The organism is Bartonella sp. AP40SXNS, assembly GCF_042195825.1.
GTDB lineage: Bacteria > Pseudomonadota > Alphaproteobacteria > Rhizobiales > Rhizobiaceae > Bartonella.
Map to the genome: position 1 here is coordinate 1 of NZ_JBHIPB010000012.1, position 45,078 is coordinate 45,078.

Genomic DNA, 45,078 nt, shown 5'->3' on the forward strand with positions numbered 1-45,078 from the left:
TGTTGAAAAGTTTGATCTAAAAGAAGGCGTGGATTTTGTTTTTACAAAACAAGAATGGAACAGACAGAAGATTTGTCCAAAATCTGAAATAGAAATAGATAAAGCCGATAATCATTACTTCAAAATTCACGCAGCAAAGAAAATCGCTAAAGCAGAGCGCCATAGAAACTATGACAGAATATTATATCAAACCTTATGTTTTTGTTAATTAAGACAGTGATGATGCAAAACTTTAGGAGTTCATCATGAATACTCTCATAGAGATTAAAGAACAAGCCATTGATAAGGAAATTGTTCAGACAGTAAATGCACGTGATCTGCATGGATTCTTAGAGGCAAAACGTGACTTTTCCAATTGGATTAAGGACCGTATTACCAGATACAATTTTATAGAAGGACAAGATTTTATAAAAACACAAGATTTGCGGTCACCAAATTTGGCGAGCGCAAAATCTAGAGCTGTTATCAAAATTAATTACCATCTCACTTTGGAAATGGCAAAAGAACTTTCCATGGTAGAGCGTAATGAAAAAGGTAAACAAGCCCGTCAATATTTTATTGAATGTGAACGGCGTGCAAAGAAACCTTTAGACCTTGCAAACGCATTAGAAGACCCTCTCTTTATTAAGAAACTGCTTTTAGAAAGCGTCACACAATTAGAGACTTTAAAAAGTGAAGTGAATACCCTTAAACCAAAGGCAATGGCTCTTGAAAGCTTACAGCGCCATGATGGACTCTTTGGTCTTACAAAAGCCGCTAAAATACTCGAGATGCAACCAAAACAGTTCATTCTCTTCTTACAGCAAAAAGGTTGGGTTTACAGACGAGAAGTAGGTGGAAATTTGCTACCGTATCAAGACAAAATCCAAGAGCTTAAAAGACAAAGCATGTATTAATTAAGGAATGCAATAATGAAAAAGACATACGAATTTACTGATAAAATCAATATGATTTATTTGCGTCAATTTTCAAACTTTTTAATTGACAATATACTATTAGTATATATATGCTCAAATCAGGTGCTTGAAAAACACCTTAAATGCATAGCGGATGAATTACCGAAACAGTTTATTTTCCACACATTAAAGGCTTTGACGCGTTGTATGTTACACGCATATAATGACTTTGTCGGGTGTAGTTACGCTATACAATACTCTTTATGGGGAAAGCGTAACGACGGACTATGCACCGTGTTTTTCAGCACCCGGCATCCTTTATTGGATGTCAATGAAAAACATCTAACTGCATAGGAGTTCATTATGAACACTCTTATAAAAATTACAGAACAAACAATTGATTAGGAAACAGTTCAAACCGTTAATGCGCGTGAGTTGCATGCATTTTTGGAAAGCAAAGAAGATTTCTCTACTTGGATAAAAAAACGCATCATTGCTTATTCTTTTCTTGAAAGGCGAAGATTTTATTCGCTTCCACAAAAAAATGGAAGCGAACAATGCTATAGCAGTAGAATATCATCTCACCTTAGATATGGCGAAAGAGCTTTCCATGGTTGAACGTAATAAGAAAGGACGACAGGCACGTCGTTACTTTATTGAATGTGAGAAAAAACTAAGAAACCAATCTGTTGATTATTCTTGTGATACACGCTTTGATTTGCCAAGCTATTGGGAAGGTATGAACGCTGGTGAAAAAGTTTTGTATCTTTTAGATCCAATTCATATGCGTCTTATTGATACTTTCAGAGTAGATGAAGAGAACAGAAAATATAAAGCCCTCATTAAAGAAGCAAAACAGGTCTTAGAAAGATCTGTTGTAAAAGCCGCTTAGTTTAAAAAAGATTTCATTTCCTCGTCTTTTCAGACGGGGAGGTGGTCAATATCACACAGTCTCTAGAAACAGGATTGTAACAACCAACCAACTTTTAAAACATGCGTGATTCACGCCACACGTGAATTGCGCGTAATGGAGAAAATCAAAATGAGTGAACAAAACACTAACCTAATAGAAATTGAAGAAACACATCATTTAGCCGTCGAATAAACTGCTATGGAATGTATTTTAAATAAAGCATTAGAAAGTGACGTCAGTATTGACCGCTTAAAGCGTATTCTTGATTTAAGAGAAAAAGAAATAGAACGACAAGAGCGCCAAAACTTTGTCCGTGACCTTTCGGCTATGCAAACAAAATATCAAAATATTGAAAAAACTCTACAATCACCCATACAAACAGCAAATACGCTATGCTTGATCAGTACATTGATGCTTTAAAGGATGGGCTTGCAAAATACAACTATATTAAACAGAAAAAAACGTTACCATAGAAATAATTCTGCCTCATCCTTCAGGAAATCAAATCTCAACAGAAGGAACATTTCCAATTGACAGTACAGGCTCTAAAAATAGTATACAATCAATTGGTTCCACACTTACCTACGCACAGAGATACCTGTTAGGCATACTTCTTAATGTAGCAAGTAAAGAAGACGATACAGATGGTCAACCGCAAACCAAAGAAGGCGATACAAATAATCAAAAAGTTTCCTCTAAACAGATAAAGCAAATCGAAGAATTAATTAAAGAAACAGGGACAAATGAAAGTAGTCTTCTCTATTTTGCAGAAGCAGAAAAACTAACAGATATGTCTTGTGAAAAAGCAGAATTGGTTTTGGGCATTTGGAAAGAAGAAAAAATATTCAAAAAGAAAAAGCTCTACAATTGCTCCCATCACAAGAGCAACAAACGGCGGTGTGAGATGGAGCAACGAATAGCAGAATGATTTTCAAGCAAGTCTAGGGAAAATCACCGCATCAAACATTTACAACATACTCAATAAAACTACAAAAGGATTGCCTACGAGCAAATATGAAGACTACAAAATCAAACTCATAACAGAGCGCTTAACAAGAGAAACAAGCCCCTATTATGAAACTGAAGATATGAGATGGGGTATCGAACATGAAGAAGATGCCTTGAGAGAATATGGCTTCATTCATGATGCCGATATAACAAAATGCGGCTTTATCCAACACCCCACAATAGAAATGGCGGGGGCTAGTCCTGATGGTCTCATTGGAGAAGACGGTTTAATCGAAGTCAAATGCCCGAGATCAGTAACACATATGCGCTTTTGTATAGGTGACGAAATCAAACCAGAATATCACGCACAAATGCAATTCCAAATGGCTTGTACAGGACGAAAGTGGTGTGATTTCGTAAGTTATGATCCACGTTTTACGGGGGAATTTTTTCACTTGCGCATGAAAGTCAAGCGTGTTCTCCGTGATGATCAACAAATTGAACAAACCAATCAAGTTGTTGAAGCCTTTTTAGCAGAGATAGAACGAGAGATACAACAACTCTCTACAAAAGCCGCTTAAACCTTATGGGGGTGTTGTCTAACACATATCTACAATCACCCCCACCCATTTACTAAGGAAATTAAACGTGTGTAACACAAAACATATTATCATACAGCCTGCTAAAGATGAGGAATTTTGTTTTTTTACCATTGGCTATGAAGGTAAGTCCCTTGAGAATTATCTTAGTTGTCTCATAGAAAACAATATCAAAACTTTATGTGATGTTCGTAAAAATCCAGTAAGTAGAAAACACGGATTTTCAAAAAGACGATTAGAGCAAGCTGTAAGCAATATTGATATTGAATATATGCATATGCCTGAACTTGGAATTGCTTCTGAAAAACGAAGAAATTTGAAAACACAAAAAGATTATGACCGCCTTTTTAAAAATTATCAAAATACAACTCTCAAGAATAATTTTTGTGCAATAAACAAATTATATCAAATTTTTTTAAACAAAAAGCGCGTTGCAATCACCTGTTTTGAAGCCAATGTATGCATGTGTCATAGAGGACAACTCGCATTAGCTCTTACTCAATTACCTGATTGGAAATATGAAATTAAGCACCTCTAAAAAATAAACTTGCAGATTTTTAAAAACTGGAGTGCTCCACATGCTTCCCAGCACCCCCGCCCATTTAATTAATATAAAAAAGAGAAAGGTAATAAGATGATATTTGATGATGGAGATGGATATGTAATAACACGTGAGTGTGCAAAGTTTTTTAGTGTATCCACAACCACGATTCGTAATTAGGTGCTTCAAGGGGGGGCCAGAGCTATATAAGCTAGAGAGAGCAGTGAGATGGAGAAAGAAAGAGATCTTATCCTTCACTCCAAAGAAAAATAAGGAATAAATTAGCTAAAGTTATATAAACCGTAGAAGGTGGTCTAAAAGTTGGTCTTAAAATAGCTCTTTAAAGAAAAAATTTATATATTTAATATGTTAAAGATACAAAATGGTGCCCAAAAGAGGACTCGAACCTCCACGCCTTACGGCACAGGTACCTGAAACCTGCGCGTCTACCAATTCCGCCATCTGGGCTTATAAAATTCATCTAAGTGCATGAAGTAACTCTGTCAATAAAATTATAGAATTTATTTTTTCAGCTTAAAACGATAGCATTGAACTTTTGAGGGAGATCATGATTTTAGAAGTTTAAGGTGTGAGGACTGTCTTTGATAAAATTGTTGAATCCGGATTAAATGTGTAAATAATAGGAATGCCGGTCGCTAATTCTTGAGATATAATTTCCTCACTGGAGAGACCTTCAAGCGCCATAATAAGAGCACGAAGAGAATTTCCATGTGCTGCGATCAAAACAGTTTGGGAGCGCAAAATATAAGGCTGGATATGGTAAAGATAATAAGGCCAGATGCGCGCACCGGTATCGCGTAGGCTTTCTCCATTCGGTGGCGCAATCGTATAGGAGCGGCGCCACATTTGCACTTGCTCCTGCCCCCATTGTTGGCGTACTTCATCTTTATTTAAACCAGAAAGATCACCATAATTACGTTCATTTAATGCTGGATTTTTTATCACTTCTAAATCTGATTGTCCCATTTGCTCTAAAATGTGCTGAGCGGTTTTTTGAGCTCGCTGTAAGGCAGATGTATAAGCGATATCAAACCTCAAACCATATTCTTTCAGTTTTTTTCCTGCTGCTATCGCTTCTGCATGACCTTTTTCTGTTAAATCGGGATCTTTCCAACCGGTAAAAAGGTTTTTGAGATTCCATTCACTTTGTCCATGACGAATTAGTGTAAGTATGCGTCCCATTATAAATTGCCTCTATTCTATTGATTGTTTAAAATTCATCGTTCAATCCCAAAACATCGAACATTGAATAAAGACCGCTTTCATGATTTTGTGCCCATAAAGCTGCTTTTAATGCGCCATTGGCAAAGATAGAGCGTTCTTGCGCTGTGTGTGAAAGAACAATGCGCTCATTGGAACCAGCAAAAATGACACTGTGTTCTCCAACAACTGTCCCACCACGTGAACAGGAAAAGCCAATGGTGCCTTTTTTGCGTTTACCTATATGACCATTACGTTCGTTGACACACACATTTTTAAGCATAACATTGCGTCCTTCAGCTGCTGCTTGGCCAAGAAGAAGGGCTGTTCCAGAAGGAGCATCAACTTTGTTAGCGTGATGCATTTCATAAACTTCGATATCAAAATCATCGGCTTCTAATGCTTTAGCGGCTTTCTTTACAAGGTTGGCTAAAAGATTTATTCCAAGGCTCATATTCCCGGATTTGACAATAGTTGTATATTTCGCAAAATCTGCAATTTTTTCTTCTTCTTTTTTGCTAAATCCTGTGGTGCCAATAATATGGACAAGGCTTTTTTGAGCAGCGTAGTTAGCATAAAGAATGCTGGCTTCTGGTTGTGAAAAATCTAAAATACCTTCTGTATTAGAAAAGGCATTTTCGGGATCATCAGTGATACTAATCCCAAGAGAATCTGAACCAATTAATGCACTGGCATCTTTTCCTACAAACGGTGAACCTTTACGTACAAGAACAGCACAAAGCTCTACATCTTTCCTCTGCTGGATTGCTGTAATGAGTTCACATCCCATTCTTCCATTTGCACCAACAACTGTAAGGCGCATTTTTATCTCCTTATGATACTTTACTGTGCAGTATAGGCAAATTCTTGTCTTCTTTCCAATGGTTCTTTTTCTTTATAGAAAATTTTTTTCTTGCTTTAATTTATCTTGTTGTGCTGTAAAACACTGTTGTTTAGAGCAAGTGATATAAGATCTACAAATTTAAATAGAGATGTTTTTCGTTAGAGTGTGTGATGAATATTCTTAAGTAAGGTTTGCTTATGAAATCTAATGAAGATTGTGTATTACTTTACGCTTTTGTTTCTTTCGTTCTTTAAAGGGGAGCGTTCTTCATGCAAAATAAGATCTTCCAAACAAAATAGACCTATGTTGTCAATTCATACGCTTTTCTTAAAGAAATATATTTATCAATTCTTCTAAACTTATTTTATGATAGTGCTCGTGAGTGGTATCACGAGAGAGTATCCATGAATAATATAAAATCTATTCTGCGCCATTATCTTTATGCTTCATAAATAGAGCAAATCAGCATTATCATCCGTTTTGTTAGCCTTTAATGTTTTAACTTAGTCATTTTCACTCATCAATTCCATTTGTGACGCATAAGAAAACGATTATTTATCATTGTATATAAATACGTTATCCATAAATAAAATTACGTAAAAAGGGGTAAAAACAAGGGGCTAACAAGAAGTTGGATTGTTTACATACAAGAGTTGGGCGGATTCTTCATCTTTTAGGAAAGTCAGTTGAAAAAATTGTTATGTTGTAAAAACGCATGATGAGGCTTTGTTTATTATAGAGAAAATAGGATATATATTATGCAATGCGTTTTTTCATATATTGGGAAGAATGGAGTATAACATGCGTTAAGTATTGTTATTTTATTTGCCTAGCTTCCAATGATGCTACAGTTCTTGTATTTAAAGAGAGTCTTTAAAATCCTTTCTTAAGTATTTTTTATCCCTGTGCTGATTTTTTTTGTGACACGATAAGAAAGTGATTTTTGTGATTCAATTATAATGGGTTTTATTCTCTGTTTAATACGATCATAAATCAATGTATTATTATATTGTTTATACGCATGCATAAAAATTCATAAACCTATAAATATCCTTTAGATAGAATATCACTTTTATTTTTGTTTGTGAGAGAAGGCTAGAAATCAAGATCTGCATAGTGAGCACTTGCAACAATTCCGCGGACGCGATCTGTTAAAAGAGAACGAAAAGAAGGGCGTGATTTAATTCTCATATACCAGTCTTTGGCAGCAGGAGATTGTTCCCAGTCAATTTCCCCTAGAAAGTCAAGTACAGAAATAGAGGCTGCGGCTGCTAGGTCTGCATAGGACAAGGTAGAACCCACTAAGCTATCGCGAGAGGCACAAAGCCAATTGAGATAGTTCATATGGGGTAAAATATTGGCACGCGCATTGCGTAAAATTTGTGAATTAGGAGCACCACCGCCAATGGCAAGTGGCATTTCACGTTTGTGGATTCGTTCTCGTACGATATGGCGCGTTGCTTCATTTTCGAATTTATTTAAGAACCAATCATTGAGACGGCGTACTTCCGCACGCTCTAAAGGATTTTCCGGAAAGAGCTTATTTTCTTGTCGTAAACTTCCATGTGTTTCGTCTAAATATTCGCAGATAACAAGGGGACCAGATAATGGAACTTCGTGTTCATCGAGAAAAACAGGAACATGACCAGCAGGATTGAGGGCTAGAAATTCGTGTCTTCTAGCCCATTCATGTTCTTCAATCAGTTGAGTGGTTACACCATATTCTCCAAGAATGAGGCGTATGAAGCGCGAGGCAGCGGATAGGGGAGAGTGAAAAAGTGTCAGCATAATTTACACTATCAAATAGAGTTGAAGAGAATTCTTTCAAGTAATCATTTTTATAAAGATGCTTGACTAGAAGTACAAGATCATTAGTAGCTGCTAGTAATTATAATTAATAAATTGTTAATGACTAGGAACTGTTCTCTTATGCGATGGTTTGCAAAATGGCAGCACGTAATTCTTCTAAACCGAGAGCTTTTTCTGAAGAGGTTACAAGAAGCTCAGGGTAAGCTGCTGGGCGCTTGAGAAGCTTTGTTTGTGTGATCATAATTAATTTTTCTAAGGCTTTTGATTTGATTTTATCGCTTTTTGTCAAAACAATTTGATAAGAAACAGCGGCTTTATCAAGAAGAGCAAGAACCTCTTCATCATTATTTTTAATTCCGTGGCGTGAATCAATCAGGATATACACACGTTTTAGCGTTGTGCGTCCTCGTAAATAGCTAAAAATCAAATTTGTCCACGCATCAACCAGATTTTTAGGAGCAGCAGCGAAGCCATAGCCAGGCATATCTACTAATGCTAGAGGGGGAAGATCTCCTAGCTGCCCACTGAAGCCATCGGGTACAAAATAATTAAGCTCTTGAGTCCGTCCTGGTGTGTTTGAGGTACGTGCTAAGCTTTTTTGTTGGACGAGCGCGTTGATTAAAGATGATTTTCCAACATTGGAACGTCCTGCAAATGCAATTTCTGGTGGTCCTTCAGGGGGAAGAAAGTGTATTGCTGGTACACCACGAATAAAAATCCAATTGCGAGAAAAAATTCCAGAAAGGGAAGAATCTCTTGTCATTAATGCACTTCTTTTTTGGGTGATTTTCTCCACATGGATTTCAGATTATCAAAAAGTTCAATTTTGACACCTTGGCGTGTCATCATGATACTTTGCTGGATTATTGATAGTATATTGTTCCATGCCCAATAGATGACAAGACCAACAGGAAAAGAGGCGAGCATAAAAGTAAAGATGACAGGCATCCATGTGAAGATTATCGCTTGAGTTTGGTCTTGAGGAGCGGGATTCATACGCATTTGTAAAAACATCGTTATTCCCATAATCAAAGGCCATGCACCAATCATAAGAAATGTTGGCGTTGTGTATGGCAAGAGACCAAACAAGTTAAAAAGAGATGTTGGATCAGGTGCCGCTAAATCTTGAATCCAGCCAAAGAAAGGTGCATGGCGCATTTCAATGGTGATATAGAGAACTTTATAAAGAGCAAAGAATATTGGAAATTGAACCAACATTGGCCAACAACCGGCAAGAGGATTAATTTTTTCAGTTTTATACAGATCTATTATTGCCTGTTGCTGCTTGGTTCGGTCATCGGGATATTTTTCTTTTATTTCTAACAACCGCGGTTGTATAAGTTTCATACGCGCCATAGATTTATAAGATTTATTGGCTAGAGGGAAAAGAAGTGTTTTTAAGAGCACTGTGACAAGAAGGATGGCGATACCAAAATTTCCTGTTTGCTTATAAAGAATATCAATGAGGGCAAACATTGGTTTGGTGATGAAATCAAACCAGCCCCAATCAATTAAAAGAGCAAACTTTTTAATTTTTAGGTCATTTTGATAATTATTAATAATTTCAACTTGTTTTGCACCAGCAAAAAGACGATTTGTAACAGTTTTTGTTTCATTTGGGGCAATCGTTAAAAGCGACCCTAGCAAGTCAGACTGATAATGCGTTTGCAAACGATCAAAATAAATAAAACGGCTTGTATATTCTTTATTTTGCGGGGGAATAACTGCTACAGCCCAATATTTATCGGTAATACCAATCCAACCTCCTGTTACTTTGGAAAAAGTCATGCTTTTTTGCCCATTATCAGGATTTGGGTCAAGCTCTGCTAAGGTTTTATATTTTTCAGTTTTGAGCGAATCTCCTGCAATACCTATCATACCTTCATGAAGTAAATAGGTTGCATTTGTATGTTCTGGTGGTGCTGCACGTGCAACGCGGGCATAGGACGAGAGATGTATTGGTTGATCACTTTCATTGCTGATAGAATCCTCAATGGTAAACATGAAATGATTATCAACAGAAAGGGTCCGCCGGAAGATTTGTCCCTGCCCATTATTATAAATTAAAGTGATGGGTGTTGAAGGGGTCAGGGTTGTGTTGTTTCCCTCTATTTTCCATTGTGTATCAGATTGTGGCAAAGCCTTTGCTGGCAAAGATGCGCTGGTAAAACCAAACTCAGCAAGATAGGTTGTTTTGAAGCCTTTAGGATTTAGCAAATCGATTTCCGGTGATTTTTTGTCGACTGTTAAACGATATTTTTTGAGGTGAAGATCATCAAATTGGGCACCAACAAGATTAATAGAGCCTTCCAATTCATTGGTTTTGATCGTAATACGCTCTGTTTTGTCCAATACAGCTTTCCGGATTTCAGGTGTCATGGGCTGTTCGATGATAGATGTAGCTTGATACGTTGAGATATCATCAGAAAAATCTGTCGTGGTAGTAGAAAGGACTGATTGTTGTTTTGACAATTGCTGTGCGATGATTTGTTGTTTTTGTAACTTTGCTTGTTTGGGAGCAACATGAAGAAATTGCCATGCGATGAGCACTACGAAAGATAAGCCAATAGCGATAAAGAAATTGCGGTTATATTCCATCCGTACACCCTTGTTGTTGCTGATGTTTTATTTTTGGTTTTATTCGCCGATTTAATTCATTAATCAAGGATGTAAAAGGTGCATGTAACACATCACGGTACGCTACAATGACATAGTCTGTTCCTGCTTCCATGTGGTTTGTTACACCAACTCTCACGGCCTCACGCAAGCGCCTTTTAATACGATTACGTTTCACAGCATTACCGTTTTTACGAGTAACAGTGAAGCCTACACGTGCAAAAAGAGAATCTTTTCTTTCTGTTGTTTGTTCACGAGATTTAACTTCGAGCAAAAATAAAGGACCACGTCGTTTTTCTCCTGTACGGACAGCCAAAAAGTCTGCTCTTTTGCGAATACGGCAGGGATGTTTTTTCTTCATAAAAGAATATTTCGCAATTTCATTAAATGTCTGCAAGCAGACATTGTAGGTTCATAATAAAAGTTTCACAACGAAGAAACGATGAGCAATCCTCAACGGTTGTGAAAATTTAAATGGTTAAGCAGAAAGCCGTTTACGTCCACGAGCACGTCTTGCAGCAATAACTTTACGTCCTCCAGCTGTGGCCATGCGTGCACGAAACCCATGGCGGCGTTTACGGACAAGTTTAGAGGGTTGGTAAGTACGTTTCATTTATTTAAATACCGCAGAGTGCGGCCCTTCTTAATCTTCGTTTTATGAGTAGTTATGCGCGAGATAAACAATTTTATCCTATCATACGGCTGTTAACCCATAAGGAAAAATATAAAAAAAGTCAATCTTAGATTGTTTTTCTCTCTCTTGAAAGAATACAAAACACCTTATAACTATTTGTAACGCTTTTTTACAATACTGTAGGAGTGTTAGAAAATAACGATTGAATCTACAGAACATAAATGGCTAGGGCCTTAAAGAATTAAAGAAGGTGTGACTGATTACTGTATGCTCAATTTAAAATATCCTTTAAGATTAAGAGTTTTTTTCAGTTTTTGTTTTTACAAAATTTTTATCAGAATATTCATTAAAGTGGTTGTAGCACAAATGTGATTGATAGGATTTTATAGCAGATTTTATGTTTGAGCTTCTTTATTTTAAGGATGGTTTCATATTTTTAAAGAGATAAGAGATGTATACTTTATAATGCTGAGTTAAAGTAGAAAATTATCAGGTGATGAACCTTGTAAGTATTTTTCGTTCTTATGCTTATATTTGCTGGTATTTTTATAGAGAGGAAAGAACATGGATCTTATCACAAGTGAGGCTGTCCGCAACGTATTACGTACAGTCAAAGGACCAGATCTTGAAAGCGATATTGTGTCGTTGGGTCTTCTTTCAGAAATATTGATTGCTGATGGTAAGGTTTTCTTTTCCATTACAGTTCCTGATGGAGGTGTGCAAAAATGGGAATCATTGCGTCGTTCTGCTGAAAAGGTGGTATGTGCTTTGGAGGGAGTGAAATCTGCTGTTGTTACACTTACAGCAGAAAAAATAACAAAGACAGCACCTAGTCGGAGAGCAAATCTCTTACCGATCAAAATGCCCATAGAAGGTGTGAGGCATGTGATTGCTGTTGCTTCTGGAAAAGGAGGGGTCGGGAAATCTACGATGGCAATAAATATCGCCTTAGCTTTACAAGATTCTGGTTTCAAGACGGGGGTGATGGATGCTGATATTTATGGTCCTTCGTTGCCACGTTTGACAGGACTTGTTAATCAAAAACCACAGCTTATTGGAGAAAAAAAGATTCAACCTCTTGAAAAATTTGGACTTAAATTGATGTCGATGGGATTTTTGGTGGAGGAAGAAAAGCCGGTGGTATGGCGTGGTCCTATGGTTATGGCAGCTGTAACGCAATTGTTACGAGATGTTGTATGGGGGCCTTTGGACGTTTTAGTCGTTGATATGCCGCCAGGTACAGGGGATGCACAATTAACGCTTGCGCAACAGGTACAATTAACGGGTGCGTTGGTTGTTTCTACACCTCAGGATCTTGCTTTAGTTGATGCGCGTAAAGCGATAGAAATGTTCATGAAAGTCAATGTTCCTATTTTAGGACTCATTGAGAATATGAGTTGTTTTATCGCTCCTGATACAGGAAAACGCTACGATATTTTTGGCTATGGTGGTGCACGGGCAGAAGCAGAACGTCGAGAGGTCCCTTTCTTAGCAGAAATACCGCTTGATCCAGCTTTACGATTGTCTTCAGATGAGGGCGTCCCTATTTTTGTTGCTAAGTCTAGTGAAGAGCTTGCTAAACTGTATCGTACAATTGTTGATCAAATAAAAAATCAACTCTTTTGAATATATGTTTATTTAAAAGAATTTGCAAAATGCAATCACGAAAGACAGAAAAATGTTGCTTTTTTGTAAGGAAAAGAGGGAACCTTAATGCTTGAGTGGAGTACGAGAGGTGAAACAAACAAAAAATGAGCCATGCACTTGGGTAATCTGAAGGGGAACTCAATCGGAGCGGCTGGAGCAGTGAGGTGGAAAAATATTGGCATTGGTGCGAAAAGAAGAAGATAGAAAATAAAAATAATTTAGGGAAATGGTAAAAGGTTGTAAAAAATATTTAACAATCACTTTTTTGCGATAAAAGCATCTTGAAGATTAATCGGAAAATTTATCCCTATCTACTTAAATTAAAGGGATGGGTGTTTAAAAAGCCCATTTATCTTGCTCTTGAAATATGTATAGCAGGTAATGTTATCAAACCATATTCAAGAAAAACTCAATGAAAATATCAATAACCTTCTCTTATTGAGAGGATAAAAAATGCTGGTCAAGCCTTTTTAGAAGCATTTATTTTTTGAAAAGTAGCTTCAATAGCTGTTGTTAAAGCACGTCTTCCCCCTTGATGAGAAAAACAATTTGACAAAAATTCATTTGTTCCCCCCTTTGTTGAAAACTCTTTTTCAAGGAGTACAAAATCGAGAGATGTAGCACAATCCGTTGCTATAATTTTACGCATTTCATCTGTAAGATTACCAAACATCATGGTAAGAAATTCTGCTGATTGCTGTTGTTTTAACCCCTGTGTTATAAACCATTGATGGGCTGTTTCTATAAAATTAAAATATATGCCCATAAGTGAACCAGCAGTCATAAAAAGATTAAACTGCTCTTCCTTATCCAGCACCAATGTACCCCCCAATGCATCAAATAGAGCGCGTAAAAAGGGATGATCGGGATAAATTGGTGTCAAATTTTTACACTCTGCAACAAAAGGTAGAGGAACAGCACGATAAACTTTATGGTTGATCCATTCTTCTACTTCTGCTGCTTTTGCCATAGCAAGTACGGAAATAACCAGCTGTTCTGGACGAAAGCGAAGAGAACGCAAAACGTTTTCTGCAATTTGGTTAGGCAAGCAAAGAAAAACGTAATCACTCACATCGAGCAACATTTGGTTATTTTCAGCAATCATAACCTTATCATATGTGCGTGAAAGGTGCTCTGCTGTTTGTGCATTGCGAGGTGAAACAATAATGGAAGAAACGTCAAAGGTGCTTGTCATGAGGCCATTGACCATTGAAGCACTGATTGTGCCCGTTCCCAAAAAGCCGAGTTTCATTTCTCTTCCTCATTTTTATATTTTAAAAGGAATCTCAATTAACAGTTTATGTGTTTTAACTAACATAGATGCTAATTGAGGAAGCAACACATAAAATAGCAAGAATAATCAAGCCCAAATAGACTTTTGGTTTGTCAAATAGAACAGCAAAAGCAGAAAACCAACCAACAATAGCTGCGGCTAATGCAAATAAAAACCCCGGTTTATTCATAAGAACAATATGCATTGCCATTAAACCACCAATAATTAGCGCTCCAAAAACAATGAGCAAACCTGTTGCAAACTTTTCATAATCATCCATATTTCGCTCCTTATAGTGCTCAAATTGTTACACACTTTTTAACGCATATGCATATAAAAACGAAACGTTTTTTATTGGGTATGGTTAAAATTGGCGCCTCCTCTTATTTATTAGATGTAAAAAATGCGGGGATATGCTGTGGCCAACGCCAAGGTAAAACTGCAATCAAATCAAAACGTACAGACAAAAAGGCATAATCCTTTTGCCGTGCTAGCCAAATATCGGCTGCTGCCTCAATTCGCTTTTCATTTATTCGAGAAACTGCTTCCATTGCTTCGGCTAATGTTGAACGCGCTTTGACTTCAACGATTAAAACCAAATTTCCACGTCGTGCAATTAAATCAATTTCACCACATTTTGTTTTAAAACGCATTTCGGCAATGTGAAACCCTTTGCAACGCAACCACCATGCTGCCAATTTTTCTGCACGAACTCCTCGATAAAAAGACTTTTGTCTCTGTTTTTTTTGTATAGTCTTAATTTTATGCATTTTTTAAAAAATTTAACCGCTGAAAAAGTTCCTGCTTTTTAAAACCGGTCTTTTTTGCAACCAAAGCTGCTGCCTGAGCAGCAGAATGTGTCCGCGAGAGTTCTAATAACATTTCATCAACTTCTTGATCACTCATTACGTTTAAAGAAGATGATGATTCTCCAACAAGTACAACAATTTCTCCACGAATATGTGATTGTTTTTTGTAAGATTCCAACAAATTCCCCAAATTGGAAGCATCCACTGTTTCAAATTTTTTTGTTAATTCACGACAAATTGCGGCAGGTCGATCAGCCGAAAAAAGCGTGACCATATCCTGTAAAGTTTCAACAAGACGATGCGGTGATTCATAAAAAATCAAAGTCGCTGGAATCTCTTTTAATTGTTCCAATCGTTTTTGACGCTGTCGCTTGCGTGCACTCAAAAAACCTGCAAAGAAAAAGCTATCCGTAGGAAGCCCTGTCGGTATAAGAGCGGCTAAAAGAGCTGATGCTCCAGGGATCGGAATAATTTTATGACCAGCTTTACGTGCCTTTTCTACCAATCGAAATCCGGGATCAGAAATAAGTGGCGTTCCCGCATCGGAAACAAGCGCTACCGTTTTGTTTTCTGCCAAAGCGGCTAAGAGCTTCGGACCCGCTTTTTGCGCATTATGTTCATGATAGAGAAAAGTTTTTTTCTGAATACCATAACGTTGCAACAAAACACGTGTTACCCGCGTATCTTCACACGCTAAAATATCAATTCCTGCAAGCACTTGCAAAGCACGAAGCGTAATATCTGCAAGATTTCCGATAGGCGTTGCTACAAGATAAAGCCCTGGTTCTATAACGGGGGCAGAATAAGCATGCGCACCTATAAAATATGCTCTTTCACACATGCTCTTTTCTTTTCATCAAATTCCCCTCACACAAGATTTTTATTCATACTCATAAGCTTTATAAGCCATTTTTGTTCATTTTTTACCAGTACATTTTTTATCATTACAAAGGCTTACTTTGCTCGAATAGTTGATACTCCCACAATACAATAGTTTTACCTTCATATTCACTAACATTATCATCTGTTTTTCAGCATGATCTTTTTCAAAAAAACAGATTCCAGATGTAGCCAATATCTTATCAGCTCTATAATTTTCTATAAAGTTTTTCCTTCGAGAACAAAAAACAATTTTACCTGTGCCTATATTTCACGCTTGGTTGTGCTCTTTTACAAGCTAAACTTTCTCGATTATTTCCATAACGCCCATCTTTCAAATACTCCATTGATATTCAAACTGTTCTTCTGAGTAAACGTAAGCAGATCCTTTTAAAACACAAACAACTCGCTATATCGTTATTGATCAAATATAAGCCTTTCTTAGAAAAATATTTCATTTTGTCCTATTCTCTTCCCCCTTAACAGATATAAAGAATATCTTAAAAACTTTTAAGATTTATTTTTATCTTAATTATTTGATTTATAATGGATAATTTATTATTTTTTGCCTATAGAGTAGGCGCCTTAAATATCGTAAAATTATCTCATTTTAACGCCTTTTATCATCAATGAATCAAAATCATTTATGTGCATCACAAGGAGGATTTGTGTGTCGTTAAAGACGAGTAAAAAAGGAGTAAAATGCCTTTTTGAGCTCTCTTAAAGCAAAGGCTATCGCAACATTGGAGTTAGCAAAGAAAGTGATGCTGCCGGTTTATACTTTTTATTGCGTTATGGAACTATTCATTGACGAGAATACGTGATATTTTTCTCAAGATTTGTCACGAAAGAATTGTTCGATATGTCTTGAGAGCTATCTTTTAAAAATAAATCCATAAATAAACAACACAAGTCTGTTTTAATTTTAGGCGTTTTATTTTTTTGAAGGATATGCTCCTATAAAAAATGCAGGTCATAAAAGCAGGGACAATATGTGATCTCTCTTTTTTAAAAGATAGTGTGATGTTTTTGAAAGTCGTAAAATCGCATGACAAAGATGATGATAAAGATGGAAACGAATTTCTTCCTTTCAGACTTCATATTCTTACTCAATGAAGCAGTATTTTCGTTTCAGGAATTACTCAAATAGAATATGCAAGATTTTTGCTCAGGATACAAAAGCTGGAATGACTCGCTTTCATTCACCTTTATCTTTCTTTACATATATGCCGCTTGTGTTCGATTTGGATGTTGATTTACAAGTTACAGCGAAAGTACAAGCTTTATAAAGAAAATACACTATAAAACGCGTAATAGAATGGTCATGAATTGGAAAGACATTTGGGCTTTGTCAGATATTATTTCCAATAATGATAGCGCTTATGGCTTTTTATTCTTATGGTGTTTTTACACATTCTTTGCATTACATCTGTAAAGGTTAGATGCAAGACAATGTATAGCCCCCCTTGATTTGAGCGTAAAAAGTTGATGTGATACTCAGATTTTGGGATGTCTTTATCAGTAGAAACATATTGAGAGTGATTAAATAAGCATGCTCTGTGTATGCAATATTTTATTTTTTCTACATTCATCCGTGGTTTTCTTTAGTGAAAATTGTTTGGCAAAGGATAGGAGATAAAACAAACTCGAAGCATATCTCCATGGGTTTTATTCTTGGCTTTTTGAAACGATTGAGTTTTCTTATGAGGAGGCTAAAAACATTTTGAATCATGGGGGAGGGAGCAAAGTGGAGCTACAGCTTTGTCTTTGTACAGACTGTTGAGAGTAGAGTCTGTATTTTTATAGCAGAATGGTTAAGATATCTTCATTCTTGTTTTGTTATTAAGATAAAAAATTTTTTATAAAAATATGTTATGTTTTTTATTGAAAAAAGTCATACGGTGGGGAGAGTCTTTTATATTGAGAATAGAGTCCATTTTACACTGTGAAAGAACGTGATTGATAGATTTATGATCTGAGGAAATATTTTTATTCAATGTGTTTTGTAGATTTCAATTTTAGCAAAAAGAACAATGATCATTAGCGGGGGTTACATATTGGGATAGAAGGGGCCTTCATTACCTTGCGGACAGGTCCAAGTGATATTTTGGTTCGGGTCTTTGATGTCGCATGTTTTACAATGTATGCAATTTGAAGCGTTTATCATATAAGTCAGATGATCATTATCCTCTAGCCACTCGTAGACAGCGGCGGGGCAATAGTTTGTGGAAGGTCCTCCGTAGATTGCATATTCAGAGTCCTTTTGCTTTTTTAATGAGGCTATTTTTAAATGGCAAGGTTGATTTTCTTCATGATGCGTATTGGAAAGGGCAACACTTGAAAGGCGATCAAAGGTTATAACGCCATCTGGTTTTGGGTAAGAAATGGGTTGAAATTTTTCTGCTGGTTCAAGGCATGCATAATCTTCCTTTCCATGGGAGAGTGTTTTAAATAAGGAAAATCCGAACAGTTGTTGCCACCACATATCAAAACCAGCAAGTTTAATTCCATATTTTGTCCCATATTTTGCCCAGAGCGGTTTGGCATTTCGCACTTTATAAAGATCTTTGCCAATGAGCCCTTTTCGCCATTGTTCTTCGATTTCTTTAACCTCATCATGGGCACGCCCTTGAGCAAGAGCGGTAGCGATTTTATCGGCAGCTAATATGCCAGATAAGATGGCATTGTGTGATCCTTTGATACGAGGAACATTGACAAATCCAGCAGAGCAGCCAATAAGTGCCCCACCAGGAAAGGTGAGTTTTGGTACAGATTGCCAACCTCCTTCGCTGATAACACGTGCACCATAGGAAAGACGCTTTGCACCTTTAAAGATTTTATAGAGTTTTGGATGTGTTTTAAAACGTTGAAATTCTTCAAAGGGAGAAAGATAAGGATTTTTGTAATCTAAGTGCACAACAAAACCGACAGAAATGATATTGTTTTCTTGGTGATAAATAAAGCCACCACCACCGGTATTATTGTCTAAGGGCCAACCGGTGAAATGTTGCACTAAACCGCGTTGGTGTTTGTGGGGATCAATTTCCCAGAGCTCTTTGAGACCAAGACCAAATTTTTGTGGATCACGGTTTTTGCTAAGATTAAAATGTTGTATCAGTTGTTTTGCAATTGAGCCGCGTGCTCCTTCCGCAATTAAAGTATATTTTGCCAATAAAGCCATTCCAGGCATATAATTTTTTCCAGGAGTTCCATCTTTGTTAAGCCCCATATCACCGGTGAGAACACCAATGATCGCTTTGTTATCGTTTTGGATAATCTGTGTTACGGCAAAACCAGGATAGATTTCAACACCCAATGCTTCAGCTTTTTTGCTTAACCAGCGGCAAACGTTTCCAAGCGAAACGATATAACACCCGTCATTTGATAAGATTTTGGGATGCAGAATATTGGGAAATATTGTAGCCTTTTGAGGCTTTAGAAAAAAAAACTGGTCATGGGTAACAGGGGTCGTGAAGGGATGATCATTGTCATTTCGCCATTCTGGTAAGAGTGTATCGATACCAATGGGGTCAATAACTGCGCCAGAGAGAATATGGGCACCAACTTCGGTACTTTTTTCAACAATTGTGACAGAAAGCTCAGGGTTAATTTGTTTCAAACGAATTGCGGCAGAAAGCCCTGCAGGTCCTGCTCCGACAATGACTATGTCAAACTCCATACTTTCACGCTGGTCATGCAGAGGTGCTTTCATGGTTTATAAAGCTTTCTCCAATTCTGGAATAATTTGATGGAGGTCACCTACAAGAGCATAATCGGCAATTTGCATGATGGGAGCTTCTTCATCGTTATTAATGGCAACAATAATTTGTGCATCCATTATACCGGCTAAATGCTGGATTGCACCGGAAATGCCGACGGCGATATAGAGTTCAGGGGCAACGACCTTTCCTGTTTGTCCAATTTGCCAATCATTGGGTGCATAGCCTGCGTCCACTGCTGCGCGGCTGGCGCCCAAAGCGGCATTTAATTTGTTTGCGAGAGGAAGAAGTAGTGCCATAAATTTCTCTTGAGAACCAAGACCACGTCCGCCTGATATAATAACACGAGCTGAGGTGAGATCAGGACGATCACTTTTCTTGGTTTCTGCTTTTACGAAAGAAGAAAGATTTGGATTGGGGGCTGGGGTTATTGTTTTAATGGGAGCAGAATTATTTTGGGAAGGCGTTGGGGTGAAAGAAGCGGTGCGAACTGTTATAATTTTTTTATAATCATTGGTGCGTACAGTTTCAAATGCATTGCCTGCATAAATTGGTCGTTTGAAGGTATCGGGTGAAAGAATGGCGGTAATATCTGAAATTTGCATAAGATCAAGAAGAGCTGCTACGCGCGGCATCACATTTTTCCCAGTACTGCTGGATGCTGCCATAATCACATCATAATCATTTACTAACGTGAGAATTGTATCTGCCATAGGCTCGGCAAGTTGATGGGCTAAATAGTCTGCTTTTGCAATAAGAACTTGACGCACACCATCAAGTTTAGCACTGTTTTCCGCTATCGTTTGAATTTTTTCTCCGCAAACCAAAATATCGATCTCATTACTGAGTGCACGCGCAGCCGTGAGAGCTTTTGCTGTTTCTTCTGTATTATGATCAGCCAATAAAAGAATTGCCATAAGTTTTTACCCTTTTATGTAAGTGTTGCTTTTACTCTAGTGGTGAGAATATTAAATGCAGTTCTTTTGTTTTAGCGCACTGACAAGCTCTCCTACATTAGCTACTTTAATACCGGATTGACGGGGTTTGGGTTCTTCAACGCTTAAAATTGTTAAGCGTGCTTTCGTATCGATGCCAAGATCAGTCAGCGCTTTTTGTTCAATGGTTTTCTTTTTTGCTTTCATGATATTAGGGAGAGAGGTGTAACGCGGTTCATTGAGCCGTAGATCGGCGGTCATAACCATGGGAAGGGGAAGAGAAAGGGTTTGTGTTCCATTATCAACTTCACGAATAACTGTAGCATGCCCATTTTCTATGTTAAGATGTGAGGCAAAAGTTGCCTGTCCCCACCCAAGGAGAGCGGCGAGCATTTGTCCTGTTTGGTTGCTATCGTCATCAATCGCTTGTTTTCCTAAAAAGACCATATCAGGTTTTTCTTCATCAACTATGGCTTTGAGAATCTTAGCAATTGCTAAGGGTTCAAGTGTTTGATCCGTGGTGACAAGAAGTGCGCGATCAGCCCCCATTGCAAGTCCTGTTCGTAGAGTTTCTTGGGCTGCTTCTGGTCCGATTGAAACAAGAATAACTTCTGAAACTTTACCGGATTCTTTCTGGCGAATTGCTTCCTCTACGGCTATCTCATCAAAAGGATTCATAGACATTTTTACGTGAGACAGATCAACGCCTGTGCTATCGGGTTTGACACGTATTTTGATGTTATAATCAACAACACGTTTGACAGCGACAATTATTTTCATGATGATCCTCTTTGTTGTATGATTACAAGTTTATAGCAATACTCATAAGAAACAAAATTGTTTAGAATGCAGTCTTATTTATAACTTGTGTTTTCTATCATATAAGCTTTTTTTACGTTTACTTGTACTTTCTTGTTGTCATTTTCAATCTTCATATCTTTTGCATTGCCATAATTGCCTTATTTGCTTGAATAAAAAGTAAAAAAATCACTCTGTCTTATGAGAATATTTTTTTCATTTTATATGCTCTGTTTATGATGGCGCATCAGGGGCTTTAGGCAATGAAAAAATTAAGTGAAAAAAATAAAAATGGGGGAATGATTTTGCTCTTCAAATCTTGAGGACAAAAAAATAGAGATTTTTCTTTCAAATATTTTAAATAAAGATTGGGGCGAAATATTTCTAACAAAAAAGTTTTTGGGCGTTCTTAAAGCTCTATTTACTAAAATAGAGCACACTTTATTCATCATTTGTGCGATTCTTTTCAAAAAGGTTAATGAGGGGTAAGCGTTTGTGAATACGAAGGGTCATACGATCGACCAGCCGATCAATCAGGTTAGGAATGATAAATTCTCTTCTTTTATTGAACAGAAGGAGAGAACGGATGCGCCTATGGATGTAACGATGTCGGATATTGCTCAAAAATTACGCACTGTTCATGCACAAATGCAAATGAAGCATTCTTCCCGTTCTTTGATAGAGCAGGGGGCTTTAGAAGAGCATTTTAAATCTTACTTAGATGATATTAGTCGGGCCATTTTGGCTGAATATTATATCCGTCGTCAAAGGGAAAAAAAGCTTTTTGAATCTTTAGAGCAGATTAAAACAATTGTTCAAAGTTTACAGAGTGAAAAAAAGAGCTTAGAAGAAGCAGCACTAACACAACGTGGACCTCGTTCAGAATTTCCTGATTCTGTTGTACAGAAACTTGCTCATATGGAATATGAGGGAAATAAAGAACGCTTATCACTTCAAAAGGTTCAAAATTTTTCGAGACAAAACGGTGTAATTCCACTCCAAACAAATGTTAAAAATGTGGCGCAGAAAGAAAATAAAAACTCTTTGCCAAGTGATACTATGAAGCCTTCTTTTAAAAAGGTTGAGGGAGCCGTAGAGCGTGCTTCGATAGAAAAAAAGGATATGGGTATTCAGGTGCCTAATCGTGGCATTGAGAATGATTTTTCTTCTTTAAAGGCGCAGTCTCAAGAGAGTGTTTCGTTTTTATCTCATGTGGTGAAAAAAAGTGTTCTTTGTTTTTTAACCGTTGCATTTATGGTAGCGATAACGTTATGTCTTTACAGCGTTTTAAAAGGAGCGCGTTTTTTTTAGTTTTTATGATGTTGATGTTAATAGATGTGAAATGTATTGCGCATTCGTGGATTATGCGAAAGTTGTATAGTAATTAAAATTATTCTTTTAAACACGCAACAGAGATTATTGGAAAAGAGGATAATTTGGAGAAAGATTCTCTCAATTGTTAAAAAGCCTCAGATTATCTTGAAGGTTCTGTAAGTGAGTATTTATTTACCAATTGCTGAAATGTCTCTCAATATGCTGATTTTGATTGGTATGGGAGTCGTTGCTGGTTTTTTTTCTGGTCTTTTTGGAATTGGGGGCGGTTTTCTTATCACTCCTTTATTGATTTTTTATAATATCCCTCCTGCTATTGCTGTTGGAACAGGTGCAAATCAGATGATTGCGTCATCTGTAACAGGGGCGATTACCCATTTTAGAAGACGTACGCTCGATATCAAACTTGGTATTCTTTTGGCGATTGGAGGAGGGGGGGGATCTTTAATCGGGATTCAGATTTTTTCTGTTTTGAAAAAATTAGGTCAATTAGACTTAATGATTTCTCTTCTTTATGTGATTCTTCTTGGAAGTGTAGGAAGCTTGATGATTGTTGAAAGTTGGTATGATATGATGCGCAAGCGTAAGGCAGGAAAAGCCAATATTCGTCTTGCTGGTCGACATAACTGGATTCATCGCTTACCGTTAAAAATGCGTTTTCGGACATCTATGATCTATGTCAGCATTATTCCAGTTTTAGGGATTGGTCTCATTGTAGGGTTGTTGTCTTCTATTATGGGAATTGGTGGGGGGTTCTTTATGGTACCAGCATTGATTTACCTTCTGCGTGTTCCAACCAATGTGGTGATTGGAACTTCACTTTTTCAGATCACATTTGTGTCTTCTTTCACGACAGTTTTACAAAGTATGACTCATCAGTCCGTTGATATTGTCCTGGCTTTTTTATTAATGCTGGGAGGAAGTATTGGTGCGCAATATGGAACACGGGCTGGACGGAAGTTAAAGGCGGAACAATTGCGTATGGCACTTGCGTTTTTGGTGTTGATTGTGTGTATGCGTCTTGCTTTTCAATTATTTATACGCCCCGATAATCTTTTCTCTCTGGATATTCTTATGAGATAAAAATGGGTAGATTATTTTCTTTATGCATCATTACAAGTTGCTTTTGTTTTGTTTCTTTTTCTACATGGTCACATGTTGGGACGACAGCGACATTCGTTGATCAAGTTGATCACGAAACTGTTCAAATTATCGTAACAACAAATACGATCACTGTGGATGCAAATTTTGCTGGTCGTGATCTTTATATTGCTGGTGTTTTGGAAAATATTGATCCGTTATATGCTCGACAAAACCGTTATGATGTTGTTGTGAGCTTGGAGGGACAAGATCGGACAATGGTGATGCGAGAAAAAAAACGTAATGCCGGTGTTTGGGTTAATACAGATTCTCTTATTTTTAAAAAGGTTCCTCTTTTTTACTCTATGGTTACAACACGTGAAATTGACGATATTACGAGTGTTGAAGATTATAAACGCTTGGGGTTAGGATTACTTTATTTGCCATTGCAGACGGATGAAAAAGATCAGAAAAAAATACAGATCTTTCGCGATGAACTTATAAAACTGCAAAAAGCCAAAAGCCTTTATTATGAGGAAGTAGGGGGTGTTCGTTTTGGTTCTGACACGCTTTTTACTGCACATTTTCGTTTACCAACCAATATTCCTGTTGGACATTATAAGGTTCGTGCTTATCTTTTTCGTGATGGTCAGTTTATTGATAGTACAACAACGACTCTTGAAATTGTTAAAGCACATATCGCTTATACAATTTTTTACGCAGCACATAAGTATCGTTTCTTATATGCTATTGTTGCGGTGATCATTGCTGTTACCACAGGATTTTTATGTCGTTTGATTTTTCGAAAAGACTAGCGCAAGGAAAATGTTGAGGATTTTATTTTTTATGAAAAATGCGTAAGATAAGAAAGATAGGCACAACAACAATCGCTCCCGTCATGGTGATATGAAAGAAGTTTGTGAGCGTTATAAATCCTGTTGCCCATAGAGACTGAAAAAAATCTATAATTTTCTGTATGAGACTTTTGGGTGTCCATCCCAAAAAATTCATTATGATGCCAATAAAAAATGAAAGGATGAGCAATTTTAAACTAACATGGTGGCTTAATGTGCCTCCAAGAAAAGCACGAAAAGAATCTGACAATTTTTTCTTTCGGTTCATTTTAATATACTTTCGAATATCTTGTTTTTTATTGTATCATCATAGTACAGTGATGTCATTGTCATAAAGGAGAAAGATCTTTTATTTTTTCTTACTTTTTTGGAGTGCATCACTTTAGTACTGGTGTAATATCAGTGCTTTAAAATATACGCGCGTTCTCTTGCCTTTTTTGCGATATTTTCATGGCGCTTTTTTCATTAAATGAAGAGATATCCTTTCGTTTCTGAGAATTTGTAGGGGAGTTTTATAGCGTTTCGATATTTCGTATTAGGATAAGAGTTCTAGTCTATTGAAGATTTTATAACAGATTTATTATTGTTGTGTATAGAAATAATATTTCAAGGCATTTTACTTAAAAAAAGACTATCTATTCTGATAAGGGTGTGCTTATATAGGTATTATATTTAGGTATTTCAACCTTAGTGCATTGAAAAGATATTTTTTGCTGAAAAAATGTAAGCAATGAAGTAAGTGTTGTTAGAGGAGCAAAGGTATTTAAAATACGATGTGGGAAAAAGTTTTGTTATGTGCGGGTGTGTAAAAGAATATCAGAGGGCCATGCTCCTTTTATTTAGAAATAAAATATAATTTAAAAGCTGTTATTTGGCAGAGGATTATGGAAAAATTCAAAATTCCTCTTGTAGGGGGAGGAGATCATGTCGGTTGATGGGTGAATTTTCCTGTTTTGTTAAAATGTCAAATTGTTATTAGAGCTCTTTGTTATTAAGGCGCTTAAGCTAACGAGGAAGAGTCTTTTGATGGCATAAAAAGACGAGAGGAAAGAAGAGACACGCTTGCCCGACAAAAGAGAGAAAATAGTGGTTTTATAATCTTCAATCGTAGGCGTTATGACATCATGAATGGCTCTGTTATGGGGGAGCATTCATTGTATGTCAGAGTGTTTGTTGTTGCATGTTTTGGTTTGTCTTGGCTTATAGGTATGGGCAGAAGGCGTGGTTGGTAAGTGGTGTTGTTTGAAGGTTTTAATACTTTAGTTTGAGGCGCTTATGGATCATCTAACCTTATTATTAAGCATGTGCTTGTTGTGTGGGAAATTTATATAATAAACTTTAAAAGGAAAAGTCTATGAACTTGAAGAAAAAAATATTAAAGAATAGCAGCTCTCTTGTTTCTGCTTTTATAGCACTGGGGATGGTTGCACAACAGGTTTCAGCAAAAACTCCCGCTGACACCCTTGTGATGGCTTGGAATATTGATTCAATTAGTACATTTGATCCCGCTCAACTTAGTGATGTTTATGGAAGTGAAATTGTCCGCAATGTTTGTGATAGTTTGGTCAGTACCGCAACGGATGATCCTGCTAAAATGGTTCCGGCATTAGCTACACATTGGGATGTTTCAGGGGATGATCACAGTACGGTGATTACTTTTCATTTGCGTGATGGTTTGAAGTTTAATGATGGGCGATCAGCCAATGCCAATGATCTTGTTTGGGGTATGAAGCGGATTGTCAAATTGAAGATGACCAATGCGGCAATTTTTAATGAATATGGAATTACAGAGCAAAATGTTGATGATGCTTTGCAAGCCCCTGATGAAAAAACAGTGGTGATGAAATTTGATAAGCCTTATCCGGCAGAGCTTATTCTTAATAATATTGTTGCAAGTCCAGCAACAGCTTTGCTTGATCGTAAGACAATTATGAAGCACGAAAAAGATGGCGATCTGGGAAATCAGTATTTGAAGAGTCATGCTGCTTGTGTTGGTCCTTATCAGTTAAAAAGTTGGCGCCCTGGAGAAGCGCTTTTGTTACGTGCGAGTTCCCATTATTGGGGCGAGGCGCCTAAATTGAAGCAGATTCTCATTCGCCATGTTATGGAGCCTGGAACACAACGTTTATTGTTGCAAAAGCATGATATTGATGTTGCTCGTGATTTGTCCCCTGAAGATCTTGCAGATCTGCAAAAAACAACAGATGTTAAAATCGAAGAAGTGTTAGAGCCATCCATGATGTATTGGGGATTTAACATGACAAATCCCATTTTTGCTAAGGAAAAAGTACGCTTGGCGATGCGTTATCTTATTGACTATGAAGGTCTTGGCAAGAAACTTCTCAAAGGGATTGGTGTTCCACGGGCAAGTTTTATTCCTCTTGGTAACTTTGGGGCTCTGGATGAAAAAGAAGGACAACCCTTTACATTTGATGTTGCAAAAGCCAAGCAGCTTTTAGCAGAGGCCGGTTATCCGAACGGATTTGAGGCAAATTTTCTTGTCTCAAATGCTCCTTATAGGCTGTTGGTTGCTCAGTCACTTCAAGATAGTGCCGCACAGGCAGGGGTGCGTCTTAAAATTGAGCGTTTGGCAGGTACACAGTTGTTTTCCAAACTTTATGCTCGGGCTTTTGATACGATTTTTGTCGGATGGAATAACGATTCTGCGGATCCCCATACAATGGCTTCACGTCTTGTTTATAACCCTGATAATCGGTTTGAGGCAAAAAATACCGCCTATCCTAGTTGGCAGCATGGGTATTTTGATGCCAAGATGAATCAAAAAGTTGAAGAGGCGTTATTTCAAAAAGATCCGCAAAAACGAGCGCAACTTTATGCTGATTTACAACGTGAACTGATGCAAAAAGGACCTTATGCGTTTATCTTTCAAAAATATAGCGTTATCGCGATGACACCTGATATCAAAAAGTGGGTTTGGAATAGTGCGCCACAAATTTTTTATAGTAAAATTGAAAAATAAGTGTGTCTTTAAATATTGTAAAATACAACAAAAATGAAATCATAATAACTTCAGCGTTTTGCATAGTGTTCAAGAACTTTGTAATACGCTGGAGATCATGGGGAATGATTGGATATGTTGTTGAATATTTCTATTTTAAAAGGGATCTGTCATTTTCATTAAAGATGTGTTGGTATGGATGTTAAAACTGAATATTTCAACTTCTGTGAAGTGAAAAGTGGTAAATTTATTTGCTCAAAAATCAGTGCAACAAATGTCGCGGAATTTTAGCATTGCTGAAGAAGCAAAGACTTTGCAATGGTGAATAAAAGTTTTATTATGGAGAAGGTACGAGGAATATCAGTTTTTATGGTGTCTATGTTTCTTACTTTGAAAGATGGTAAGATGCCAATTGGAGGGTGTTATTTTACGGGGTGTGATGAGAAATTGCAAGTTTCCTTTTGAAGAAGGAATAAAAGTCGTTGTACTTGGCAAATTGATGAATTTTTCTGTTTGATCGAAACGTTAAATTATGATGAAGGCTTTTTATTATTAAAACACTTGAACCAACAGGGGGTGCTTTGATGACATTAAAAAAACGTCAGAAAAAACAAGGGGAAACTTGTTTAACAAGAGAGAAAAACAATAGAGGTTTGTTAGTCTTTAATCGTAGCATTATGCTCTCATGAATAGGCTCTGTTACTGGTAAGCGTTTATTGTATAGCAAAAGTGTTTGCCATTGCACGTTTTGGTTTAGCTTATAAGGGTGGGCAGGAGGAGTGATTGGTAAGTAGTGGTATTTGAAAGTTTGAATACTTTGTTTGAGGCGTTTATGTATCGTCTCATTTTATTATTTAAATATGTTTGTGTTGCGTGGAAAATTTATACAATAAACTTTAAAAGGAAAAGTCTATGAGCTTGAAAAGAAAAATATTGAAAAGGAGCAGCTCTCTGGTTTCTGCTTTTATAGCACTGGGGATGGTTGTACAACAGGTTCCAGCAAAAACACCCGCTGATACTCTTGTGATGGGGTGGAATCTCGATTCAATTAGTACATTTGATCCAGCGCAAATCAATGATCGTTATGGGAATGAAGTTCTTGTCAATGTTTGTGATAATTTAGTTGACCCCGCTAAAGATAATGCAGCTAAAGTTATTCCTTCTTTGGCCAAAAGCTGGGATGTTTTAAGTGATGATCAGAAAACGGTGATCACTTTTCATTTGCGTGATGGTTTGAAGTTCAACGATGGTCGTTCTGCTAATGCTTATGATCTTGTTTGGAGCATGAAGCGGGTTGTTAAATTGAAGATGGCTACTGCGGCGACATTTAATGAATATGGTATTACAGAACAAAATGTTGATGAGGCTTTTCAAGCACCGGATGAGAAAACGGTGGTGATGAAATTTGATAAACCTTATCCAGCAGAGCTCATTCTTAGCCATTTTGCCACTAGTCGTACTCTTGCCTTGTTGGATCGAGAGACAATTATGAAACATGAACAAGATGGTGATCTGGGAAATCGGTATTTGGCAAGCCATTCTGCCTGTGTTGGTCCTTATCAGATAAGTAGCTGGCGTCCTGGAGAAGGGATTTTGTTGCGTGCAAGCTCCAATTATTGGGGTGAGGCACCTAAATTAAATAAGATTTTAATTCGCCATGTTGCGGAGCCTGGAACACAACGTTTATTGTTGCAAAAACACGATATCGATGTTGCACGTAATTTGTTGCCAGAGGATTTAGCAGATCTCCAAGCTACAACGGATATTAAAGTTGCAAGAGTATTAGAGCCATCTGTAATCATATGGGGATTTAATGTGACGAATCCAATTTTTGCCAATGAAAAAGTGCGTTTGGCGATGCATTATCTTATTGACTATGAAGGACTCGGTAAGACGCTTCTTAAAGATGTTGGTGTTCCACGGGCAAGCTTTATTCCTCTTGGTAATTTTGGAGCTTTGGACGAAAAAGAAGGACAACCCTTTAAACTTGATCTGCAAAAAGCAAAGCAGCTGTTAACTGAGGCTGGTTACCCAGATGGTTTTGAGGCCAATATTTTTGCAGGGGCATCTCCTTATCCTTTTGCTTTGCCTATTGCTCAGTCTCTCCAAGATAATGCAAAAAAAGTGGGAGTGCGCTTTAAAATTGAACGTTTTGTGGGGACGCAATTATTTTCAAAACTCTCTGCACGTGCTTTTGATACGATTTTTTTCGGATGGAATAATGATTCTGCTGATCCTCATACAATGGCTTCACGTCTTATTTACAATCCGGATAATCGGTTTGAGGCAAAAAATACCGCCTATCCTAGTTGGTGCCATGGGTATTTGGATGAAACGATGAATCAAAAGGTTCAGGATGCTTTATTTGAAAAAGATCCACAAAAACGGGCGCAAATGTATGCTGATTTGCAACGTGAATTTATGCAGAAAGGACCCTATGCTTTTATTTATCAGACGTATCATACGATAGCGATGACACCTGATGTCAAAAAATGGGTTTGGAATAGTGCTCCACGTATTTTTTATAGTGCAATTGAAAAATAAGTGGATTTTAATGCTGTAAAATACAACAAGAATGAAATCATGATAACTTCAGCGTTTTGTATGGGGGGTAAGAATTTTGCAAAACGTTGAAGCTTATCGGTAACGCATTGATATGTTGTGTATAGAATGTAATTTCAAGATACGCTATTTAAAGAGCTCTTTTATCCTATCACGCCATAAAACACTGTTGTTTAGAGCGGTGATATAAGGCATGAAAAGCTTTACATATTAAGTGTTTTTAGATACCGTGATCAGTACAGGGCAGGGTTTGGGCTGTCGCATCTATGCAGGAAACCGCATGAGTGGTCAGCAAGTGGAACTTGCCCCGTGAGAAGCTAGTCCGGTGGATTGGTAGAAATCTCCATCCTTTGAGATGTTGGGAGGAGGTTAATTTCATTAAAATTAAAAATGTGTTTGTGTGAATGTTAGGACTTAATATTTCAATTTCTGTGAATTGAAAAATGGCAAATTTATTTGATGAAAAAATAAGTGCAACGAATGTTGCGGAATTTACTGTTTCCGAAATAGCAGGGGCTTTAAAGCGTGTTGTTGAGGAGAAGTTTGGTTATGTACGGGTGCGTGGGGAGATATCAGGTTACCGTGGTGCTCATGCTTCAGGACATGCTTATTTTGCTTTAAAAGATGATAAGGCGCGGTTGGAAGCTGTTATTTGGCGTGGAGTGATGGAAAAGCTCAAATTTCCTCCTGAAGAAGGGATGGAAGTGGTCGCTGTTGGTAAACTTACGACGTATCCAGGATCATCAAAATATCAAATTGTCATTGAAGCTCTTGAACCAACAGGGGTTGGTGCTTTGATGACACTTCTTGAAAATCGTAAGAAAAAGTTTTTAGAAGAAGGCTTATTTGATGAAGCAAAGAAAAAAACTTTGCCTTATATGCCCCGAATTATAGGCGTTGTAACATCACCAACAGGTGCTGTTATTCGTGATATTATTCACCGTATATCCGATCGTTTTCCGTTGCATATTTTGGTTTGGCCTGTACGTGTTCAGGGGGAAACAAGTGGGAGGGAAGTCGCTGCTGCTGTTGAAGGTTTTAATGCGTTGCCTTTAGGAGGCGTTGTTCCTAAGCCTGATCTTCTTATTGTTGCGCGGGGAGGGGGAAGTTTAGAAGATTTGTGGGGATTTAATGACGAAGCCGTTGTTCGTGCTGTTTATAACTCTTCTCTTCCTGTTATTTCTGCTGTTGGGCATGAAACGGATTGGACCTTGATTGATTATGTGGCTGATTGGCGCGCTCCAACTCCCACAGCCGCAGCAGAGCGGGCTGTTCCTGTTAAGCTTGATCTCGAGGTGCTAGTGGCATCGCTTGGTGCACGTTTGCGTACGGGACTTGCGCGTTATTTTGATTTTTATCGACAAAAACTGCGTGCTACTCTAAGAGCTCTTCCGACTGCTGATCAACTTTTTGCTCTACCACGGCGAGGTTTTGATGAAATTTCAAGTCGTTTGCAGCGTGCTCTTTGTGTAAGCTATGATAAAAAACGTTTTTCTTTTCATGCACTTGGTGTGCGTCTTTCACTGCGTTTACTTAATACTGAAAAAGCAGAACACAATACGAAGGAATATACTGCACGTCTTCAGCGTGCTTTTGTGCGCAATGTTGAAAAACAACGGGCTGGGTTAGAGGTAGCCTCTAGGCTTTTAAGAAGCACTTCGTATCAGAATATTTTGGAGCGCGGCTTTGTTTTGGCTTTGGGGAAAGAGAATAAGCCCATCAAACGGTTGGTACAGATTCCTGAAACGGGGCAAATAAATTTACGTTTTTTTGATGGTGATATCAGTGTTGCAACACAAGAGCCTGTTTCCGCTAAACGTTCAAAACACAAGCAAATAAAATCGTCTAGCGATGATCAAGGAACCCTCTTTTGAATACAACAATATATTGATTTATATTAGATAATTTAGCACTATTCATATTGAATTAGAGCTCCGAATAACGTATGATTCTCTCATTGCAAATATGTGTATCTTGAATCAATCAAAACCACTTGCTTGCACATTACAAGTGGGGGCCCCATGAGGGTAAAAACTGTACAAGAAAGGACTAAAAATGGCTCTTATGAACCGTTTTAATGCAAGGTCTGTTTGCATCATTGGGGGATGGCAAATATAATGATGGTGCTGGCTTTCTTCTTCACAAACGTAAAGATGGGGGTGCTCAATGGTTTTATCGTTATACCATTCATGGTCGACGCCGTGAAATGGAAGTGGGTGCTCTTTGAGAGATGTTTTTTTAAATGAGCCCGTGAATGTGCAACTGGGTGGCGTTCTGTTTTACGGTGAGTGCTATGCTTGCGGAAGGTCTTCTTAAGGGAGTGGATGGAAAAATTCGTTGCGCATGGGCTGGAACTGATCCACTTTATTGTGCTTATCATGATAATGAATGGGGAAAGCCTGTTGTAGAGGATATTTGTTTGTTTGAAAAAATTTGTCTTGAAGGTTTTCAAGCTGGACTTTCTTGGTTGACAATTTTAAAAAAACGCTCTTCTTTTCGCATTGCATTTGATCATTTTGATTTTGAAAAAATTGCTCATTATGATGAGTTAAAGGTGCAAATGTTGATGCAGAACAAAGATATTGTTCGCCATCAAGGAAAAATTCGATCAGTACTTAATAATGCACTTAGAGCACAAGAAATTATAATAGAGTGGGGGAGTTTGTCCCACTATTTTTGGTCTTTTCAGCCACCACAATCAGAACATTATGAAAAGATAGACTTTCAAACACTGTTGGCTCATCCCATAACACCTGCTTCTCTTCGTCTTTCTCAAGATTTAAAGAAACGTGGCTGGACATTTATTGGTCCAACGATTTGTTATGCTTTTATGCAGTCCGTAGGGATTGTCAATGATCATCTTGAAGGATGTTTTTGTCGATAAATTGGTAAAGTCGCGTTCGTGAAAGCAATGATCAATAGGCTAATAATTGAATTATTTAATAAATGTACAGATTATGCACTCCATTGTATAAGATAATTGAAATATACAAACTTATACAAGATTGATGATTTTTTACGGTTGTTGGCAATCAAAACGACAAAGCGATAATTTTGAAGATGAAAAAACAGATGCAAAAAGAAGTGATATCTAATTGTCATGTATCTGAAGTTAGATAATGGTAATGTCTTGTATATTTTAAAGAAACATCTAGTTACACCAAAGCCCATTTTGCAACGCTGTTCGTGAATGGTATGATAGTAAACCCATTGTGCATTCCATCTTTAAGCTTATGAAGGAACAAATCGGCATCATCACACATTTACTAGCTCTCAATGTTGTGCAACAGTCTTTAGCATTGGTAATGGTTTCAGAATAGGTGTTTTTATTTCTGTTAATGACATGACCGTTATAATTAATGAATGTTTTATTCATGTTTATTGACGAATGCAAAGTGTTTTTTAGATGGGGATGCTGTTGTTGCATTCTTTTACTTTGCTTGTATGGCTGTTGGTTATTTGTATATAGATCGATTGCTCAATGCTTACCTAAGCAATAAAAATGAAATGCAGCGATGAAAAATTGAAGTTAAATGACTCAAGCTGCTTGTGTTAGGTTTTATTATCTGATAGCTTTTCTCTATTAGAGTGTGATCTTGCCGCGTGTGCGCTCCAATTTTTTGGAAGATGATGAAGCTTATGCAAGTTTGTATCCACTACATTGCTTCGTTGAATCTCTGTATGTTTCCGCTGGAAACGAGAGTTCTATTGCGGTATGTTGTTTTCTGTTCTATCTTTATAGTGGTAAAGCAATGATGCACACTAAAGTTTAGAAGGGTTTATATTCGTTATGTCTTTGGGGGGAGCGTCTAATGAGTTTTGTTTTTATCAATGGGGAGATACATTTTAGTGTATATTTTTTTGATTGTAAGCTTTATTATCTCAAAAGATAAAGCGTGGAGGGAATGATTCTTCTCATTTTTCCTTTATCTTTGTTAACGCGTTTGGTTTTGTTGGTAAAAACGTAAAACTTTTGGCACTTAGTTTTCAAAAGATTAAGCAGATTTTTGTGGGGGTGGCGTTTTAGAAAAGATATTTTCTTATGTCTTTCTGCTGTTTCAGTGCCGTTTTGGTCATGTAATAAAGATGCGTCGTATCTTGAAATTGAGTGTTTGAGGGGGATGACTATTTTTAAAGTTTGCATATTTTATTTTAAATATCGCCTAAAGGAATAGAATAATGAATTCATAAATTGTTGCGTAATGATTTTTTAAAAGCTCACTATTTTTTTGGGGCGACAAGGCTTATTGATGATTAATAGGGAACTGATATAGTGCATTATCATATGCAAAGATGTTATGAAAAGAATGTAATACTGGTTAGCAAAACATATATTGCATGTTTGCTATGGTTTATTGAGACGTAAGTCAATGAATTTATGATGACTCTGTATAGGTGATTAGAAATATAGGCGATTAAAACGTATTTATTCAATGTTATAATTATAAATTTGCTATATTATTTCAGCGTCATTAATTGATAAAAAATAAATAAAGGGGAAAGTTTATGAACTTGAAGAAAAAGATATTAAAGAATAGCAGCTCTCTTGTTTCTGCTTTTATAGCTTTGGGGATAGTTGCACAACAAGTTTCAGCAAAAACACCGGCTGATACTCTTTTGATGGCTTGGAACCTTGATGCAATTAGTACATTTGATCCCGCCCAACTTAATGATGTTTATGGAAGTGAAATTGTTCGCAATGTTTGTGATAGTTTGGTCAGTACCGCAACGGATGATCCTGCTAAAATGGTTCCGGCATTAGCTACACATTGGGATGTTTCAGGGGATGATCACAGTACGGTGATTACTTTTCATTTGCGTGATGGTTTGAAGTTTAATGATGGGCGATCAGCCAATGCCAATGATCTTGTTTGGGGTATGAAGCGGATTGTCAAATTGAAGATGACCAATGCGGCAATTTTTAATGAATATGGAATTACAGAGCAAAATGTTGATGATGCTTTGCAAGCCCCAGATAAGAAAACAGTGGTGATGAAATTTGATAAGCCTTATCCAGCAGAGCTTATTCTTAATAATATTGTTGCAAGTCCAGCAACAGCTTTGCTTGATCGTAAGACGATTATGAAGCACGAAAAAGATGGCGATCTGGGAAATCAGTATTTGAAGAGTCATGCCGCTTGTGTTGGTCCTTATCAGTTAAAAAGTTGGCGCCCTGGAGAAGCGCTTTTGTTACGTGCAAGTTCCCACTACTGGGGACAAGCGCCTAAACTGAAGCAGATTCTCATTCGTCATGTTGTGGAGTCAGGAACACAACGTTTGTTGTTGCAAAAACATGATATTGATGTTGCTCGTAATTTGACCCCTGAAGATCTTGCAGATCTGCAAAAAACAACAGATATTAAAGTTGATAGAGTGTTAGAACCAACTATGATGTATTGGGGATTTAATACGACAAATCCCATTTTTGCTAAGGAAAAAGTACGCTTGGCGATGCGTTATCTTATTGACTATGAAGGTCTTGGCAAGAAACTTCTCAAAGGGATTGGTGTTCCACGGGCAAGTTTTATTCCTCTTGGTAACTTTGGGGCTCTGGATGAAAAAGAGGGGCAACCCTTTACATTTGATGTTGCAAAAGCCAAGCAGCTTTTAGCAGAGGCTGGTTATCCGAATGGATTTGAGGCAAATTTTCTCGTATCAAATGCTCCTTATACTTTGTTACTTGCTCAGTCACTCCAGGATAGTGCTGCACAGGCCGGGGTGCGTCTTAAAATTGAACGTGTGGCAGGTACACAGTTGTTTTCAAAAGTGAATGCAAGGGCTTTTGATACGGCTTTTCTCGGATGGAATAACGATTCTGCGGATCCCCATACAATGGCTTCACGTCTTGTTTATAACCCTGATAATCGGTTTGAGGCAAAAAATACCGCCTATCCTAGTTGGAAGCATGGGTATTTTGATGCCGAGATGAATCAAAAAGTTGAAGAGGCATTGTTTCAAAAAGATCCGCAAAAACGGGCGCAACTTTATGCTGATTTACAACGTGAACTGATGCAAAAAGGACCTTATGCGTTTATTTATCAGCAATATAGCGCTATAGCGATGACACCTGATGTCAAAAAATGGGTTTGGAATAGTGCGCCACGTATTTTTTATAGTAAAATTGAAAAATAAGTGTGTCTTTTTAGTGTTATCAAAGCTAAAAACAGCTTAATCATAATTGCGTGATGAAAATATTCTCCCATATAAAGCTCTTCAGTTTTTTAAGGATGAAACGTGAGGGATGTTTGTGTAGTAGCAGTATATAATTAAGATCGTTTATAGGGAGCGATGAATATAGAAAGTTATATTGGGGAGGATCTTTGTTTATGGTTATAGATTCTCTGCATCCCGAATATAGACTGATGTATAAGAAAATTATTTTATAGATGCTTAGTTTGATTAAATGAAATTGATGTCTAATGCTATGCTATTTAAAAGGTGAAAGAGCAAAATCACAATCACTTTGTGTGAAAAGGTAGAAGAATACAAAAGGAAGAGATAAAATGGGAAAACAAAGAATATTAAAAAAAATTTCTATTTTATTAAGCTCAATCGTTTTTTTTAATGGGGCTGTAACATCGGCATTCAGTGCCTCATCTAAAGATATATTGGTAATGGCATGGAATATTGATTCAATTAGTAGTTTTGATCCAGCGCAAACTGTTGAGGTTGTGACGAGTGAGTTATTGACGAATATTTGCAGCGCGTTAGTACAATATGATGAGCATGATCCTACAAAAATTCGTCCTGCTATGGCAAAATCTTGGGACGTTTTAGATAATGGCAAAAGAATAGTCTTTCATCTTCGTGATGATTTAAAGTTTAATGACGGAAGGACGGCTACAGCGCAAGATCTGGTATGGTCGATGCGACGGATTATAAAATTAGGATTAAGCTATGCTCAATCTTTAATGGATTATGGATTTACCAAAAACAATATTGAAACAAATATTCAGGCTCTTGATGATAAGACTTTACAATTAAAATTAGATAAACCCTATCCTATTCAGCTCATATTGACTGTTATAGGACAATCTTATGCTTCTGCTTTGCTTGATCGGAAAACAATTGAAGCACAGAGTATTAAAGGTGATATGGGGAATAAATATTTAGCAACACATTCAGCTTGTGTTGGACCTTATAAATTGGTGAGCTGGTCTCCAGGAGATAAAGTTGTGTTAGAGGCGACACAACATTATTGGGGCGATGTGCCTAAAATTAAGCAGATTGTTGTGCAGCATGTGGCGGATTCATCAAGTCAAAGACTTCTTTTGGAAAAAGGTGATGTGGATATAGTGCGTGATCTTTCTTCAGAGGATATTTTAGATCTTGAAAAAAAGGGAGGGCCAGTCAAAATTAGTCGTGTTTTGCGTCCGCAGATTATTTACCTATCGTTAAATAATAAGAATGCAATTTTTGCGAATGAAAAGGTCAGATTGGCACTCCGTTATTTAGTTGATTATGAAGGTCTTGGGAAAACTGTTTTGAAAGGGATTGCTATTCCTCGGGCAACTTATATGTCCTTGGGTGTTCCAGGTGCGTTGGATGAAAAAGAAGGGTTGCCTTTTCAGTTGGATTTGAAAAAAGCAAAACAACTGATTACTGAAGCTGGTTATCCTAATGGGTTTAAAGCTAATCTTTTAGTTGGAAGCCTTAGTTATATGTCGTCTGTTGCACAGTCTATTCAAGCCAATGCACGCAAAATTGGTGTTGAGCTTACAATTGAAAAAATGGCACAAAATCAATTGTTGAGCCGTGTACGTGGTGGAAATTATGATACTGCACTTATGGGGTGGGGGAGTGCCGATCCTGATGGACATCCTGCTTCATTAAATCACGTGTTTAACCCTGATCCAACATTTACAAAAAAGCACAATATGTATTTAGCTTGGCGCGCTGGGTATTATGATGAAAATGTTAATAACATGGTGATGGATGCTTTGTTTGAGAAAGACCCCAATAAGCGTATCATGCAATATCGTACTTTACAGCATTATGTGCTAGAGCATGGTCCTATGGTTTATTTATTTCAGACATATTATACCGTTGGTATGGGGCCTGATGTCAAAAAATGGATTTGGAACAGTTATAGACTTTATTACAATGAAGCAGAAAAATAAAAAGAAGCATGTTATAGAAAAGGATTGTAGAACATGCTTAATAAGAGATTGTTTTGTTATATAAAAAGGTATTTGCTTTATGTTTTGTCGCTACAGAGGGGATTTTTATAATGGTTTTGCCACTTTCAGAGACTGAAAGAGCTGTATCAGAAAAGCAGAAAAAATTATTTTTATGGGATTTTTTATGCAAAGGATTGAAACTTCTTATTTCAGTTTTTATCACATTGCTTGGGTTGGTGACGATCACTTTTTTTCTTGGTCATCTTCTTCCTCTAGATCCAGTTCTGTCTATTCTTGGTGATAATATCAGTCAGGAAGCTTATGATGCAATGTATTATAAGCTGGGTCTTGATAAGCCGTTGATTGTCCAATATTGGAAGTATCTTCATAATGTATTTTTGCTTGACTTTGGAGATGCTTTAACTTCTGGGCGACCTGTTCTAGCCGATATTATGCGTGTATTTCCTGCAACATTAGAGCTTGCAACCGTTGCTATTGTTATTGGCACAAGTCTTGGAATTCCATTTGGTGTTTTTGCAGCAATGTATCGCGATTCATTTATTGATTATGTTGTCCGTGTTTTTACACTTGTAAGTTATTCTACTCCAACATTTTGGCTCGGATTAATGGCGTTGTTAATATTTTACGCCAAGCTTGGCTGGATTGGTGGCCCAGGACGACTTGATTTTCTTTATGAATATTCTTTTGAACCAAAAACAGGATTTTTCCTTTGGGATACTGCAAGCCAAGGACAATGGGAGGCTTTTGGTAATGTTTTTAGTCACGTTATTATGCCTGCTTTGATCTTGGCTTTCGGTGCTATGGCTTATATTAGCCGTATGACTCGTGGGTTTATGATTGAGCAGCTTAATCAGGAATATATCATTACTGCACGTGTAAAGGGATTATCGTGGGCGCGAACCGTTTGGGGGCATGCCTTTCGAAATGCTGCTGTTCAAATTATTACCGTTGTTGCACTTTCTTATGCTTTTTTATTAGAAGGGGCTGTTTTAACTGAGACAGTTTTTGCTTGGCCTGGTTTTGGACATTACTTGACAAATGCTCTTTTAGCCGGAGATATGAATGCAGTTGTAGGATGTACTTTGCTTGTAGGATTTATCTTTGTCGCCATTAATTTATTTTCTGATTTGCTTTATCGCATTTTTGATCCAAGGACACGTTGAATATGACAGTAAGTAATCATCATAAATCGCAATCATCATCTTCTTTGGGTAGTTGGTTAAACGATCCTGTTCCAAACTCCATAATTCAAGCGAACATACAAAGAATTTATCACGCACTGGCTAAGTTTTTTCATAACTTTTCGGCTGTATTCGGTCTGCTTATTATTTGTATTATTATCATATGTGCATTTTTTGCTCCTTGGATTGCTACGCATGATTTTCTTAGCAATGATCTAGGGCATCGGTTGCAGCCACCCTCTATGGCGCATTATTTTGGAACAGATGAATTGGGACGTGACATTTTTAGTCGCCTTGTTTTTGGTTCCCGTATTACTCTTTATGTTGTTTTTCTTACAACAGTTATTGTAGGTCCAATAGGGCTTATTGTTGGAACTGTATCTGGTTATATGGGCGGATGGGTTGATACTGTGCTCATGCGCATTGTCGATATTTTTCTTGCTTTTCCAGGTTTGATTTTAGCTCTTGCATTTTCAGCCGCATTGGGACCAGGGATCGAAAATGCTTCTATTGCAATTTCAATTGCAGCATGGCCACCAATTGCACGTTTAGCACGTGCTGAGACTTTGACAATACGTTCTTCTGATTATGTTTCTGTAGTTCGCCTGCAAGGGGCCTCTGCTTGGCGAATTATTTTGTTTCATGTTGCACCCATGTGTATTCCTTCAGTGATTGTACGATTAACTTTGGATATGTCTGGAATTATTTTAACGGCTGCTGGTCTTGGTTTTTTAGGGTTGGGAGCTCAACTTCCAAGTCCTGAATGGGGTGCGATGCTTTCTTCAGGGCGGGAATTTATGATGACAAATTGGTGGTTGGCGGCAATACCAGGCTGTGCAATATTATTTGCAAGTCTTGCTTTCAACCTTTTAGGTGATGGTCTTCGTGATGTATTGGATCCACGCAATGGGTAATAAATTATTAGAAGTAGAAGATTTACGTATTTCTTTTCCTACAACGCGCGGCATTTCAGAAGTTGTGCGTGGCGTTAGTTTTTCTGTTGGAAAAGAAAAAATTGGAATTGTTGGTGAATCCGGATCTGGAAAATCGATGACTGGGCGCGCAATACTAAGGTTGAGTCCAAAAGCAGCCATTGTTAAAGCTAAAAAAATGCGCTTTGAGGATGTTGATTTATTGGCTGCAAGTGAACCTCAGATGCGAAAAATCCGTGGGAAACGTATTTCAATGATTTTACAGGATCCAAAATATTCACTTAATCCATTAATACGGATCGGGGAACAGATTATGGAGGCTTACCGTATTCATTACCGTGTTTCAAAAGCTGAAGCGAGGGAGCGCACCATATCTATGTTAGAATCTGTTCATATTCGTGATCCTGAACATGTGATGCGTCTCTTTCCTCATGAAATATCTGGGGGGATGGGGCAGCGCGTGATGATTGCAATGATGCTCATTCCAAAACCTGATTTAATTATTGCCGATGAGCCAACATCTGCACTTGATATTACGGTCAGACGACAAGTTTTATCTGTATTAGATGAACTTGTGACAAAATCTGGAACGGGACTTATTTTCATTAGTCATGATTTAAATATGATTGCTGATTTTTGTGATCGTATTTTGGTGATGTATGCGGGCCGTGTGTTAGAAGAGTTGCCTGCTTCTGATTTGTCTCACGCTTGTCATCCTTATACAAAGGCGTTGCTCGCGAGTTTGCCACGGCTTGATAATCCAGTTGATATTTTGGCTGTTCCTGAGCGTGATCCTGATTGGTTGTATAATCCTACGATTGTTAATGGTGTTGAGGAGGTTCCTCATGACAAATTGTGAGAATATTATTGATGTTTCTAATTTATCTGTAACTTTTGGGCACAGGCATAAGGCAGTAACAGTTGTTAAAAATGTTAATTTTCATATTAAGCGTGGTGAAGCTTATGGTTTGATTGGTGAATCTGGATGTGGAAAGTCAACTATTTTGAATACATTGGTGGGGCTCATTCCAGATTATAGTGGAAAGTTCCTTTTTGCTGGACAAGAAGTTGAAAAGAAAAGAAGTAAGGATTTTTTACGCTGTATTCAAATGGTTTTTCAAGATCCTTATGCTTCGCTGCATCCAAGAAAAATGGTCCATACGGTTCTTTCTGAATCGCTCAAAATCCATGGGATGGATAATCAAAGAGAGCGTGTGGAGGATGCTTTAGATTCCGTTGGTTTAGATTCTTCATTTCTTTATCGTTATCCTCATGAGTTGTCTGGAGGGCAGCGTCAGCGTATTGCTCTTGCACGTGCTTTAATTATTGAGCCAGAGGTGTTATTGCTTGATGAGCCAACATCTGCATTGGATGTGTCGGTACAGGCTGAAATTTTAAATTTGTTGAAATCACTGCGCGTGAGAAAAAAGCTTACTTACTTAATGGTATCCCATGATCTTGCTGTTGTTGCACATATTTGTGAACGTGTTGGAATTATGCATAAAGGGATTATTCTTGAAGAGCTTAGCAATGATGAATTGCGTAATCTACATGCGCAACACGATTATACAAAGGAGTTTTTTGAAGCAAGTATAGAGCCTATTGTTCATAGAGAGCAAAGAGCATGATCAATTTTACAGAAGAGAAAGTGCAATTTTATTTGTTTTAAAGTTTTTAGAGATGTTTGGCGGCATTATTAAGAGGGAAGGGGATAATAGGATTTTTTCAGTATGAATTTACTGGGCAGTGTTTGAGCTATAATATTTTAAATCCTATTAGAACTCGCATTTTGAAATATACGAGTAACTTATAACATACATCCCTTTGTTTGATATTGTTGCATTATTTTTACTTATCATTTTATGTTCAAAAGTTTTATTTTGAGATTTTAAGCATTAAATTTGTGAGAAATAACAAAAGATATTAATGCTGTATTTTCTAAAATAGCTTCTCATTATTTTACAATATCATTTTGTTTTTGGTTATTCTCTTTTTTACAGTTTTATTCTTTATAAAAAGAATTTTTTGTAAAAAATATCCAATGTTAAATAACTGTCTTCAAATATTTCACTGTTTTCTATTAAAAAAACGCTTATAATAAGCCAGAAAGGCAGAGGTATGCTGCCTTTTTGTTAAATTGAATAGGCTGTTTTTTACAATCTTGGTTTAAAACTGATAGCGTATTCCTCCTGAAAAGCTTGCACCACTTATACCAGTTTTTTGAAACTTTTGTTGATAGCTGACATCACCATGAAGGGAGAGGTTAGCGGACAATTGTGCACTTAATACCAAACCCACCTTCAAGGGAAGTTCCTGAGGGGTCACGTTTATAGTCCTTATCGATATGGAGTGCCTGATCATCACCAAAGGTTTTGATCAAGTTTACTTTTCCATAGAAAGACATAGGACGGCTGTTTTTAGTGGCAATGGTTTTTGTCAAACGTGCACCAACACGGATTATCCATTGAGAAGGATTTTGCATCTCAATGGTCAGATTATCAGCATCTTTAATGGTATCAAACATCAAATACTAATAGGCAAGCTGTGCCTGCGGTTCGAATGTTACGCCTTGAATACCCGTTGCAAATTGTTTGCCAACAGTTGTGGAGATCGCCAACATTTTTGCATTTTTCAATTTTGCGGTTGTACTAATGAGGGCATTGGTGATCTTTCCCTTTAGGAAGCCATAGGATAACAGCGTATCAAGATAGAAACCACTGTCATGTTGTATGGTTCCATAGGTTGTGAGTGACCATTTATCCACAGTGCTCTTACTCGCTGTCTTGTATATTCTTTGGAGTGAAAGAGAGTTGTCCATAGGTTTCTACAAGATCCAAATGTGTTGTAGATATTTTTCCCTTCTGCGCGACAAAGTTAGTGGCTCCTTGTAGAGCAGCATAGTGAAGATTAGCACTGCTATAACCATATTTACTAGGAGCACTACTCATCAGAAAATAAGATTCCTGTTTCTCCATAGAAGTATAAGAAGAAGCCGTTCCGTTTGTCTTATTCTTTCCCTAAAACAGATGTTCGCATATTGGCTAACAGTTGCCATATCGGTCAATCCAGCATACAAGAGAGCATTTGGCATGACCAAATAGCAAATAGCTTGCCGTTTGTGGTACAGGCGAATGCACATTTGCTTCAGGATGAGAATTAGAACCTGGGTTAGAATTAAGAAATTCAGGTTGTAGACGAAAGTCACAGAAACCTTTACTTTTCTCATCGAACAGATTTTATTTTATATCAGCTTTGTCCTGGCTTGAGTTTGGCCCATAGGCACGGAGCATATATTTATCAGGTGAACCACCTATTGTGGTATAGCCATGGGTTAGTTTGAAGGAGCCTTCTTCGGCTATTCCAGAAACTTGGATAAGAGAAAGTCCCCGTACATTTTTCTCAATATCAGAAGTTTTTTTGAGTGGTTTTTCCTTTTAAATTAACAAGAGTATTTGTATTTCCTGAAACATTCCATTTATTCAGAAGTCGATCGGTTCTTTGCTCTGCTATTGACTTACCATCACTCTATCAAGTATCGAAAGGAATTTGCGCATCGCCTGTTGCATTATAGATGGCTTTGGTATCTGGGTTTCCAGAGTTTATATGCAATGTGTGGTAATAATTTTCTGTTGGCTCTTTAAAAACAAGAGAACTGTTTTCGAGACCCAGAACAGAAATATCAGAACGTGATCTTTGAGCGATATCAAGCAGATTGCCCTCAGCATCTTTTTCTTGTGTGCTGTTTTTTAAGATCCATAGTGTACCGTTTTTCAGGTTAAAGCGTACGTTTCTCTTTTTTGCAATGTTTGTTCTTCCTTCTAAAGTGGAATAATCTGCATTTAAGGTGAAGCTACCGTTGGCTATCTCCTTAATTTTTTATTATTCCAGACATTTTTATCTTTTTCATCTTGCCAAGAAATTTTGTTCCCCAAAATACCATCATTTAATAATACATCAGCATGGATTTCTGGATCTTTAAGATTGAGTGTACCGATTGATAGAGCAGGACTATTTTCAATGTTTTTTTCAACAACAGCTTCAACAAAAATTCCAGTGCCATTTTCAATGTGAAAAATTGCACGGTTTAAATTGATTTCATTGCCATTATAAAAAAAATAAAACTAACATTTTATCAAAAAAAGAAATTGATTTTGAAGATTTAGAAACAATCGATTTTATTGACGAGCTAATCGAATGTGATGTTGAAAGCCAATCAGAGCAAATCGAAATGGTAGAAACTAACCAACCAATCATTCACGAGCAAGAAAGCGTTTCTAAGAGAGCCAAGGGATTAAAGCAGCTGATGGGGTTGGCTCTGTTTTCCGCCCCACGGTGGGGAAAGCCGGCAATGATGTGCCGCTGATTGATATTGTTCGCCCCAATGGACAGGGTCTTTCTCATAACAAATATGACAGTTTCAATGTTGATACCCATGGCGTGATTTTGAACAATTCGACTGAGGAGGTTTCGCGTTCACAGCTTGGGGGATTGGTGCCTGGCAACGGCAATTTGCGTTATAGCGGTGCAGCAAAGGTTATTCTTAATGAAGTGGTGAGTGCCAATCACTCGCGTCTTGAAGGCGTGAGCGAAGTACATGGGCATATGGCGGATGTTATTATCGCCAATCCCAATGGGATTACCTGTAACGGTTGTGGCTTTATTAATACACCACGGGTGACTTTATCGACTGGACAACCGATCATTGGAGCCGATGGCGCTTTGAGTGGATTGCGTGTTGAGGGTGGTGATATCACCATAGGTTCTCGTGGGGCTGATGGGAGTGCATTAGATATTTTTGATCTTGTTTCGCGCAAGATCAGTGTCGGGGGTCCCATACAGGTCAAAGGAGATTTGGCTGTTATCACGGGGCGCAATCATTTTGATTATGACAAACGCGAAGCAACTTCTCTTGGTTCTGATGGCAAAGAGCCGGAATTGGCGATTGATTCCAGTGAG

The 45,078-nt window shown here is 37.5% G+C and carries 32 protein-coding genes, 1 tRNA gene and 8 pseudogenes; 24 read left to right on the top strand and 17 right to left on the bottom strand.

The window, feature by feature from the left end:
* The 8 genes and pseudogenes from ACFILZ_RS07835 to ACFILZ_RS07870 all read left to right on the top strand — a co-directional run.
* Nucleotides 1–208, top strand: a pseudogene (locus ACFILZ_RS07835) (hypothetical protein); the annotation flags it as partial.
* Between the two features lie 37 nt (nt 209–245).
* Complete coding sequence (locus ACFILZ_RS07840) at nt 246–896, top strand: antA/AntB antirepressor family protein (RefSeq protein WP_375610809.1); 651 nt, start codon at nt 246–248, stop codon at nt 894–896.
* Between the two features lie 435 nt (nt 897–1,331).
* A pseudogene (locus ACFILZ_RS07845) lies at nt 1,332–1,788 on the top strand (antA/AntB antirepressor family protein).
* 219 nt (nt 1,789–2,007) lie between these two features.
* Nucleotides 2,008–2,229, top strand: a complete 222-nt coding sequence (locus ACFILZ_RS07850; protein WP_375607554.1) for a hypothetical protein — start codon at nt 2,008–2,010, stop codon at nt 2,227–2,229.
* 85 nt (nt 2,230–2,314) lie between these two features.
* Nucleotides 2,315–2,470, top strand: a pseudogene (locus ACFILZ_RS07855) (ERF family protein); the annotation flags it as partial.
* Between the two features lie 243 nt (nt 2,471–2,713).
* Nucleotides 2,714–3,338: pseudogene (locus tag ACFILZ_RS07860) on the top strand (lambda exonuclease family protein).
* Nucleotides 3,339–3,405: 67 nt separating this feature from the next.
* Nucleotides 3,406–3,894, top strand: a complete 489-nt coding sequence (locus ACFILZ_RS07865; protein WP_375610808.1) for a DUF488 family protein — start codon at nt 3,406–3,408, stop codon at nt 3,892–3,894.
* Between the two features lie 96 nt (nt 3,895–3,990).
* Nucleotides 3,991–4,177 (top strand): annotated as a pseudogene (locus ACFILZ_RS07870) (helix-turn-helix transcriptional regulator).
* A 103-nt stretch (nt 4,178–4,280) separates the two neighbouring features.
* On the opposite strand, the gene ACFILZ_RS07875 reads toward ACFILZ_RS07870, so the two are convergent.
* The 8 genes from ACFILZ_RS07875 to rpmH form a co-directional block, all read right to left on the bottom strand.
* A tRNA-Leu gene (locus ACFILZ_RS07875) sits at nt 4,281–4,365 on the bottom strand.
* 114 nt (nt 4,366–4,479) lie between these two features.
* The gene (locus tag ACFILZ_RS07880) at nt 4,480–5,100 is read right to left on the bottom strand and encodes a 2,3-bisphosphoglycerate-dependent phosphoglycerate mutase (protein ID WP_375607302.1); all 621 of its coding nucleotides are present in this window, start codon (nt 5,098–5,100) and stop codon (nt 4,480–4,482) included.
* Between the two features lie 28 nt (nt 5,101–5,128).
* Nucleotides 5,129–5,941 (bottom strand): 4-hydroxy-tetrahydrodipicolinate reductase, encoded by an 813-nt coding sequence (dapB, locus tag ACFILZ_RS07885; RefSeq protein WP_375610807.1) that lies wholly within the window; start codon nt 5,939–5,941, stop codon nt 5,129–5,131.
* A 1,116-nt stretch (nt 5,942–7,057) separates the two neighbouring features.
* Complete coding sequence (locus ACFILZ_RS07890) at nt 7,058–7,750, bottom strand: glutathione S-transferase family protein (RefSeq protein ID WP_375607300.1); 693 nt, start codon at nt 7,748–7,750, stop codon at nt 7,058–7,060.
* A gap of 139 nt (nt 7,751–7,889) precedes the next feature.
* Nucleotides 7,890–8,534: a ribosome biogenesis GTP-binding protein YihA/YsxC gene (gene yihA, locus ACFILZ_RS07895; RefSeq protein ID WP_375608503.1), complete on the bottom strand. Its 645-nt coding sequence runs from the start codon at nt 8,532–8,534 to the stop codon at nt 7,890–7,892.
* Nucleotides 8,534–10,369 (bottom strand): membrane protein insertase YidC, encoded by a 1,836-nt coding sequence (gene yidC / locus ACFILZ_RS07900; protein WP_375610806.1) that lies wholly within the window; start codon nt 10,367–10,369, stop codon nt 8,534–8,536. Before yidC ends, yihA begins: the two co-directional genes overlap by 1 nt.
* Nucleotides 10,359–10,748, bottom strand: a complete 390-nt coding sequence (gene rnpA, locus ACFILZ_RS07905; RefSeq protein WP_375607297.1) for a ribonuclease P protein component — start codon at nt 10,746–10,748, stop codon at nt 10,359–10,361. Before rnpA ends, yidC begins: the two co-directional genes overlap by 11 nt.
* A gap of 117 nt (nt 10,749–10,865) precedes the next feature.
* The gene (rpmH, locus tag ACFILZ_RS07910) at nt 10,866–11,000 is read right to left on the bottom strand and encodes a 50S ribosomal protein L34 (protein WP_005864709.1); all 135 of its coding nucleotides are present in this window, start codon (nt 10,998–11,000) and stop codon (nt 10,866–10,868) included.
* A 585-nt stretch (nt 11,001–11,585) separates the two neighbouring features.
* On the opposite strand from rpmH, the gene ACFILZ_RS07915 reads away from it, so the two are divergent.
* The gene (locus ACFILZ_RS07915) at nt 11,586–12,647 is read left to right on the top strand and encodes an Mrp/NBP35 family ATP-binding protein (protein ID WP_375608506.1); all 1,062 of its coding nucleotides are present in this window, start codon (nt 11,586–11,588) and stop codon (nt 12,645–12,647) included.
* A 481-nt stretch (nt 12,648–13,128) separates the two neighbouring features.
* Here the strand turns inward: ACFILZ_RS07915 and ACFILZ_RS07920 are convergent, their stop codons facing one another.
* The 7 genes from ACFILZ_RS07920 to ACFILZ_RS07950 all read right to left on the bottom strand — a co-directional run bounded on the left by ACFILZ_RS07920 (nt 13,129) and on the right by ACFILZ_RS07950 (nt 21,063).
* Nucleotides 13,129–13,920, bottom strand: coding sequence for a pyrroline-5-carboxylate reductase (locus ACFILZ_RS07920; protein WP_375607295.1), 792 nt, complete (start codon nt 13,918–13,920; stop codon nt 13,129–13,131).
* A gap of 55 nt (nt 13,921–13,975) precedes the next feature.
* Entirely contained in the window at nt 13,976–14,221 is a 246-nt protein-coding gene (locus ACFILZ_RS07925) for a hypothetical protein (RefSeq protein ID WP_375607294.1), read from the bottom strand.
* A 103-nt stretch (nt 14,222–14,324) separates the two neighbouring features.
* A complete protein-coding gene (locus ACFILZ_RS07930) occupies nt 14,325–14,693 on the bottom strand; it encodes a YraN family protein (protein ID WP_375607304.1) in 369 nt (122 codons plus the stop codon).
* 10 nt (nt 14,694–14,703) lie between these two features.
* Nucleotides 14,704–15,591 carry a 16S rRNA (cytidine(1402)-2'-O)-methyltransferase gene (gene rsmI, locus ACFILZ_RS07935; RefSeq protein ID WP_375607293.1) on the bottom strand — a complete coding sequence of 296 codons (888 nt, stop codon included), beginning with the start codon at nt 15,589–15,591 and terminating at the stop codon, nt 14,704–14,706.
* Between the two features lie 2,088 nt (nt 15,592–17,679).
* Nucleotides 17,680–19,341, bottom strand: a complete 1,662-nt coding sequence (locus ACFILZ_RS07940; RefSeq protein ID WP_375610805.1) for a 4Fe-4S dicluster domain-containing protein — start codon at nt 19,339–19,341, stop codon at nt 17,680–17,682.
* A 3-nt stretch (nt 19,342–19,344) separates the two neighbouring features.
* Complete coding sequence (locus tag ACFILZ_RS07945) at nt 19,345–20,265, bottom strand: electron transfer flavoprotein subunit alpha/FixB family protein (protein WP_375610804.1); 921 nt, start codon at nt 20,263–20,265, stop codon at nt 19,345–19,347.
* A 51-nt stretch (nt 20,266–20,316) separates the two neighbouring features.
* Complete coding sequence (locus tag ACFILZ_RS07950; protein ID WP_375610803.1) at nt 20,317–21,063, bottom strand: electron transfer flavoprotein subunit beta/FixA family protein; 747 nt, start codon at nt 21,061–21,063, stop codon at nt 20,317–20,319.
* Nucleotides 21,064–21,576: 513 nt separating this feature from the next.
* Between ACFILZ_RS07950 and ACFILZ_RS07955 the strand changes: the two genes are divergently transcribed.
* From ACFILZ_RS07955 to ACFILZ_RS07965, 3 genes are all read left to right on the top strand, one after another.
* Nucleotides 21,577–22,392, top strand: coding sequence for a hypothetical protein (locus tag ACFILZ_RS07955; RefSeq protein WP_375610802.1), 816 nt, complete (start codon nt 21,577–21,579; stop codon nt 22,390–22,392).
* A 183-nt stretch (nt 22,393–22,575) separates the two neighbouring features.
* Entirely contained in the window at nt 22,576–23,496 is a 921-nt protein-coding gene (locus tag ACFILZ_RS07960; protein WP_375607288.1) for a sulfite exporter TauE/SafE family protein, read from the top strand.
* 2 nt (nt 23,497–23,498) lie between these two features.
* Entirely contained in the window at nt 23,499–24,308 is an 810-nt protein-coding gene (locus tag ACFILZ_RS07965; RefSeq protein ID WP_375608511.1) for a TIGR02186 family protein, read from the top strand.
* Between the two features lie 22 nt (nt 24,309–24,330).
* On the opposite strand, the gene ACFILZ_RS07970 is transcribed toward ACFILZ_RS07965, so the two are convergent.
* A complete protein-coding gene (locus tag ACFILZ_RS07970) occupies nt 24,331–24,615 on the bottom strand; it encodes a DUF6460 domain-containing protein (protein WP_375607286.1) in 285 nt (94 codons plus the stop codon).
* Between the two features lie 1,086 nt (nt 24,616–25,701).
* Between ACFILZ_RS07970 and ACFILZ_RS07975 the strand changes: the two genes are divergently transcribed.
* From ACFILZ_RS07975 to ACFILZ_RS08025, 11 genes and pseudogenes are all read left to right on the top strand, one after another.
* Nucleotides 25,702–27,327: an ABC transporter substrate-binding protein gene (locus ACFILZ_RS07975; RefSeq protein ID WP_375610801.1), complete on the top strand. Its 1,626-nt coding sequence runs from the start codon at nt 25,702–25,704 to the stop codon at nt 27,325–27,327.
* An 891-nt stretch (nt 27,328–28,218) separates the two neighbouring features.
* Nucleotides 28,219–29,850, top strand: a complete 1,632-nt coding sequence (locus ACFILZ_RS07980; protein WP_375610800.1) for an ABC transporter substrate-binding protein — start codon at nt 28,219–28,221, stop codon at nt 29,848–29,850.
* A gap of 461 nt (nt 29,851–30,311) precedes the next feature.
* A complete protein-coding gene (gene xseA / locus ACFILZ_RS07985) occupies nt 30,312–31,742 on the top strand; it encodes an exodeoxyribonuclease VII large subunit (protein ID WP_375610799.1) in 1,431 nt (476 codons plus the stop codon).
* 181 nt (nt 31,743–31,923) lie between these two features.
* Nucleotides 31,924–32,153: pseudogene (locus ACFILZ_RS07990) on the top strand (Arm DNA-binding domain-containing protein); the annotation flags it as partial.
* An 8-nt stretch (nt 32,154–32,161) separates the two neighbouring features.
* Entirely contained in the window at nt 32,162–32,752 is a 591-nt protein-coding gene (locus tag ACFILZ_RS07995) for a DNA-3-methyladenine glycosylase I (RefSeq protein WP_375609564.1), read from the top strand.
* A gap of 1,622 nt (nt 32,753–34,374) precedes the next feature.
* On the top strand, nt 34,375–36,000 hold the full coding sequence (locus ACFILZ_RS08000) for an ABC transporter substrate-binding protein (RefSeq protein WP_375610798.1): 1,626 nt from the start codon (nt 34,375–34,377) through the stop codon (nt 35,998–36,000).
* Nucleotides 36,001–36,371: 371 nt separating this feature from the next.
* Entirely contained in the window at nt 36,372–37,988 is a 1,617-nt protein-coding gene (locus ACFILZ_RS08005; RefSeq protein WP_375610797.1) for an ABC transporter substrate-binding protein, read from the top strand.
* 110 nt (nt 37,989–38,098) lie between these two features.
* A complete protein-coding gene (locus ACFILZ_RS08010; protein ID WP_375610796.1) occupies nt 38,099–39,172 on the top strand; it encodes an ABC transporter permease in 1,074 nt (357 codons plus the stop codon).
* 2 nt (nt 39,173–39,174) lie between these two features.
* Complete coding sequence (locus ACFILZ_RS08015) at nt 39,175–40,104, top strand: ABC transporter permease (RefSeq protein WP_273790732.1); 930 nt, start codon at nt 39,175–39,177, stop codon at nt 40,102–40,104.
* Nucleotides 40,097–40,981, top strand: a complete 885-nt coding sequence (locus ACFILZ_RS08020; RefSeq protein WP_273790733.1) for an ABC transporter ATP-binding protein — start codon at nt 40,097–40,099, stop codon at nt 40,979–40,981. The genes ACFILZ_RS08015 and ACFILZ_RS08020 overlap by 8 nt, the downstream gene beginning before the upstream one ends.
* Nucleotides 40,968–41,750: an ABC transporter ATP-binding protein gene (locus ACFILZ_RS08025; protein WP_273790734.1), complete on the top strand. Its 783-nt coding sequence runs from the start codon at nt 40,968–40,970 to the stop codon at nt 41,748–41,750. Before ACFILZ_RS08020 ends, ACFILZ_RS08025 begins: the two co-directional genes overlap by 14 nt.
* Before the next feature lie 538 nt (nt 41,751–42,288).
* Here ACFILZ_RS08025 and ACFILZ_RS08030 read toward each other — a convergent pair.
* Nucleotides 42,289–44,231 (bottom strand): annotated as a pseudogene (locus ACFILZ_RS08030) (autotransporter outer membrane beta-barrel domain-containing protein); the annotation flags it as partial.
* Nucleotides 44,232–44,400: 169 nt separating this feature from the next.
* Between ACFILZ_RS08030 and ACFILZ_RS08035 the strand changes: the two are divergent.
* A pseudogene (locus ACFILZ_RS08035) lies at nt 44,401–45,078 on the top strand (filamentous hemagglutinin N-terminal domain-containing protein); the annotation flags it as partial.

What these genes read in the sequence shown, in the direction of transcription:
- ACFILZ_RS07850 (WP_375607554.1), top strand. Translation starts at nt 2,008, where the DNA reads ATGGAATGTATTTTAAATAAAGCATTAGAAAGTGACGTCAGTATTGAC.
- ACFILZ_RS08025 (WP_273790734.1), top strand. Translation starts at nt 40,968, where the DNA reads ATGACAAATTGTGAGAATATTATTGATGTTTCTAATTTATCTGTAACT.
- ACFILZ_RS08015 (WP_273790732.1), top strand. Translation starts at nt 39,175, where the DNA reads ATGACAGTAAGTAATCATCATAAATCGCAATCATCATCTTCTTTGGGT.
- rpmH (WP_005864709.1), bottom strand. Translation starts at nt 11,000, where the DNA reads ATGAAACGTACTTACCAACCCTCTAAACTTGTCCGTAAACGCCGCCAT.
- ACFILZ_RS07975 (WP_375610801.1), top strand. Translation starts at nt 25,702, where the DNA reads ATGAACTTGAAGAAAAAAATATTAAAGAATAGCAGCTCTCTTGTTTCT.
- ACFILZ_RS07890 (WP_375607300.1), bottom strand. Translation starts at nt 7,750, where the DNA reads ATGCTGACACTTTTTCACTCTCCCCTATCCGCTGCCTCGCGCTTCATA.
- dapB (WP_375610807.1), bottom strand. Translation starts at nt 5,941, where the DNA reads ATGCGCCTTACAGTTGTTGGTGCAAATGGAAGAATGGGATGTGAACTC.
- ACFILZ_RS07840 (WP_375610809.1), top strand. Translation starts at nt 246, where the DNA reads ATGAATACTCTCATAGAGATTAAAGAACAAGCCATTGATAAGGAAATT.
- yidC (WP_375610806.1), bottom strand. Translation starts at nt 10,369, where the DNA reads ATGGAATATAACCGCAATTTCTTTATCGCTATTGGCTTATCTTTCGTA.
- ACFILZ_RS07945 (WP_375610804.1), bottom strand. Translation starts at nt 20,265, where the DNA reads ATGGCAATTCTTTTATTGGCTGATCATAATACAGAAGAAACAGCAAAA.
- ACFILZ_RS07950 (WP_375610803.1), bottom strand. Translation starts at nt 21,063, where the DNA reads ATGAAAATAATTGTCGCTGTCAAACGTGTTGTTGATTATAACATCAAA.
- ACFILZ_RS07920 (WP_375607295.1), bottom strand. Translation starts at nt 13,920, where the DNA reads ATGAAACTCGGCTTTTTGGGAACGGGCACAATCAGTGCTTCAATGGTC.
- ACFILZ_RS07880 (WP_375607302.1), bottom strand. Translation starts at nt 5,100, where the DNA reads ATGGGACGCATACTTACACTAATTCGTCATGGACAAAGTGAATGGAAT.
- ACFILZ_RS08005 (WP_375610797.1), top strand. Translation starts at nt 36,372, where the DNA reads ATGGGAAAACAAAGAATATTAAAAAAAATTTCTATTTTATTAAGCTCA.
- ACFILZ_RS07970 (WP_375607286.1), bottom strand. Translation starts at nt 24,615, where the DNA reads ATGAACCGAAAGAAAAAATTGTCAGATTCTTTTCGTGCTTTTCTTGGA.
- rsmI (WP_375607293.1), bottom strand. Translation starts at nt 15,591, where the DNA reads ATGTGTGAAAGAGCATATTTTATAGGTGCGCATGCTTATTCTGCCCCC.
- xseA (WP_375610799.1), top strand. Translation starts at nt 30,312, where the DNA reads ATGGCAAATTTATTTGATGAAAAAATAAGTGCAACGAATGTTGCGGAA.
- ACFILZ_RS08000 (WP_375610798.1), top strand. Translation starts at nt 34,375, where the DNA reads ATGAACTTGAAGAAAAAGATATTAAAGAATAGCAGCTCTCTTGTTTCT.
- ACFILZ_RS07915 (WP_375608506.1), top strand. Translation starts at nt 11,586, where the DNA reads ATGGATCTTATCACAAGTGAGGCTGTCCGCAACGTATTACGTACAGTC.
- rnpA (WP_375607297.1), bottom strand. Translation starts at nt 10,748, where the DNA reads ATGAAGAAAAAACATCCCTGCCGTATTCGCAAAAGAGCAGACTTTTTG.
- ACFILZ_RS08020 (WP_273790733.1), top strand. Translation starts at nt 40,097, where the DNA reads ATGGGTAATAAATTATTAGAAGTAGAAGATTTACGTATTTCTTTTCCT.
- ACFILZ_RS07940 (WP_375610805.1), bottom strand. Translation starts at nt 19,341, where the DNA reads ATGAAAGCACCTCTGCATGACCAGCGTGAAAGTATGGAGTTTGACATA.
- ACFILZ_RS07965 (WP_375608511.1), top strand. Translation starts at nt 23,499, where the DNA reads ATGGGTAGATTATTTTCTTTATGCATCATTACAAGTTGCTTTTGTTTT.
- ACFILZ_RS07925 (WP_375607294.1), bottom strand. Translation starts at nt 14,221, where the DNA reads ATGGATGATTATGAAAAGTTTGCAACAGGTTTGCTCATTGTTTTTGGA.
- yihA (WP_375608503.1), bottom strand. Translation starts at nt 8,534, where the DNA reads ATGACAAGAGATTCTTCCCTTTCTGGAATTTTTTCTCGCAATTGGATT.
- ACFILZ_RS08010 (WP_375610796.1), top strand. Translation starts at nt 38,099, where the DNA reads ATGGTTTTGCCACTTTCAGAGACTGAAAGAGCTGTATCAGAAAAGCAG.
- ACFILZ_RS07995 (WP_375609564.1), top strand. Translation starts at nt 32,162, where the DNA reads ATGCTTGCGGAAGGTCTTCTTAAGGGAGTGGATGGAAAAATTCGTTGC.
- ACFILZ_RS07980 (WP_375610800.1), top strand. Translation starts at nt 28,219, where the DNA reads ATGAGCTTGAAAAGAAAAATATTGAAAAGGAGCAGCTCTCTGGTTTCT.